The 45,646-nt window shown below is 69.4% G+C and carries 43 protein-coding genes, 1 tRNA gene and 3 pseudogenes (1 of these 47 running past the window's edge); 29 read left to right on the top strand and 18 right to left on the bottom strand.

Going from position 1 to position 45,646, the window contains the following annotated elements; all coding sequences use genetic code 11:
• The 9 genes and pseudogenes from P3T39_RS07825 to P3T39_RS07785 all read left to right on the top strand — a co-directional run.
• A pseudogene (locus tag P3T39_RS07825) lies at positions 1-225 on the top strand (hypothetical protein); the annotation flags it as partial.
• A gap of 65 nt (positions 226-290) precedes the next feature.
• On the top strand, positions 291-1,592 hold the full coding sequence (locus P3T39_RS07820; RefSeq protein WP_280696612.1) for an ATP-grasp domain-containing protein: 1,302 nt from the start codon (positions 291-293) through the stop codon (positions 1,590-1,592).
• A gap of 278 nt (positions 1,593-1,870) precedes the next feature.
• Entirely contained in the window at positions 1,871-3,172 is a 1,302-nt protein-coding gene (locus P3T39_RS07815) for a biotin carboxylase (RefSeq protein ID WP_280696611.1), read from the top strand.
• 50 nt (positions 3,173-3,222) lie between these two features.
• A complete protein-coding gene (locus P3T39_RS07810) occupies positions 3,223-4,482 on the top strand; it encodes an ATP-grasp domain-containing protein (protein ID WP_280696610.1) in 1,260 nt (419 codons plus the stop codon).
• 184 nt (positions 4,483-4,666) lie between these two features.
• Positions 4,667-5,770, top strand: coding sequence for an LLM class flavin-dependent oxidoreductase (locus P3T39_RS07805; protein WP_280696609.1), 1,104 nt, complete (start codon positions 4,667-4,669; stop codon positions 5,768-5,770).
• Positions 5,767-7,002 (top strand): MFS transporter, encoded by a 1,236-nt coding sequence (locus P3T39_RS07800; protein ID WP_280696608.1) that lies wholly within the window; start codon positions 5,767-5,769, stop codon positions 7,000-7,002. The genes P3T39_RS07805 and P3T39_RS07800 overlap by 4 nt, the downstream gene beginning before the upstream one ends.
• Positions 7,003-7,022: 20 nt before the next feature.
• Complete coding sequence (locus tag P3T39_RS07795) at positions 7,023-7,553, top strand: flavin reductase family protein (protein ID WP_280696607.1); 531 nt, start codon at positions 7,023-7,025, stop codon at positions 7,551-7,553.
• 214 nt (positions 7,554-7,767) lie between these two features.
• The gene (locus tag P3T39_RS07790) at positions 7,768-8,667 is read left to right on the top strand and encodes an EamA family transporter (RefSeq protein ID WP_280696606.1); all 900 of its coding nucleotides are present in this window, start codon (positions 7,768-7,770) and stop codon (positions 8,665-8,667) included.
• 47 nt (positions 8,668-8,714) lie between these two features.
• Entirely contained in the window at positions 8,715-9,035 is a 321-nt protein-coding gene (locus P3T39_RS07785; RefSeq protein WP_280696605.1) for a hypothetical protein, read from the top strand.
• A 5-nt stretch (positions 9,036-9,040) separates the two neighbouring features.
• Here the strand turns inward: P3T39_RS07785 and P3T39_RS07780 are convergent, their stop codons facing one another.
• On the bottom strand, positions 9,041-9,955 hold the full coding sequence (locus tag P3T39_RS07780; protein WP_280696604.1) for a methyltransferase: 915 nt from the start codon (positions 9,953-9,955) through the stop codon (positions 9,041-9,043).
• Positions 9,956-10,033: 78 nt separating this feature from the next.
• Between P3T39_RS07780 and P3T39_RS07775 the strand changes: the two genes are divergently transcribed.
• The 4 genes and pseudogenes from P3T39_RS07775 to P3T39_RS07760 all read left to right on the top strand — a co-directional run bounded on the left by P3T39_RS07775 (position 10,034) and on the right by P3T39_RS07760 (position 12,136).
• On the top strand, positions 10,034-10,618 hold the full coding sequence (locus P3T39_RS07775; protein WP_280696603.1) for a helix-turn-helix transcriptional regulator: 585 nt from the start codon (positions 10,034-10,036) through the stop codon (positions 10,616-10,618).
• Between the two features lie 69 nt (positions 10,619-10,687).
• Positions 10,688-10,792 (top strand): annotated as a pseudogene (locus tag P3T39_RS07770) (N-acetyltransferase); the annotation flags it as partial.
• A gap of 451 nt (positions 10,793-11,243) precedes the next feature.
• A complete protein-coding gene (locus P3T39_RS07765; RefSeq protein ID WP_280696602.1) occupies positions 11,244-11,816 on the top strand; it encodes a hypothetical protein in 573 nt (190 codons plus the stop codon).
• A 152-nt stretch (positions 11,817-11,968) separates the two neighbouring features.
• Complete coding sequence (locus P3T39_RS07760; protein WP_348534315.1) at positions 11,969-12,136, top strand: hypothetical protein; 168 nt, start codon at positions 11,969-11,971, stop codon at positions 12,134-12,136.
• Between the two features lie 404 nt (positions 12,137-12,540).
• Here P3T39_RS07760 and P3T39_RS07755 read toward each other — a convergent pair whose 3' ends face one another.
• Positions 12,541-13,668 (bottom strand): virginiamycin B lyase, encoded by a 1,128-nt coding sequence (locus P3T39_RS07755; protein WP_280696601.1) that lies wholly within the window; start codon positions 13,666-13,668, stop codon positions 12,541-12,543.
• Positions 13,669-14,239: 571 nt separating this feature from the next.
• Between P3T39_RS07755 and P3T39_RS07750 the strand changes: the two genes are divergently transcribed.
• Positions 14,240-16,027: an FG-GAP-like repeat-containing protein gene (locus P3T39_RS07750; protein ID WP_280696600.1), complete on the top strand. Its 1,788-nt coding sequence runs from the start codon at positions 14,240-14,242 to the stop codon at positions 16,025-16,027.
• A 798-nt stretch (positions 16,028-16,825) separates the two neighbouring features.
• On the opposite strand, the gene P3T39_RS07745 is transcribed toward P3T39_RS07750, so the two are convergent.
• From P3T39_RS07745 to P3T39_RS07735, 3 genes are all read right to left on the bottom strand, one after another.
• Complete coding sequence (locus P3T39_RS07745) at positions 16,826-17,659, bottom strand: peptidase (protein WP_280696599.1); 834 nt, start codon at positions 17,657-17,659, stop codon at positions 16,826-16,828.
• Between the two features lie 166 nt (positions 17,660-17,825).
• Positions 17,826-18,275 (bottom strand): hypothetical protein, encoded by a 450-nt coding sequence (locus P3T39_RS07740; RefSeq protein WP_280696598.1) that lies wholly within the window; start codon positions 18,273-18,275, stop codon positions 17,826-17,828.
• A gap of 354 nt (positions 18,276-18,629) precedes the next feature.
• Positions 18,630-19,175: a hypothetical protein gene (locus P3T39_RS07735; protein WP_280696597.1), complete on the bottom strand. Its 546-nt coding sequence runs from the start codon at positions 19,173-19,175 to the stop codon at positions 18,630-18,632.
• Positions 19,176-19,401: 226 nt separating this feature from the next.
• Here P3T39_RS07735 and P3T39_RS07730 point away from each other — a divergent pair.
• Positions 19,402-19,587: pseudogene (locus P3T39_RS07730) on the top strand (LacI family transcriptional regulator); the annotation flags it as partial.
• Between the two features lie 264 nt (positions 19,588-19,851).
• Here P3T39_RS07730 and P3T39_RS07725 read toward each other — a convergent pair.
• Positions 19,852-22,002: a plasmid pRiA4b ORF-3 family protein gene (locus tag P3T39_RS07725; protein ID WP_280696596.1), complete on the bottom strand. Its 2,151-nt coding sequence runs from the start codon at positions 22,000-22,002 to the stop codon at positions 19,852-19,854.
• Between the two features lie 671 nt (positions 22,003-22,673).
• Here P3T39_RS07725 and P3T39_RS07720 point away from each other — a divergent pair.
• Both P3T39_RS07720 and P3T39_RS07715 read left to right on the top strand, forming a co-directional pair.
• Positions 22,674-23,123, top strand: a complete 450-nt coding sequence (locus tag P3T39_RS07720; protein WP_280696595.1) for an N-terminal phage integrase SAM-like domain-containing protein — start codon at positions 22,674-22,676, stop codon at positions 23,121-23,123.
• Entirely contained in the window at positions 23,120-23,620 is a 501-nt protein-coding gene (locus P3T39_RS07715; RefSeq protein ID WP_280696594.1) for a hypothetical protein, read from the top strand. The genes P3T39_RS07720 and P3T39_RS07715 overlap by 4 nt, the downstream gene beginning before the upstream one ends.
• Here the strand turns inward: P3T39_RS07715 and P3T39_RS07710 are convergent.
• The gene (locus tag P3T39_RS07710; protein WP_280696593.1) at positions 23,611-24,231 is read right to left on the bottom strand and encodes a TetR/AcrR family transcriptional regulator; all 621 of its coding nucleotides are present in this window, start codon (positions 24,229-24,231) and stop codon (positions 23,611-23,613) included. The genes P3T39_RS07715 and P3T39_RS07710 overlap by 10 nt on opposite strands.
• A 109-nt stretch (positions 24,232-24,340) precedes the next feature.
• Here P3T39_RS07710 and P3T39_RS07705 point away from each other — a divergent pair, with 109 nt between their 5' ends.
• Together P3T39_RS07705 and P3T39_RS07700 are read left to right on the top strand one after the other, a co-directional pair.
• Entirely contained in the window at positions 24,341-25,000 is a 660-nt protein-coding gene (locus P3T39_RS07705) for a DUF998 domain-containing protein (RefSeq protein ID WP_280696592.1), read from the top strand.
• Positions 25,001-25,057: 57 nt separating this feature from the next.
• Positions 25,058-25,270 (top strand): DUF4287 domain-containing protein, encoded by a 213-nt coding sequence (locus P3T39_RS07700; protein ID WP_280696591.1) that lies wholly within the window; start codon positions 25,058-25,060, stop codon positions 25,268-25,270.
• Between the two features lie 390 nt (positions 25,271-25,660).
• Here P3T39_RS07700 and P3T39_RS07695 read toward each other — a convergent pair.
• The 4 genes from P3T39_RS07695 to P3T39_RS07680 form a co-directional block, all read right to left on the bottom strand.
• A tRNA-Pro gene (locus P3T39_RS07695) sits at positions 25,661-25,734 on the bottom strand.
• A 124-nt stretch (positions 25,735-25,858) separates the two neighbouring features.
• Positions 25,859-26,800 carry a metallophosphoesterase gene (locus tag P3T39_RS07690; RefSeq protein ID WP_280696590.1) on the bottom strand — a complete coding sequence of 314 codons (942 nt, stop codon included), beginning with the start codon at positions 26,798-26,800 and terminating at the stop codon, positions 25,859-25,861.
• A gap of 94 nt (positions 26,801-26,894) precedes the next feature.
• Complete coding sequence (locus P3T39_RS07685; protein ID WP_280696589.1) at positions 26,895-27,170, bottom strand: hypothetical protein; 276 nt, start codon at positions 27,168-27,170, stop codon at positions 26,895-26,897.
• A 3-nt stretch (positions 27,171-27,173) separates the two neighbouring features.
• A complete protein-coding gene (locus P3T39_RS07680; protein ID WP_280696588.1) occupies positions 27,174-27,635 on the bottom strand; it encodes a helix-turn-helix domain-containing protein in 462 nt (153 codons plus the stop codon).
• Between the two features lie 149 nt (positions 27,636-27,784).
• On the opposite strand from P3T39_RS07680, the gene P3T39_RS07675 reads away from it, so the two are divergent.
• Complete coding sequence (locus P3T39_RS07675; protein ID WP_280696587.1) at positions 27,785-28,237, top strand: GatB/YqeY domain-containing protein; 453 nt, start codon at positions 27,785-27,787, stop codon at positions 28,235-28,237.
• Between the two features lie 148 nt (positions 28,238-28,385).
• On the opposite strand, the gene P3T39_RS07670 is transcribed toward P3T39_RS07675, so the two are convergent.
• A complete protein-coding gene (locus P3T39_RS07670) occupies positions 28,386-30,626 on the bottom strand; it encodes a transglycosylase domain-containing protein (RefSeq protein ID WP_280696586.1) in 2,241 nt (746 codons plus the stop codon).
• Between the two features lie 399 nt (positions 30,627-31,025).
• Between P3T39_RS07670 and P3T39_RS07665 the strand changes: the two genes are divergently transcribed.
• A complete protein-coding gene (locus tag P3T39_RS07665; RefSeq protein WP_033333275.1) occupies positions 31,026-31,349 on the top strand; it encodes a WhiB family transcriptional regulator in 324 nt (107 codons plus the stop codon).
• A gap of 106 nt (positions 31,350-31,455) precedes the next feature.
• Here P3T39_RS07665 and P3T39_RS07660 read toward each other — a convergent pair whose 3' ends face one another.
• On the bottom strand, positions 31,456-32,601 hold the full coding sequence (locus P3T39_RS07660) for an ArsA family ATPase (protein ID WP_280696585.1): 1,146 nt from the start codon (positions 32,599-32,601) through the stop codon (positions 31,456-31,458).
• Positions 32,598-33,614 (bottom strand): ArsA-related P-loop ATPase, encoded by a 1,017-nt coding sequence (locus P3T39_RS07655; protein ID WP_280696631.1) that lies wholly within the window; start codon positions 33,612-33,614, stop codon positions 32,598-32,600. Before P3T39_RS07655 ends, P3T39_RS07660 begins: the two co-directional genes overlap by 4 nt.
• A gap of 333 nt (positions 33,615-33,947) precedes the next feature.
• Between P3T39_RS07655 and P3T39_RS07650 the strand changes: the two genes are divergently transcribed.
• The 5 genes from P3T39_RS07650 (at position 33,948) to P3T39_RS07630 (ending at position 36,618) form a co-directional block, all read left to right on the top strand.
• Entirely contained in the window at positions 33,948-34,106 is a 159-nt protein-coding gene (locus P3T39_RS07650) for a DUF4177 domain-containing protein (RefSeq protein WP_095874066.1), read from the top strand.
• A complete protein-coding gene (locus P3T39_RS07645; protein WP_280696584.1) occupies positions 34,106-34,576 on the top strand; it encodes a RidA family protein in 471 nt (156 codons plus the stop codon). The genes P3T39_RS07650 and P3T39_RS07645 overlap by 1 nt, the downstream gene beginning before the upstream one ends.
• Before the next feature lie 68 nt (positions 34,577-34,644).
• A complete protein-coding gene (locus tag P3T39_RS07640) occupies positions 34,645-35,505 on the top strand; it encodes an NUDIX domain-containing protein (protein ID WP_280696583.1) in 861 nt (286 codons plus the stop codon).
• 106 nt (positions 35,506-35,611) lie between these two features.
• A complete protein-coding gene (locus tag P3T39_RS07635; RefSeq protein ID WP_280696582.1) occupies positions 35,612-35,800 on the top strand; it encodes a hypothetical protein in 189 nt (62 codons plus the stop codon).
• Positions 35,797-36,618 carry an MBL fold metallo-hydrolase gene (locus tag P3T39_RS07630; protein ID WP_280696581.1) on the top strand — a complete coding sequence of 274 codons (822 nt, stop codon included), beginning with the start codon at positions 35,797-35,799 and terminating at the stop codon, positions 36,616-36,618. Before P3T39_RS07635 ends, P3T39_RS07630 begins: the two co-directional genes overlap by 4 nt.
• Before the next feature lie 106 nt (positions 36,619-36,724).
• Here P3T39_RS07630 and P3T39_RS07625 read toward each other — a convergent pair whose 3' ends face one another.
• A complete protein-coding gene (locus P3T39_RS07625; protein ID WP_045303663.1) occupies positions 36,725-37,399 on the bottom strand; it encodes a Crp/Fnr family transcriptional regulator in 675 nt (224 codons plus the stop codon).
• A 308-nt stretch (positions 37,400-37,707) separates the two neighbouring features.
• On the opposite strand from P3T39_RS07625, the gene P3T39_RS07620 reads away from it, so the two are divergent.
• Both P3T39_RS07620 and P3T39_RS07615 read left to right on the top strand, forming a co-directional pair.
• Positions 37,708-41,778: a beta-ketoacyl synthase N-terminal-like domain-containing protein gene (locus tag P3T39_RS07620; RefSeq protein WP_280696630.1), complete on the top strand. Its 4,071-nt coding sequence runs from the start codon at positions 37,708-37,710 to the stop codon at positions 41,776-41,778.
• Positions 41,779-41,845: 67 nt separating this feature from the next.
• Positions 41,846-42,484, top strand: coding sequence for a TetR/AcrR family transcriptional regulator (locus tag P3T39_RS07615; protein WP_280696580.1), 639 nt, complete (start codon positions 41,846-41,848; stop codon positions 42,482-42,484).
• Positions 42,485-42,852: 368 nt separating this feature from the next.
• On the opposite strand, the gene P3T39_RS07610 is transcribed toward P3T39_RS07615, so the two are convergent.
• The gene (locus P3T39_RS07610) at positions 42,853-43,359 is read right to left on the bottom strand and encodes a peptidylprolyl isomerase (protein ID WP_280696579.1); all 507 of its coding nucleotides are present in this window, start codon (positions 43,357-43,359) and stop codon (positions 42,853-42,855) included.
• 155 nt (positions 43,360-43,514) lie between these two features.
• Positions 43,515-44,297 (bottom strand): hypothetical protein, encoded by a 783-nt coding sequence (locus P3T39_RS07605; protein WP_280696578.1) that lies wholly within the window; start codon positions 44,295-44,297, stop codon positions 43,515-43,517.
• Positions 44,298-44,432: 135 nt separating this feature from the next.
• On the opposite strand from P3T39_RS07605, the gene P3T39_RS07600 reads away from it, so the two are divergent.
• A complete protein-coding gene (locus P3T39_RS07600; protein WP_280696577.1) occupies positions 44,433-45,212 on the top strand; it encodes an MBL fold metallo-hydrolase in 780 nt (259 codons plus the stop codon).
• A 27-nt stretch (positions 45,213-45,239) separates the two neighbouring features.
• Here P3T39_RS07600 and P3T39_RS07595 read toward each other — a convergent pair whose 3' ends face one another.
• Positions 45,240-45,646, bottom strand: the 3' portion of a protein-coding gene (locus tag P3T39_RS07595) for a maleylpyruvate isomerase N-terminal domain-containing protein (protein ID WP_280696629.1). 223 nt of this gene lie beyond the right edge of the window; the window shows 407 of its 630 coding nt (coding positions 224-630); its start codon lies beyond the right edge, outside the window; the stop codon is at positions 45,240-45,242.

The raw sequence follows: 45,646 nt of genomic DNA, 5'->3' as shown, positions 1-45,646 counted from the left end.
GGCAACATCGGCGGTCAGATCAGCCACTCGCACACGGACATCAACGACGACCACCCGGGCGAGGTCTGGGCGGCGGTCCGGTTCCTGATCCGCAGTGAGCAGGACATCGCCGCGTTCAAGAAGTACCTCCAGGAGCACCAGTCGATCCTGGCCATGTACTTCGAGGAGCTCTACAAGGACACGATCCTGGGCGCCGACCTCAACACCGAGAAGATCGCCAGTTGAACCACGACGCGGCAAGGGACACGCGAGGGGGTGTCCTCCTTCTCAGTCATGTCGGGTTCTCCTTCATGGAGGACCTCGTCGAAGCCCTCGGCGCGAGGCACCTCAAGAGCTTCGTCCTGAGCTCGCTGCCGCTGCCGGAGCACCAGCCGCAGCGCGCACGCGACCTCCAGGACAAGGCCGACCGCGTACAGGTGACCGGGTCGCATGTGCTGACCCGCGAGGACGTCGAGGCCCACATCGCCGAGCTCCAGCGGAGCGGCGAACGGGTTCTCGGCTGCATCACGGTCTGGGAGGGCTACCGGCACCTGATGGCCCTGGCCAATGCACAGCTCGGTGTTCCCGACCTGGACGAGAAGCAGATCCTCGGCCTGCGGGACAAGCTCGCGCTGCGCAACCGGCTGGCCGACGCGGGGCTGACCCGGGTGCGGGCGACGGAGCTCACCGCCGGGTCGCTCCGGGCGCACCAGGCAAGCACGCGGCGCTACTTCGTCAAGCCGGTGAGCGGTATCGCCTCCTACGGGGCGTTCCCGCTCTCCCCGGACACCACCTGGGCCGACATCGAGCAGATCACGACCGACGCCCAGGCCGACACCGTCTACGCCTCGGCTTTCGGCGACGGGCTGTCCTTCCTCATCGAGGACTACCTGCCGGGCCGTGAGTTCAGCTTCGAGGTCATCGTCGTCGACGGCGAAGCCAGCATTGTCGGGATCCACGAGAAGTGCGAGGTGACGGAGGCCGAAGGCACCGTCCTGGAGAACTGCTGCACCAGTCCGCCCTGGAGCATCTCCCGCGAGGACTGCGCCGCCGGTATCGAATGGGTCGTCAGCCTGCTGTCGCACCTGGGCCTGCGGTGGGGCTGCTTCCACATCGAGGCCCGCCACCACCAGTCGCGCTGGGACCTCATCGAGGTCAACCCGAGGGTCGGCGGCAGCCTGATCTCCCACAGCGTGAAAGCGCTCAACGGCGAGTGGGACCTGCTCGACCTCTGGCTCGACCTGCTCCTGTCCGGGGCCGACGAGGAGACGGACGAGGCGAAGTCCTTCCGCGCCAGGCTGAGGGAGATCTCGTTCGCGGCGGACGGCACGTCACCCGTGGAGAACGCCACCTTCTTCCGTGTCTTCTTCGCCGAGAAGGGCGTGATCAAGAAGGTCGGGCTGAACAGCGAACTGCCCCTCAAGCCGGTCGTCTCGCAGATTCTGCTCAAGGCGGGGGACACGGTGGAGTCCACCTCGCGGGAGGTCTTTCTCGGGCAGCTGCTCTGGCAGCTGCGACTCGATGAGCGGGACCAGCAGCTTCCCGAGCTGATGCGCACCTCCGAGGATGCCATCGAGATCCACTACGAGGCCGAAGCCCAGAGTCGCGGCTGAACCACTGTGACGAGCGGCGTGCCAATTGGAGCCTCCGGCGCGGGACTTCTGTCCACGGGAAGACCGAAGCCGCACCGGAGGCGCCACCGTGCCCGCCGGCACGTCCGCTCCTCGCCGATCCACCCGCACACCCGGTCCACCGGAGCCCCGGCGCCGGTGGCGTGCACCTGTAAGCGAAAGCGGGAAGGCACCCGCACCGACTCCCGAACCGGAACGCTATCGCGGCACATTCCGCAAGTGGTAGGAGACTTTCAATGTCGGCAGCCAAGCCTATTTTCTTGATTATCGACTACAACCTGAGTCGCATCGACGACGTCCGCCACCTGCGCAATTACGCACGTGATCGCTACGGGGCCGAAGTCACCCTGATCCGCGCGAATCCCACCGAGGCGGACGCCGAGATCTGCGACGAGGTGATTGATCTCGACCCGCTGCGGAACGACTTCGAAGAGGTGGGGGAGAAGCTGCTCTCCGGACACCGCGGCCGGATCAAGGCGGGCATCGTCTTCTCGGACAACGCGGTCCAGAGCGGCGCCGCCCTTCTGCAACGCCTGGGCCTGGCGGTGGACTCGCCCGAGCTCGCCCTCGGTGCCTTCTGCAAGCACGAGTACCGGCTCGGCGAGGCCCGCCATGCCGACCTGCTCGCCGCCCAGCGGATGATGGTCCCCGACTTCACCGAGGTCGGTTCGCTCGACGGCCTGCACGCCTTCGCGAGCAGGCACCCGGAAGGCTTCGTCGTGAAGCCGACCAAGGAGGGCAACAACCGCGGCGTCGTCGTGGTCCGCCCCGGCGACGACATACGCGCCGCGTTCGCCGAGGTCCTGCCGTACCTCGAAGGCGGCGTCATCTGCGAGCAGATCATCCCGTACCGCAGGGAGTACTCGTTCGACGGACTGGGCCATCTCTCCTTCGTCACCGAGAAGGTCAGCGCCAGCGGCCGCTACCCCGTCGAGGTCGCACAGGTCCTGCCCGCCCGTCTGGACGAGGTCGAGCGCAGCACCCTGGAGCGGGCGGGCCGGCAGGTCAACTGGCTCGTCGGTCAGTGCGACGGCCCGTTCCACAACGAGATCAAGCTGAGCGACAACGGCACCCACGCCGCGGTCGTCGAACCCAACCGGCGGCCGGCCGGTATGAAGATCTGGTCGCTGGCCCACTGGGTCTACGGAATCGACTTCTACCACCGCTGGGTCGACTCGGCCTTCCAGAACGCAGCCCCTCTGATGCTGCCCGAACCGACCTGCTCGGCGGCCACGGTGATGCTCGGGGTGAAGAGCGACCGGCTCTTCGCCCCCGAGGACCTCGACCCCCGCGCCACTCCCTTCGAGGACGCCGTGGCGGCGACCGCCGACCACCACGGCCTGAGGGCGGACGAACTGTCCGTCAAGGAGTTCGCCTGGATCTCGCCGCAGCGCCGCGAACTGCACGGCACGCCGCGGGACAACGCCGACTTCTCGGCGCAGGGCTGCATCGTCCTGAGCACCAAGCGGGCCGACATCCGCGACGTCGTGCACACCCTGCGGGAGCTGTGGCTGGACGCGCTGGACCAGAGCTGCCTCAGCCTTGAGCACGCGGTGCGGTGAGCGGTGCGAGGACCAATCCATCACCTGACGACCGCAAGGGGAGTTCGCCGATGAAAATTCTCATCCTTCACCGCGTGCCGTATTTCAAGATCGAATACCACCGCGGTATCGACCACGTGCTGCACGACGTCACCTACTTCGGGACTCGCGACGCGCTCGCGACCCTGCCGCCCGGTCTCCGGTGCACCCAGGTCGAACGGCCGGGAGAGCGCTCCACCTTCGAGGAGGCCTGCACCTGGCTGGACGGCGCGCCCCAGGACTTCGACCGCGTGATCTCCATGTCGGAGTACGAACTGCTCGACGCCGCACAGCTGCGCGAGCGGCTCGGTGTCGACGGCGCACCGGTGGACCAGGTCATGCTCTCGCGCGACAAGGTGCTCATGAAGAGCGCGGTCGAGCAGGCCGGCGTGCGGGTCCCCCGCTTCATGCCGCTGACCGCCTTCATCGACGCCGGTGGCACGACGCCCTGGTCCGGGGCGACCGTCCTGAAGCCGCACCGCGGTGCGTCCAGCGTCGACGTCGTCGTGTTCGACGACCAGACGCAGGCGTACGAGGCCGTCGCCGGCAAGCGGTCCGGCGTCGCCGAACTGGACGGGGCCGAGGCCGCGCTGTCCGACTACCAGGTCGAGGAATTCGTCGACGGCAGGATCCGGCACTTCGACGGCCTGATCGAACAGGGCAAGGTCCTCGTGCTGGGCGCGAGCGAGTACGTGGGCACCTGCCTGGAGTACGCGCAGGGCACTCCGATGGGATCGTTCCAGATCGAATGCTCCGACGAGACGCGGGCCTGGGTGGGACGCGCCCTGGACGCCGTGCAGATCCGCAACGGCAGCTTCCACCTGGAGGCGATCGTCCACCGCGGCGAACTGGTCTTCCTGGAGGTCGGCAACCGGGTCGGCGGAGCCGATGTCGCGGCGACCTTCGAACTGGCGACCGGGGTGCACCTGCCCTCCTGCGAGCTGCGGATCCTGCTGGGCGAGCCGGTCACCGACAGCCTGTCCGCCGCCCCCGAGGACCGTTCCTGGTACGGCTGGTTCGTCTATCCGGGGCACCACCTCAGCGGCCGCACGTTCGAGGGCTTCGACGGCGCCGACGCGTTCCGTACCAGCCCGGAGACGGTCACCTGGCACGAACTGCCGCTCGGCAAGCCGCTGCCCGACCACATCACCTACGGAGCCGGCGAGACCGCGCTGGCAGGCATCGCCGTGACGGACAGCCCCCAGGAGACGCGGAGCTGGATGGTCCGCCTGTTCGAGTCGTTGCGCATCCGCACCTCGGTGCCGGCCGTTCCCGACATGGCGGCGAGGTAGGCGTTTAGGGCATCCGTCCGCCGGCGGTGTCCGTCCGCCTCCGGCGGACACCGGGCCGTCGCACCGACAGCTGTCAGGACACAGCCGAGGCCCTCACCCGTCGTCCGGAGGCGACGGACGCGCGATCGCTCGTGTCCCAGCGGTCGATTCCATGAACAGTTACTACCGGGAAGCAGAAACAGGAATGACCGAACTGAGATTCCACTGGGGCTCTGCGCTGGACAGCGGGCAGAAGAAGTCGGCCCAGAAGTACCAGGCCGAGCTGCTCGACATCGACGGTGCGATCGAGTTCGCCCAGGACGCCGACGCGCTCGGGGTCGAGTCCCTCCTGATGGCGCAGAGCTACAGCCTGCCCGATCCGCTGCCGATCGTCGGGGCGCTCGTACGCGAGACCAAGCGGGTCAAGTTCATCCTGGCGTACCGTCCCGGCCTGCTGTCCCCCACCCTGTTCACGCAGCTGGTGAACACGGTGTCATGGATGTCCGACGGGCGGATCTCCCTGAACATCGTCGCCGGAATCTCGCCGGCCGAGCAGGCGTACTACGGCGATTTCCTTCCCCACGACGCCCGCTACGCCCGCTCCAACGAGTTCCTGGAGATCCTGCACCGCTTCTGGAACGGTGAGACCCCCCTGACCTACAGCGGCGAGCACTACCGCCTGCAGGACGCCCAGCTCGGCCTGGGCTTCAAGGGCGGCGGCCGACCGGAGATCTACATCAGCGGTGCATCGGGCGTCGCCCAGGAGACCGCCGTCAAGTACGGCGACTGCTGGTTCCGCTACGGGGACACCCCCGAGGAGATCGCCAAGGCGGCGGCGCCCATCGTGGCCCGGGGATGCCGGGTGGGCCTGCGGATGCAGGTCCTGGCCAGGGAGACCCGCGAGGAGGCACTGGCCGATCTGGAGCAGGTGATGAGCGGTGCCGACGAGGAGCACAAGGCGTTCGTCGGCAAGTTCGTCGCGGCCGCCGACTCGCAGGCGGTGAAGAACTCCCTCCGTCTGGCCGAGGAGGCCGGCCACGGCTGGATGTCGCCGGTGCTCTGGTCCGGAGCCGTCGCCTACCGAGGCGGTCCCGCCCTGTGCCTGGTCGGCAGCTACCAGGAGGTCGCCGCCTACCTGATGGAGTACAAGGCGGCCGGTGTGGGCGAGTTCATCTTCTCGGGCTGGCCGGCCCGGGACGAGATGAGGCACTTCTTCACCCGCGTGCTGCCCCTGGTGCGCGAACTCGAGCGGGGCGGCCGGCCCTCGTCCGAGCTGGAGCTGAGCGGATCGGTCGAGGCACACCGATGAACGCAGAACGCCTCCGCCGCCCCCTCTTCGCCTCGGGTGTGCTGATCGGCCTGATGGCGGAGCAACTGGTGCTGTTCGCCGTTCCGCTGATTCTCTTTCAGGAAACCCGGAAGGTGTCGACCCTCGGCCTCGCCTTCGCCCTGGAGTGGCTTCCGGCCATGCTGGCCTACCCCTTCGCCGGGCTCATGGCCGACCGGGACGGCGGACGCCGCCTGTTCCTGCGCGCCAACGGTGCGCGAGCCGCCATCCTCGGCTGTGTCGCCCTGATCTGCCTCACCACGCCGTCCTGGTCCACCGGGGCCCTCATGACCAACGGAGCCGTGCTCGCGGCGCTGATGGCGCTGGTGCGCATGTCCACCGAGAAGATGGTCCCGCAGATGGCCACGGGCACGGACCTGCCGAAGACGCAGGCACTGGTCCAGAACATGGAACTGCTGGCAATGGCGCTCGGCCCCGGCCTCGCGATGGTCGCCGTGCTCGTGCTGGCGAAGGTCTGGCTGCTCGGACTGGCCGCGACGATGTTCGCGCTCGCCGGGGCGAGCTGGTGGATCCTGCCGCGCAAGAAGGCGGCGCCGGCCGTGACGAGTGTCCGGGCGAACCTGGCGGAACTCAGGCTCGGCTGGTCACTCCTGACCGGGAACAAGCCGGTCATCCTGCTGGCCTCCCTCAACTTCGCCATCAACCTGGCCTTCGCGACGGCCCTGAGCGCGAACGCCGCGGTTGTCACAGGTGTGTTCAAGGCCCCGGAGTCGTCGTTCGCACTGCTCACCATGTGCGTCGGCATCACGGGTCTGGTCAATCTGCTGCTGACCCCGTTGCTGCTCAAGAAGTTCGACGTACGGCTGCTCGGGACGGTCGGCTTCGTTCTCCTGAGCGGCTCGCTGCTGCTGCTCGGCCTCGCCCCGTCGTTCATGGTCTACGCCCCGGCGTACGTGGTGGCACTGGTAGGGGTCGCGTACTTCAACATTTTCAACCGTACGCAACGGGTGAAGGTGATTCCGCGGGAGCACCTGGGCAAGGTGATGGGCCCGTTCTTCCTGCTGGGCGTGGTGTCCTACCCCATCGGCGGCCTGCTCGTCGCCGGCGTCGGTGCCGCCGCCCCTCAGCGACTCGTCACCGTCCTGGCGGTGCTGCTCGGCATATTCGGCGCAGTGGTCTTGCCGTTGACGATTCGCAGCTTCCGCAGGACGCTCGCCGCACGCGAGAGTGTTCCTGTCATGGCCGACGTATGAGGAACGAGAGAGGTAATTCCATGGGGGGACTCACCCGGACCACGCCACCGCCGCTGGACAGCGACTGCTTCCGCGAGGCCATGTCGCTCCTCGCGGCTCCGCTGACGATCGTCACCACCCGCGATGCCACCGGGCGCCGTTGGGGGTTCACCGCCAGCTCGGTGACCTCGGTGTCACTCGACCCGCCACTGGTCCTCGTAGGTCTGTCGAACAACTCCAGCTGCCGGGAGGCGATCACCGAGTCGTCCGAGTTCGTGATCAATGTGCTCGGCGAGCAACACCGTGATGTCGCAAGCGCCTTCGCCAGCCGTGGCGTGGACCGGTTCGCCGGACACGACTTCGGCACCTGGCCCGACTCCTGCCTGCCGTACCTCATCGGCGCCAACGCGGTGTTCCGGTGCACCACCGTGGACCGGATCCCGGTGGGGGACCACCAGCTGCTGATCGGCGAACTGAGCGGGCTGCTCACCGATGGTCCGACGAAGCCGCTGCTCTGGTACCAGCGGGAGTTCTGTTCCGCGGAGCCGGTGGTCGCCGCAGACGTCCACTGACCACCGGGGACGGGTGTGCCGCCAGGAGGGAAGGCGGCACCACCTCGTTCCCGGATTCTGCCTTGCTCCCCGATTCCGTCCGGAACCATCGCAGGGTTCCTCCCTCGACCTGCGACAGCAAACCCATCAGCCCGTCTGCCCCGGGTGACAGCGCCGCCTTGGCGAGGGCCGGCTCGGCGGGCCGAACGACCGATACGATCCGCAGGAGTGCCGGATGTCGATGAAAACACGACACATTTTGCTCGCCGTTCTGATCACCGCGATATGGGGCTTCAATTTTTCGGTGATCAAAATCGGCCTGAAGACGGTCGATCCTTTCATTCTGGCGGGCATCCGCTTCTCGCTCTGTGCCTTGCCCGCGATCTTCTTCATCAAGAAGCCGAATGTTCAATGGCGCTACCTCGCCGGCTACGGTCTGGTCTTCGGGGTCGGCCTCTGGGGGGTCGTGAACCTCGGCATCAAGGCCGGGCTTTCCTCCGGAATCTCCTCGCTGGTACTTCAGTTCAGCGCGTTCCTCACCATTCTTCTCGGCTCCTTCGTGTTCCGTGAATCGCTGTCGCGCTACCAGTACATCGGTCTCGCGGCAGCCCTGCTCGGCCTCGTGTGCGTCACCTTCATCACCGATGGCACCGTGACGGCCGCCGGGGTCGCCCTGGTGCTGTGCGGTGCGGTCGCGTGGAGCGTGGCCAACATCATCATCAAGAAGGCCGGCCCCAAGGAGGTGCTGGCCTTCCTGGTGTGGTCGAGCATCTTCTCGCCGATCCCGCTCTTCGCGCTGGACTACGTGATCAACGGATCGGCGGGCTACGTCAACCTGCCGCACCAGCTCGATCTCGCCGCGATCCTCTCGATTCTCTTCCAGGCGTACCCGAACACGGTCTTCGGCTACTGGATCTGGAACTGGCTGCTCAAGGAGTACCCGGTGTCGACCGTCGCCCCGATCTCGCTGCTGGTGCCCATCTTCGGGATCATCGGGTCGATGCTGATGTTCAACGAGAAGATTTCCGGGCTCAAGCTCCTCTCGCTGGCGCTGATCGTGGTCGGCCTGGTCGTCAGTCTGTACGGAAAGCGCATAGCAGGGGCGCTGGCTGTACGCCGCCAGCAGACCACCTAGTATTCCAGCGCGCCCGTCGTCCACATATTCGCGAGAGGAGCCGGATGATGACGAATATCCACACGCGGGCGGGACACTTCCGCAGCGGCGAATCGGTACCAGCGATGATCCCCGGGGTCGTCGACGGGATGATGACGACATCTCTCGACGCCGAGGGGAACGTCTCCTTCCATATCCTGATCAGCGAATACGGAAGGAGTGCCGAGATATCCGACCGGGTCGAGTTCATCCTCACCGGGGAGCACGCCCGGCAGCTGGGCGAGACGCTGCTGGCCCGTGCCCAGGATCCCGCCGCGTCGACGCCGGAGGCCTCGCCGGTGCCCTGTTCCGTAGGGGTCCGGCTGAGCTCCATTGTCGGCGCTGTCTGACACGGTCACCGAGCCGGGCGCATGCCCGTGAAGACCGTGGTGGCGGAGAGGAGGAAGGCGTCGGGCCGCCGCAGGATGCCCTCCGGTGCTCCGAGATCGAGCAGCACGTCGAGTGTCTTGCGGTCCGCCGCGTCCAGGGACTCGCTCATCGCCTCCCTCAGCCGGGTCAGATGGGCGTGCAGGAAGGCGCGGGCCGTCTCGCCCAGAGGCGCCGGCAGGTCGAGGAGGAGCGTGAAGCTGCCGACGGAGGTGAGTCCGGCGCGGCTGAGCATCGCGGGCCAGTCCTCGACCACGGCGGTGCTGCCGGGCAGCTCGGCTCGCATGATCTCGAACCAGTGCTCCTGGGCGGCGTCGAGCCGGGCCTGGAGGCCCGGCCTGCCGATGCCGATGTCGCGCGGGAGGAAGCGCATCGGCAGGCCGCCCTCCGCCACGGCGAGCAGCCCGCCGGGCCTCAGCACACCGGCGAGCGCGTCCAGCGCGCCCTGCTGATCGCCGAGGTGGTGCACGGCCTTGCTGCTCCAGACCAGATCCGCCGTGCCGGGGCCGCCTCCACCGTGCTCGTCACCGCCGTCCAGGCCCTCGGGCAGCTCCGCGTGCCGGACGGCCACCCTGCCGCCGAGGCCGAGCCGGTCGGCGCGAGCCAGGGCGCGGCCCAGCAGCCCGGGCGCGCCGTCCACGGCGACCGCCTCGGCGTCCGCGAAGGCCTCGGCGAACACACAGGTCATCACGCCCGGCCCGCTGCCGATGTCGAGAATGCGCCGGACCTCCGTCGTAGGGGCGAGCAGCTCCCGCAGGTGGGCCGCCGTCCGGCGCAGGAGCGGGAGTTGCAGTTCGCCGTTGCGCTCCAGGTGGGTGGCCATGACCTCCCAGTCGATGTCGGTGTGGTGGTGTCCGTGTCCGGAATCGGTGTGTGGGCTCATGCCGGGGAGCGTGCACCCGCCGGAGCGGCAGCGGCAACTTCTGTTGCCAATTCCGGGACAGCGGGATGGAATGCCCGCATGGACGAACCACCGACCTACCAAGCGGTCCTCGACGAGGTCGCCCCCCGGCTCAGACGGCTGCGCGCCAAGCGCGGCCTCACCCTGGCCGCGCTCTCCGAGGCGACCGGCATCTCCAAGAGCACCCTTTCCCGGCTGGAGTCCGGACAGCGCCGCCCGAGCCTGGAACTGCTGCTGCCCCTCGCCGGCGCGTACCGCGTGCCCCTGGACGACCTGGTCGGCGCCCCCGAAGTGGGGGATCCCCGAGTACGGCTGAAACCCCGCGCCATGCCGAGCGGCGGTACGTTCGTCCCCCTGACCCGGAGCCCGGGCCCCCTCCAGGCATACAAGATGATCATCACGGATCGGGGTGCCGAGCCGGATCTCCGTACGCACGAGGGCTACGAGTGGCTGTACGTGCTGGACGGCCGGCTGCGGCTCGTCCTCGCCGAGCACGATCTGGTCCTCGGCCCCGGCGAGGCCGCCGAGTTCGACACCCGGCTGCCCCACTGGTTCAGCAGCGCGGACGGGCGTCCCGTCGAGATCCTCAGTCTCTTCGGGAGACAGGGAGAGCGCATGCACGTCCGCGCCAAGCCCCCCGCATGACGGCACGACACCTCGGCGGACGCAACGACCAGCACGTCTCCGACCCCACATGCCTCTCCCGGCACAGACCGGGCCGACTTCCGCGTCATCGGCACCCGCGAACGCATCGGCAAGCACCACGGCATGTGGCGCGACGTGCTCCCCCTGGAACACCGCAGCCCCGCTGTGTCCTGAACCACTCCGCCACGCCGGGGAGCAGACCACGGACCGGCCAGCAGCCCGTCAGCGATCCGCCCCGGCCGTTGCCGGTGGTCGCAGCGGTTCGGTGCGGCTGCCGCACTTTTTCTGCTGCACACAACGTCAGAGGCCCTACCGGATCCCTCCGATATACGCGGCCGCGGTCGCTGATGACGGCCGCACCGGTAGGGGGTCAGGGGTGTGCAGACCGGGGTGGCGAGCCCGGCGAGTTTCACCAGTCCCACGCCGCCGGTCGGCGGGAGGAGTTCCGACCCGTTGTTGCGAGGTGCAGATGTTTCATCGGTATGCGATGCGTGCTGCATTTCCACCTGGCTGGACTCCTGGTGTCACACCTTGGATACGTCCGAAATGACAGCTATAGGGGCTGTCGTTACGTTCGTCGCAGGTCGGTCGCCCGGCCGACGTCCGTGTGACAGGGAGAAGTGAAATGCGCACGCGTACATTAGCTGTGGCCGCTGCCGGAAGCGCGACGGTCCTTGTAGCCACCGGTATCACCTATGCCTCGGACGCCGGATCCGCCCCGGCGTCCCCGTCTGTCCAGTGGGCGGCCCGGTCTGTCCAGCCAGCCACCCCTGCTGCGGCTACCTCGGGCGGCGGCAGCGCAAGCGGAGAGAAGGACGAGGGCCGCGACCGCAAGGGCGGCGGACGCGCAAGCGGAGAGAAGGACGAGGGTCGCGACCGCGAGGGCGGCGGACGCGGCTACGGCCACAAGGAAGAGGGAAGGATCTACTTCAACGAACGTACGTACTCCGCCTCCACTGAGGGCTGCATCACTGCGGCCAGCGGACTGGGCGCCAGTAGCTTCAGTGTTTTCAATGACAGCCGGAAGACTGTCGAGGTCTTCCGCGGCTTCAACTGTGACAACGGCGCTCCAGTAGCCACCGTGAGTCCCCACGGCGAAACCAATGGCGTTGTGACCCGTACCGTCCACGGGGGCGTGTTCGGTGACGAAGGCGTCGTGGGCAGCTTCCGGGTGATCGGCGACTACGACGAGTGGTGACAGCGCCGCCCGGAGCACAGGAAAGATCCCGGCCCGCCGGAATCGGGCCGACGCTCCCGGCTTCGTGGATGTACGCGGGGCCGCGGCGAGAAGGTCCGGCAAAAAAGGGGCGGCGCGGAAGGAGAAGACGGGCGGGACGCCGGATGGGCCACATGGACGGGTCGGTCCAGGCCCGCTACTCGCACGTCACTACGGAGATACGCGAGGAACTGGTCGAGGGCCTCACCGCGATCTGGGAGGACGCGCTCGAAGCGCGCCGGCGGATGGCCACCGGCTCGCCCGTGGCCGTCCTCGACGCTCTGCTGAAGGGGAGCCAGTAGGGAGCGCTCCGGAGAAGGATTCCGCGATCTTCTCCAGGATTTCTCCGGAGGCCCCCCTGAAAGCCAGTCAGGGCCGGTGTCCCTTGCGGGACACCGGCCCTGAGCGGGTGTTACTGGGTCGGGGTGGCGGGATTTGAACTCACGGCCTCTTCGCCCCGAATCACGGGCAGGGCGGTCACTCAGGTTATCTGCGCAGCTCAGAGGCGGTGCCAAGCGTGCTGATGGCCACTGCTGGGCGGCCCGGTCGCTGTACTTTGCTGCTGTACGTCCGGCCTCTGTGCGTGGCGGATCGGCACGTCACGACCGCCCGTACTGGAGCGGCTGTGCGGGATGCCGAGGATCTGATCAGCCAGGATTGACCGCGAAGGCGCGGAACCTGTGCTGGCATCGCGGGGATCGGCCGGTCAGGGGGTCACCGTACCGATCCGGCTCACGACGTTCTCGGTGAACCAGAGATTGCCGTCGGACCCGGTGGCGATCTCGAGCGGGTTCACGAAGGTGGTCGGGATCGGCACCTCGGAGATCGTCCCTGACGTGGTGATCCGGCCGATGTTGTTGCCGTACTCCTCGGTGAACCACAGGGCGCCGTCCGGTCCTGCGGTGATGCCCCACGGGAACGGGAAGCTGCCCGGGAGCGCGTACGCGGTGAACACACCCGCCGTGGTGACCTGACCGATCTGCCCTGCGGCGGCGTCCGTGAACCACAGGGCGCCGTCCGGTCCTGCGGTGATGCCGAGGGGCAGCGTGCCGACCGTGGGAACCGCGGTTTCCGTGATCGAACCGCTGGTGGTGATCTGCCCGATGCTGCCGGAGAGCAATTCGGTGAACCAGAGGGCGCCGTCCGGCCCGGCGGTGATGCTCAGCGGGTACGCGCCCGAGGTCGGGAGCGCGTACTCGGTGATCGAACCGCTGGTGGTGATCCGGCCGATGTTGTTGCCGTTCGCTTCGGTGAACCACAGGGCGCCGTCCGGCCCGGCGGTGATGCCGAACGGGTACGCCTCGGAGGTCGGGAGCGCGTACTCGGTGATCGAACCACTGGTGGTGATCCGGCCGATGTTGTTGCCGGTTGTCTCGGTGAACCACAGGGCGCCGTCCGGCCCGGCGGTGATCTCCGCCAGCCCCGAGCCCGTATTGGGCAGCGAGTACTCGGTGAACGCGCCCGCCGTGGTGACGCGCCCCACCGCGTCCGCGGAGTTCTCGGTGAACCACAGGGCGCCGTCCGGCCCGGCGGTGATGCCCCAGGGGCCCGAGAAGGCAGTGGGTGTGTCCAATTCGCTGATGGTCGAGGTCAGGCGGGGCTTCAACGCGCCCGGTCGGGGGGTTGTTTCCTGGTGGGAGTGGTGCCGGAGGCAGCTCGCGAGCTGCTGCGGGCCCTGGTGCTGGAGACAGGTCTTCGCCTGCGAGCGCATGGATCCGGGGTGATCCGAGGCGTCGCCGAAGGCGGCGGTACCAGGCGCGCTGACCGTGGCCGTCAAAGCCAGGACGGCGAGCCAGCGCGAAAGCCGCCTGAGGCGGCCAAGACGGTGGAACATGAGACACCTTTCCGAGGAAGACGGACGGGGCAGAGTAGTGGCAGCACTCGCGCGACCGTTGCGCTTAACCGGCGAGGGGACGGCAGCGCAGCCGCCCATACCGCGACACGGCCGACTCAGGGCGAGATATCTTTCACCGTCACACTGTATGCGCACAATCCCCTCTGAGGTGGCGTCAAAAACTGCGAGTGGAAGGAAAATCTCAGACTCGAACTTTCGGGGATCCGGGTGTGCGTGTAGATGTCAATCTATTCGCAAATCTCTTCGCCTGGAGGCGGTACGTTCGACATGAGAGGGCATCACCCTTCAATCCGTCAGTGGTCAATCACGTCAAGATGGACGAGAAGGTCGGCAGTGCACATTTCCGTGCACCCTTCTTGCGGTCGGGACCTGCTGGAGTGTCGGGGCCAGGATCCCTTGTCGTATCGCAGGCATGGGCGCCACCTGTGTCCGCGTTCGGCCAGAAGAGGGAATGATGTTTATCCGCTGTGCGCGTAGGGTACGCACGAGGCGCAGGTGCCCATATCGTTTGCGCATGGTAAGGGTGCGGCGTGGAGCGGGTTGGCTCGTTGTGGTCCTGTTGGCGGTGGTGATGCCGCCGGTTGTCGCGCCCCATATCGCGGGGGCAGCCGGAGCCCCAGTCTTCGCGACGCACGTCGACTACACCACGGGGACGACCCCGTTCTCGGTGGCGGTCGGAGATTTTCGGGGGAATGGCCGCAAGGACCTGGCCGTCGTTAACTACGGCTCGAATACCGTGTCGGTGTTCCTGGGCAACGGGGACGGCACGTTCGCGGCCAAGGTCGACTACGCCACCGGGGCCAACCCGCAGTCGGTCGCGGTCGGCGACTTCAACGGTGACGGCCACCTCGACCTGGTCACCACCAACTACGGCTCGAACACGGTATCGGTGCTGATGGGCAGCGGGACCGGCACCTTTGCGGCGAAAGTCGACTACGCCACCGGGACCAACCCGGAAGCGGTGGCGGTCGGGGATTTTCGGGGGAACGGCCGCAAGGATCTGGCCGTCGTCAACCACGCCGTGGACACGGTCTCGGTGTTCCTGAACAACGGGGACGGCACGTTCGCGGCCAAGGTCGACTACGCCACCGGCGTCACCCCGCAGTCGGTCGCGGTCGGCGACTTCAACGGTGACGGCCACCTCGACCTGGTTGTCGCCGACCACAACGCGGCCAGCGTGTCGGTGCTGCTGGGCAGCGGGACGGGCACGTTCGCGGCCAAAGTCGACTACCCCGTCGGCAACGCCCCGTGGTCGGTGGCAGTGGGGGATTTTCGGGGGAACGGCCGCCAGGATCTGGCCGTCGCCGACTACAACTCGGGTACGGTCTCGGTGCTGCTGGGCAACGGGGACGGCACGTTCGCGGCCAAGGTCGACTACGCCACCGGCACCGGCCCGGAGTCGGTGGCCGTGGGTGACCTCAACGGTGACGGCCGCCTCGACCTGGCCGTGGCCAACTACCTCGGGGGCACCGTGTCGGTCCTGACGGGCAACGGGAACGGCACGTTCGCAGCGAAAACCGACTTCGCCACGGGCGGTGGCCCGGCCTGGGTGGCGATGGGCGACTTCAACGGCGACGGCTACCTCGACCTCGCCACCGCCGACTACGACGCGAACAAGATGTCGGTGCTACTCAACACCACTCCGGAGCCACCGGCGATCACCAGCGCGAACAGCGCGACGTTCACCGTGAACACGGCGGGCACGTTCACCGTCACCGCGACCGGCACCCCCATGCCCACCCTCTCGAAAACCGGAACGCTGCCCTTCGGAGTCAGCTTTGTCAGCCACCCAAACGGCACCGCCACCCTGTCCGGAACGGCCTTGAGTAGCGGCATCTACACCCTGACCATCACCGCCCACAACACCACCGGCCCCGACGCCACCCAGACCTTCACCCTGACCGTCGTCGCCGCACTCTCGATCAGCCTGCCCTCGGCCGTGAACCTGGGCGCCGGGGCACCCTCGAGCACGATCAGCGCCCACCTCGGCGCCGTGCAGGTGACCGACGCTCGAGCTAACACCGTCGCATCCTGGACGGCCACCGTCTCTGCGACGAACTTCACCACCGGTGGCGGCACCGCCGCCGAGACGATTACGACATCAGCCGTGTCCTACTGGTCCGGGCCGGCCACCGCCACCACCGGAGTGGGCGTCTTCACCCCCGGGCAGGCCACTGCCCTGAACGCACAGACCCTCACCGTCTCCCGCACCGCCTTCACCATGACCCTCGGCACGCTGAACACCACTGCGAGCTGGAATCCGACCCTCGTCATCGCGGTGCCCGCCGCTGCCGTCGCAGGCACCTACACCGGAACGATCACACACTCCGTCGCATGACCAGCGGGACTGATCGGCCATGTCGGATGGTCGATCCGGCACGAGGTGGCGGCTGTTCAGCATGTCGGAGTCCTGGCCGAGGTCCGCACGCCGCGGGTAACGCACACGGGGCGGGAAGGACGACAAAGGCGGCCGATACGAGCCCGACAGACCTGGCGTCAGAGACCTGAGTCGCCGGCGCACGGTCATATTGGGGCCGGTCGGGTGATTGTTCGATTCCTCTTCGGTGCTCCCGGTCGGTGAGGTTCTCCGCTCTCTGAAGCACGGTGACCAGCGCCAGGCGTCCCGGCGGCCATCCTGGCTTGCCGCGCTGTCCGAACGCCACCGCGAACTCGGCATCAGTGCGCAGTTCGCCGAGCCGTCACGCACCTGCACCCGTAGCGGAACGTGCCGTTTTCCCCCGCACATCGCCCGGACCCGGTAGCGGGGAGGCCGACCCTGCCGATCTCCGTGCGCGCATCGCGGTACCCAGGTGGTCGACGGACGAGTCAGCCTCGATCCCGAGCGCTGGCACGCGACTGGTCTGTCCTTCGCGGTGCTGGGTCTGGGTACCGTCCTCGGCGGTGCCACCGTTTCCGACATGATCCACCGTCAGCCATGCCCGAAGACGGTCCGCCTGACGCGACGGAAGATGAAGACCGCGCAGCGCCGCCGTAGGGGTCGGCAGCGTGGCACCCAGGGGACACGAGCCGACTGACAACTCGTGCCGCTTCATGCAATGTTTGGCCTGTACAAGGGGCTGCTCGAGGTTCCCGATGGTGCCGACCCGGCGTCGGGCAGCATGAACGCGATCGCCCGTCATCGCCTTCTGACGCGGCGCGCGACGAGGAACAGTACGGCCACGCATCCGGCTGCCGTGACCGCGACGAGTGAGCCCAGGGTGGACTCTTCCTTCCGAGGTCGGACGGCCTGGCCAGTGCTGCCTGCGGCGGTCGGAAAGGTGAGGGTCGCGGTCGCGGTCTTCTGGACCCGGCCGCTGGCGAGCGTCAGGTGCACTGTCCAGGGGCCGTCGGGAAGTCGGTGGTCCAGTAGCACGGTTACTGGTGCGCTGTTCCCCGGTGCCAGTGTGGTGCCGTCCGTGACCTTGAACGGTCCGGCGCTCATCGAGGCCGGCCCGTCCGACAGTGACAGCGTTCCGCTCAGGTCCAAGGCGCGTTGCCCGGTGTTGTGGACCTTGGCCAGGACCTCGGGTCGCCCGTCGTCGGTGCGCGCGGGAGTCAGCTCCTCGATCTGGAAGTCGGACGGCGGTTCGCCACCGGGCCCGACGTCGATGTAGAGGCGAACCCCGACGCGGTTGATGGCCTTCACGTTGCGCTCAGGCTCGGCCTGGGAGGCGACCTGTGCCCAGATGACCGAGTACCGCTCTCCGGACGACGCCTCCGGCGGTACAGCGACTTTTGCCATTACCTCTGTTGTGCCGTAAGGGGGGAGGTCAACACTGGTGTGGTCGAGTCTGATCCAGCCTGACAACTCGTTCGTTGTGCGATCCGGGGCGAAGACGAATGTGTCGTGCTCGATGGCCGCAGCGCCGGGGTAGACGTCGACGTGGACGGGTTCACTCGACGTGCTGGAGATCTCCAGCCGTCGCTTGATCACGGTGTCGGGGGCGAGATAATCGACGACGGAGGTCAACGCGCGAGGATCGTCTCGCCGGTCGACCGGGGCTTCGAGCAGCCGGATGCCGACGTCGCCGTCCGGTTCCGCGCTTGCGGCCCGGCCTGTACGGGGCGTCGCGCCGGCCGCGCTGAGGCACAGCGCGGACAGCAGAAGCGTCAGCAGTGCCAGGCGAAGCGCCCGACTAGGCGACCGAATGGGTCACCGTCCCGGTGTAGTTGCCCCCTACCGCTGCGGCGGGTACCGCGACCACCAGGGTCGGATTCCAGCTCGCGGAGTTGTTTCCTACGCCGGCGGTCAGGGTGAAGGCTGTGACCGTCGAGGAGAAGGGCTGCTTCTGAGTGGCGGTGGCCTGGCCCGGGGTGAAGGTTCCGCTGCCGGTGGTGGCGGTGGCTGGTCCCGACCAGTACGACACGTTGCTCTTCGTGATGGTCTCCGAGGCCGTGCCGCCGCCCGTGGTGTAGTCCGTCGAGGACACCGTGGAAGTCCACGATGCGGTGAGTAGGGCGCGGTTGTCGGTCACCGTCACGGCCCCGAGCTGTCCGGTGATCGTGCCACCGGGGGTCCCCGCGGGGAGACCCGCCGAGGCGGGAACGGTGATCGACAGGGCGCCGACCGTGATGCTGAACGTCACGGTGGTGTTCCCCGAGCCTGCGGCGCTCGCCGGCCCTCCGACGGCCACAAGGAACGAGGCGGCAGAGCCGACGATCAGCAACTTCCTCGCGCGCATCGATGCCTGCCTTCCCACTGGAATCAGAGCGGGGCCGGCCATGTCGACCACACCGGCCAGTCCGGTTTCTTGTCGAATGATCGGTGTCGGCGATCCGCTCCTTGAGGGGGCACGCTCCAGCTTCACCAGTTCGGCCGCAACGCGGCCGGCCGCTGCCGTCCAGCTCGGATCTCGCGGCCTGTCCGGGGCGTCGCACTGGCCGGACCGAGGCGCAACGCGGAAAGGAGAAGCGTCGGCGGTGTCAGGTGAAGCGCCCGGCTAGGCGACCGAATGGGTCACCGTCCCGGTGTAGTTGCCCCCTACCGCTGCGGCGGGTACCGCGACCACCAGGGTCGGATTCCAGCTCGCGGAGTTGTTTCCTACGCCGGCGGTCAGGGTGAAGGCCGTGAGCGTCGAGGAGAGGGCCTGCGCCTGGGCGGCCGTGACCTGTCCCGGGGTGAAGACGCCCACTCCGGTGGTGGCGGTGGCTGGTCCCGACCAGTACGACACGTTGCTCTTCGAGATGGTCTCCGAGGCCGCGCCGCCGCCCGTGGTGTAGTCCGTCGAGGACACCGTGGAAGTCCACGACGCGGTGAGCAGGGCGCGGTTGTCGGTCACCGTCACGGCCCCGAGCTGTCCGGTGATCGTGCCACCGGGGGTCCCCGCGGAGAGACCCGCCGAGGAGGGAACGGTGATCGACAGGGCGCCGGTCGTGATGCTGAACGTCACGGTGGTGTTCCCGGAGCCTGCGGCGCTCGCCGGCCCCCCGAGGGCCGTAAGGAGTAGGGCGACCGAGCCGACGATCAGTACCTTCTTCGCACGCATCGAAGTCAAGCCTTCCCGCTGGAATCAGAACGAGGGTGCCCGCGGCAATCACGCGAGTCGATCCGATTGTTATATGGGCGATCGGCATCAGCCATCCGCCCCAGGGGAGGGTCGCTCGAGCTTCCCCCATTCGGCAGCAATGCGACCGGCGTTCCCTCCTCGCGCTCGCCGGGCGGATGCCTCGTACTCACCGGTGCGCTTCGTGTCTGCGCCCCCGAAGCTCAAGGACGAGCGGATGGGGCACGAGGACGGCTCGGTACAGGCCCGCTGCTCCCACGTCACCCCGGAGATGCGCCGGGATCCGCTCGACGGTCTGACGGGGATGTGGGAGGCGACCCTCGACGCCCGCCGGCAGATGTCGCCGGGGTCGCCCGTGGCGGTCCTCGACGCTCTGCTGAGAGCGCGTCAGTAGGGGCCCGCCGGGAGACGTTCTGACGCAGGTTTCTCCCAGAATTCTCCCGAGAGCCCTGAGCTGGTGTTACTGGGTCGGGGTGGCGGGATTTGAACCCACGGCCCTCCTGCTCGTCGCGGTCTCCCGAAGCGGCGTCAGCTGCTCCGGACTCCACGCAGCCTACGGCCCCGAGGAACTGCTCAACGCATGGCGCGCTCGCTGAGTCGCGGCCCAGGCGGGGTCGGCTGGTGAGGCTCTGCCGACCGCTTCGCCACAGGTTCGACTTCAGCGTCGGCGCTGGGATCCGACCTTGGTCGCGGCCTTGCGCAGCCGTTTGGCGAGCGCCTTGTCCCGGGCCCTCAGGTGTCGCCCCGCCGCTTCCAGGACGGCGCCGGTGGCGGGGTGGTCGCAGCGCCACAGATCGTCGGCTGCCTGCTCCAGAAGTGCCAGCACCAAGTCCCCTTCCTGGTCCAGGAATGCGGCAAGCGCCTCGTCGGCGACGCCGAGCGGACCCCACAGATGGTCGACGAGCCCCCAGAGTTGGAGTTCCGGACCGTGCCCTTCGGGGATCTCGCCCCGGCTGGCCAGCGTGATCGCCGCGGCCTGGGCGCAGCCGGGGACCTGGGAGGCTGCGGCCTTGCGCAGAACAGTGAGCGCTCTGGGTTCGTCGAGTTCGGCCAGCACCGGTGCCGCGCTCAGGCGACGGAGGGCCGCGTCGGCTTCCAGTCCGGCGCAGGAGTCGATGAGTTGGACTGCGGCCGGACCCTGGCCCCGATAGCTGATCCATCCGGCGATCTCGGCACGGGCGGCGTCCTGGTCGTAGTCGAGCAGGGCCTCCAGCAGTGTCGGGGCGTCGGCGTCGGCCAGTTCGCCGATCAGCGGAGCGGGAACTCCTTCGGCGAGCAGGTATTCGCGCAGGCCGTGGCGTCCCAGTGGGGTGAGCCTGAGCCGGTTCCCGGGCAGGGGAGTGCCGTCGCTGCCCTCAGAGGTCCCCTTGATGCCGAGGATGTCGAGCAGGATGTGGTCGCGCTCCCGGCGGGTCTCCGGGCCGACTTCGACCTCCGCTGCCTGGTACTCGGCGAGGACCATGGCCGCTTGGTCGAGGATCTGCAGGAGGAGCAGTTCGACCAGTCGCGCCTCCTGCTTGGGGAGGCCCTCGCGGAGTGCGGCGACGAGCAGTTCCGTGCCCAGCCATTCGCCGTCGGGAACCTCGTACAGTGCCCGCAGTACCGTCGCGGCCAAGCCGTCGCCGTCCTCGCTCTGCATGCCGAGTGCGGCCAGCAGCACCGGGGGCAGGCCGAGGGTTTCGAGGTCGTCCAGGCCGTCGAGTTCGTCGCCGATTGCCTGACACCAGAACTCCACGACTCCCTCGTCTCCTGCCGTGGCGGGCAGGTCGGCACCGGGGCGTGCGGTGCTGGCGCTGATCTCCACCAGGTCCGCGTACAGGGCGAGTTGCCAGGGGCTGTCGAGGCAGGGGAGGTCGCCGGAGCTGCGCAGGCGGGCCAGCCGTTTGTCGCGCTCCGCGGGTGCGAGTGCGCTCAGCTCGTCGTCCTGGGACCACAGTTCGAGCTCCTGTACGGCCAGGCGGCCCAGTGCGGGCTTGAGCACGCCTCGGGACGTGACGGCTCGTCCGCCCTGGCACCAGTGGGCCAGGCGGAGCGTGGAGGCGATCAGCGGCACCTGGCGTGCGGCTGCGGCGAGCTCCGCGAGGGGTGCCAGGGAGACAGGGCGCACCGGGACGAACTCCACGTCAAGGTCCTCGTCGTCGTGGATCTCCCCGCAGGAGCAGCGCCGCCCGCCGGTGGCGGCCTTGGCCAGCCTGGGTGCCGGGGTGGCCGTGGACGGCCGCGGGTTCATTTCGGCCAGATCCAGGTCCAGGGCCTCGCGGTCGAAGGCGGCGGGGTCGAACCCCTCCTCGCGCAGCGTTTCGACCAGCTCGGTCCACGGCTCGGGGGCCGGTGCGGTGCGGTCCGCGACGGCGTCGAGTACGGCCCGCAGTCCCCAGGCGCCGCCGGTGTCCTCGGCGTAGGGCATCGCGCGGCGGCCGCCGGTGCAGTGGACGCGCCGGTCGCCGGTGGCCGCGGGGAGGGTCTTCTCCAGGGTGATCAGGTGCCGCCAGTCGTCGCCGAAGTCGTAGGTGTACTCCAGCCGTCCGCCCACGTAGGGCAGTAGCTCGGCCACAGACGCGGACTCCTCGTCGAAGTCGCGGCTGGGATCGCGGTCCAACGGTGCGTCAAAGTCGACGAATCGGCGGCCGGAGCCGGGTTCGGCGAAGGAGTGCAGGTGCGAGTCGTCCCAGCCGAAGCAGGCCTGGACGATGTCGTGCAGGCAGCCGAGCGAGGTGTCGGCCGGCAGAGTGACCCGGCGCCAGATCGGCGGGCTGGTGTCCCGCAGGGCGATCTTCAGTTGGTAGGTGGGCACGGGCTCGGCGCTCACGGTGAAAGGGACCCCTCGAGACGGAGACGGCTTCCGGCACCGGTGCGGGGCGGCGGCCGAACATGTGCCGCAGCCGTCTGCGGTGGGTACCGGCGCCATCTTCTCGCACTGCGCCGAGTGGGCGAAGCCGCTCTTGACACGTCCTGCGCACCCGTGCGTATGGCCTTGGCCCGCCGAGGGCCGCGACGCCCAACTGCGCCTGGGTCAGGACGGGCTGTGCTACCCGTACACCAAGGACCGAGGCACCTGGTGGCCGGCCGGACCACCGGACGCAGACCCCGCCGTCGTCCTGACCGCCCTTCTCGAACCATGACCTGCTGCTCTCGGAGCACGCCGCCCTCGGCGGCCGAGCCGGGCCGCCCGTCCCGCACTGGGCGCCAGGTTGGTGGAACCCAGCTTCGCTGCAGCGGGTGCCAGGGCGTCCTCCATGGCGTGCGTGGCTCCCGACCTCGACAGTGGGCGGGCACACGCGGGCCAGCATCGCCTTGAACCGGGCTTGCCCTCGTCCGGTGTGCATGCCCACCGGACGATGATCGCTCCTTTTCGGGCGGCTCGGCGCTCTCATGCTCGGCGCATCCCCTGACGTCAGCTCCGCCGATCCGGCGTCAGCCGCTCGCGAGGGCGGTCTGCCTGACCCGGCGGTTGATGAAGGTGGCCAGCAGCCGGAGTAGTTGCTGTACTTTCGTGCCGCCAACGCGCCAGAGGCCCTAAACGACAAGTGGCTCAAGCTCCACAACGCCGCCAAGGCCGGCCCGGTGGCCACCGGCACGCCCACCATGGAGCAGTACCTCGCCTTCTGGCTGAAGGAGGAGGTCGAGGTCAACCTCAAGCCGCTCACTGCGGCGACCTACGAGACGGCCGTGCGCCTGTACATCGGGCCGTTCCTCGGCTCCAAGCGGGTCGACAAGCTCAGCGTCCGCGACGTGCGCGAGTGGCTGAACAGGCTCGGCACGACCTGCCAGTGCTGTGCCCAGGGCAAGGACGAGCGCCGCCCCAAGGAGCGGCGGAAGTGCTGCGCGATCGGCAGGTGCTGCGAGCAGGTCCTGTCCAAGCGCTCCGTCGCCGACGCCCGCACCGTGCTCCGCAGCGCGCGCTCACCTACGCGATCAGCGAGGAGATGATCTCGCGCAACGTCGCCCAGCTCGTCAAGATGGCGAAGCCGCGCAGCCGCAAGGTCGTCCCGTGGTCGGTCGAGGAGGCCAGCCGCTTCCTGGAGTCGGCCCGCACCGCGCGCGACCCGCTGTACGGCGCGTATGTGATGATCCTGGTCCTCGGTCTGCGCAAGGGCGAAGTGCTCGGCCTGTGCTGGTCGGACGTCATGCTGGACCGGGGCGAGATCCCCGTCCAGCAGCAGCTCCAGCGCGTGCGCCGCCGACTGCTGCACTCCGAGGTCAAGACCGATGCTTCGGAGTCGATGCTCCCGCTGCCCGAGATCTGCCGCGCGGCGCTGCTGCTGCGTCAGAAGCGCCGCGCGGCCGACAAGCTGGCCGCTGGCGAGCTGTGGACCGACTCCGACCTCGTGTTCACCACCCGCTGCGGGACGCCGATCGAGCCGCGCAACTTCAACCGCTTCGAGTTCCGCTGCAGGAGGCGGGCTTGCCGCTGGGTTCAGCGATAGGCGCCGAGGAAGGCCTCGACGCCGGCGGTGGCGTAGCGGTCGAGTTCGTCCTGTGTGTGCTGGGGGCTGCCGTGGAACATGGCTTTGTTCACGGGGATCCAGAGCAGCAGGCCGGAGAAGTGGTTGGCGGCCAGCAGCGGATCGTCGATCCGGAGCAGTTCCTCGTCGGCGAGATGTTGGAAGGTTGCCGCCAGGGTGGCGAGGACTCGTTCGAAGCCCCGCTCGTACCAGGCGGCCCCTAGCTCGGGGAAGGTGTCGGCGTTGGCGATGATCAGGCGCCGCAGCTGGAGTACCTGCGGTTGGGTGAGGGCGGCCAGGAACTGGCGGGCGAGCCGGGTGAGGTTCTCCTCCAGTCGATCGGCGTCAGCCGGGATGTCGGCCACCAGGTCGACCATGGCGTCGACCCGGTCGGTGGTGGCCAGGACGATCTCGGCGAACAGCTTCTCCTTGTCGGCGAAGTGCTTGTAGACGGTCTGCTTGGAGACCGCGGCCAGCTTCGCGATGTCGTCCATGCTGGTTCCCGAGTAGCCCTTGTCCATGAACGCCTGAGTTGCGGCGTCCATGATCGCCCTGTGTTTGCGGGCCGATCGGCTCTCATCGCGCGCTTCCATGACGGCTCCTAGTCAGTACTGGACAGTCTAGTTCTTGTGGGTTTACTGTATCGCTCAGCGCCAACGAGTACCACACCGTCTAGTTCTTTCCTGGGGGGGGAAGACACCGATGACCCACACCATCGAAGCTCCGATCACCACTGCCGTGCCGGTATCGACCTGGCCGACAACCCGCGCCCTTGTGACCGGCGGCATCGTGGCAGGCCCGCTGTTCCTGGGCCTGGGCGTGACCCAGGGGCTGACGCGTGACGGCTTCGACTTCACCCGCAACGCGATCAGCCAGCTCAGCCTCGGCGGCCTCGGCTGGATCCAGGTGACCAGCTTCCTGCTGACCGGCGTACTGGTCATCGCCGGCGCGGTCGGGATGCGCCGTGCGCTGCGAGACACACCCGGCGGGATGTGGGCACCCCGGCTGATCGGCGTCTTCGGCGCCTCGTTCTTGCTCGCCGCGGTGTTCACCGCCGACCCCGGTGGCGGCTTTCCCGCTGGTGCCCCCGATACCCACGCCGCCTCACTGAGCTGGCACGGCAGCATCCACATGCTCAGCGGCACGGTGGGCTACCTCGCCCTGTGCGCGGCCTTCCTCGTTCTGGCCCGCCACTTTGCCGCCCACCAGTACCGTGGATGGGCCCTCAGCTCCCGCCTCATGCCCCTCGGCGTCCTCACGGGTTTCGCAGCCTCCTCCGCCACCGTCCTGGCCTTCACCGCCGGCGCCGGCCTCGGCCTCCTGTGGCTCACCGCAGTCACCGCCCGCTTGATCAAGGCGTAGGCAACACTCCGCAAGCGCTACCGACAGCATCACGAATCAAGAGACAAGGACATCGCGATGACCACTCCGGCAAAGGGCCCCGCCAGCTACTTCCCCTCGATCGAGAAGAAGTACGGCCGCTCGATCGCGCACTGGAAGGACCTCGTCCGCACCTCGCCCCTGACCAAGCACATGGAGCTCGTCACGTGGCTCAAGACCGAGCACGGACTCGGCCACGGACACGCCAACGCGCTCGTCGCCCACACTCTCGCCGAAGACAGCGGCCAGTAACCCGGACATGCGCGCCGTGGGACCTCAAGCAGGTCCCACGGCGCGGCCGCAGTGCTGTCACCTCTCGTGAACATCGAACACGACACGGGGAGGACGCCGCCCGAAGCGATGAGCAACTGCTGTCGAAACTGGTGAACAGAGCCATCCCCGAGACTCGAGCAGTCGGCACGGGCCAGTGGCAGCAGCTGACTGGTCGTCACGCTGGCTGAGCGTTGCAGCCGGACCATGCCCCAGATCACATCGCGTCGTCGGCGGGAGGGCCCGGCTCGCCCACACTTCTTCGGCAAGCGTTGCTGGCGGTCGGGGACGGCCGGGGCGGTTGCTGTACTTTCGTGCTGGCAAAACGTCAGAGGCCCTATCGGATCTATCCGATAGGGCCTCTGACCTGGGTCGGGGTGGCGGGATTTGAACCCACGGCCTCTTCGTCCCGAACGAAGCGCGCTACCAAGCTGCGCCACACCCCGGTCTTTCCTTTGTTGCTTCCGTCTCCGTCGCAACGAGTAGAACTCTACCGGACGAGTGCCGAGAGGCGAAATCCGTTCCTCCGGCGGTGGCGGAGCAGGGCGGCGAGGGGTGTGGCGGGGCGGTTCAGGCGCGGGGGGTCAGGGTGAGCAGGGTGGCCTCGGGCGGGCAGGCGAAGCGGATGGGGGTGTAGCGGTTGGTGCCGCAGCCGGCCGAGACGTGCAGGTAGGAGCGGTGGCCGCCGGCCTGGTGGGTGGACAGGCCCTTGACCCGGTCGGTGTCGAGATCGCAGTTGGTGACGAGGGCGCCGTAGAAGGGGACGCAGAGCTGTCCGCCGTGGGTGTGGCCCGCGAGGATCAGCGGGTAGCGGTCGGCGGCGAAGGCGTCGAGTACCCGCAGATACGGCGCGTGCACCACGGCGAGCGAGAGGTCGGCGTCGGCGGAGGGGCCGCCGGAGACCTCCGCGTAGCGGTCGCGGCGGATGTGCGGGTCGTCCAGGCCGGTGAACTCGATGTCCAGCCCGGCCAGCTTCAGCCGGCCGCGGGTGTTGGTGAGGTTGAGCCAGCCCGCCGCGTCGAAGCCGTCCCGGAGCTTCTCCCACTCGATGTGGACGGCGCCGGTGACACCGCGCCGCCCGGAGCCGTCGGGGTTGTTCAGCCCGTGGACGCCGGTGCGCAGCGCCTGCAGATAGCGGGCGGGGTTCTTCTTGGCGGGGCCGTAGTAGTCGTTGGAGCCGAAGACGTACACGCCGGGGAACTCCATCAGCGGCCCGAGGGCGTCCAGCGTGGCCGGGATGCCGTCCGGGTCGGAGAGGTTGTCGCCGGTATTGACGACCAGGTCAGGCTGGAGCGCGGCCAGGCTCTGCAGCCACTGCTGCTTCTTCCGCTGCCCGCTGACCATGTGGATGTCGGAGACCTGTAGGACCCGTATCGGCCGTGCACCCTCCGGCAGGATCGGGACCTCGACTCGGCGCAGGCGGAACGAGCGGACCTCGTAGCCGACGGAGTAGACGAGGCAGGCGGCGCCGGTGGCGGCGATTCCGAGGGGGACGGAGTACAGCGGTCGCATCGGTCCATGGTCGCAGACGTCGAAAGCGCATGTGAACGGGCCGTTCCCCGAGCCCTTTGCCCGGCCTGCCCCGGTGGGGAGGCGGATCTGACGATCAGTCGGGCAGGTGGACGCCGATCACCGTGCCGAGGTCCGGCGCCAGGACAGTTCGACGGTGTGCCGCCCGGTGCGCCGTCGCCAGTGCAGCCGGGCCGGGCCACCCCCGGTGCCGCGGGGGCCGGGTCGGGAGCTCGGTGAAGTCGTCGATCACCAGGACACTGCCGGGCGAGCGCAGTCGGCCGGGATCTGCGGCCTCGCCGCCGGTGGCGCTGTCCTTGGCCCGACCTCCGCCGTCGAGCACGCACGCGTCGTAGACGACGACGAAGGCCATGGTTCAGTCCAGCCCCAGCTCCCGGTCGAGCCGCGTGAGTTCGTCGGCTGCGTCCTTGCGCTTGCGGTCATCCGCGCGCTGGTAAGCCACCAGGTCGTCGAAACGAACCCTTCGGTGGCGGCCGACGAGCCGGAACGGGATCTCGCCTCGCTCCAGGAGCCCGATCAGGTAGGGACGAGAGACGTTCAGCATCTCCGCAGCCACCTGGGTCGAGACCTCGGCATTGACCGGGAGCAGTTGGACGCCTTGGCCGCCCGCCAGGGCAGCGAGGATCGCAGCGAACATCTCCACCGTCGGCCGAGGGAGTACCAGGACGTCGCCACCGGTCTCGGTGTGGATCCGCACGTCTTCATCGGGCCGGGTGGTGTGAGCCAGGTAGTCCTTGAGTCTCCGCAGCGCTCTGGCCGCCGACTCGGCGTCGACTGCGCCCGGAGCGATCTTCCGGCCCTCGGCGATCGATGTCATCAGTGGTCCTCCCTCTCTAAGTGGAGTATTCGCAATATTCGAAGCATTCGCAAGATGCTTCACTCGCGCGGTGGACAGCGTCAGGGGCTCCTGCACGGGCACGCCAAAATTCGGCAGCGAGAGGAGATTCCACCTGCGAAGATTCAGGAATGAAGACGCTCAAGGAGCAGCTGCAGGAGGACCTCACGGCTGCGATCAAGGCCCGGGACGAGCTGCGCTCGTCCACGATCCGGCTGACGCTGGCCGCCGTCACCAGTGAGGAGGTGGCGGGCAAGACCAAGCGTGAGCTGTCGGACGACGAGGTGCTGAAGGTGATCGCCCGGGAGGCGAAGAAGCGCCGGGAGGCCGCCGAGGCTTTCGAGACGGCAGGCCGGGCCGAGTCGGCGGCGCAGGAGCGCGCCGAGGGCGAGGTGCTGGCCCAGTACCTGCCGAAGCAGCTCAGCGACGAGGAGCTGACCGCCATCGTGGCCGCTGCCGTGGCGGAGAGCGGGGCGACCGGGCCGCAGGGCATGGGCGCGGTGATGAAGCTGGTGCGTCCGAAGGTCGAGGGCGTCGCCGAGGGCGGCCGGGTGGCTGCCGCGGTGAAGGCCGCGCTGGGCTGATCAACGCTTCCCGGCCGGGCCGGGGACTTTTCAGGGGCCGAGGCCCTGCAAGGCCAGGGGCCATCCCTGGGGTCTCTTCGGAGCAGGACGCGACACGACGAAGGGGTGCCCCTCAGCAGAGGGGCACCCCTTCGTCGTGTCGCCGCTGTCAGTGGTGGCCGGGCTTGCCCGGCTTGCCACCGGTGGTGCCGCCGGTGATCACGCCCGGCGGCAGGGTGAAGCCGCCGTTGATCAGGCCGGTGGTGTTGTCGCCCGGGGTGGCGCCGCCGTTCGCGGCCGTCCCGTCGCCGGCGGGCGGGGCGGGGGTGCCGGCCGGGGCGCCGGCGGGGTCGGGGATCGAGACCAGCTGGAAGGTGCTCTTCGGGGTGCCGGCCACCGCGTCGTTCATGGCCATCTGCCAGATCGGCCCGGGGCCGTCGGAGCCGTAGACGGAGGAGAAGTACTCGCCGCCGATCCTGATGTTGCGCATGGAGACGTTGCCGCCGGGGCCGCCGAGCCAGACGGCGGTGGCGATGTCGGGGGTGTAGCCGTTGAACCAGGCCGCGTAGCGGTTGTCGGTGGTACCGGTCTTACCGGCGAACTCGCGGCCGTCGTTGATCTTGATGTTGGCCGCAGTGCCCTTCTCGGTCACCGTCTTCAGCAGGGTGTTGACCCCGTCGGCGGTGGACTCGGACATCGCCTGGGTGCAGTTGGCCGGGGGGACGGCCATCTTCTTGCCGTCGGCGGCGACCACCGAGCTGATCGCGATCGGGTCGCAGTACAGGCCGCGGGCGGCGAAGGCGGCGTAGACGGCGGCCATCCGCATGGGGCTGACCTCGACCGCGCCGAGGATCGTGGACGGCTGCTGGATCAGCGGCTTGCCGCTGGCGAGGGTCTTGATGCCCAGCTTGTTGACCATCTGCTTCATCGGGCAGAGGCCGACCTGCTGGCCGAGCTCGACGAAGTAGGTGTTGACCGACCTGGCCATCGCCTCCTTCATCCCGAACGGCCCGACCTCCGACTTGTTCTCGTTCTCGACCGTGGATCCGTCGGACTTCCAGCTGCCGTCACAGGTGGTCATGGTCGGGTAGGGGATCTGGAACTCGGAGGGGTACTGCTGGGTGAGCGGGATGCCCGACTCCAGCGCCGCCGCGGCCAGGATCGGCTTGAAGGTCGAGCCGGGGGAGAAGCCGTTGCCGCCGCCCATGGCCGCGTCGACGTTGAGGTTGACGACCGTCTGGTGCTGCTTGTCGTCCAGGCCGTAGGGCCGGGTCTGGGCCATCGCCAGGATCTCGCCGGTGCCCGGCTTGATCATGGTCATCGCGGCCGAGACGTCGTCCGTCGGGTTCACCTTGGTGGTGACCGCCTTGTACGCCGCCGCCTGCTTGTCCGGGTCGATGGTGGTGTAGATCTTCAGGCCGCCCTGGCTCCAGAGCTTCTGCCGGTCGGCCTGGGTCTTGCCGAAGACCGGGTCCATCTTCACCACGTGCCGCACGTAGTCGCAGAAGAAGCCCATCCCCGCCTGGGCGGTGATGCAGCCGTTGAGCGGCTCCTTGTACTTGATGCCGAGCGGCGCCGCCAGCGCGTCCTTGGCCTCCTGGGGGCTGATGTGCTTGTACTCCAGGAGCTTGTTGATCACCGTGTTGCGGCGGATCTGCGCGGCCTGCGGGTGCAGGACCGGGTCGTACGCCGTCGGGTTCTGCACCAGGCCGGCCAGCATCGCGGCCTCGGGGATGGTCAGGTCCTTGGCGCTCTTGCTGAAGTAGCGGCCGGCTGCCGCCTCGACGCCGTAGGCCTGGTGGCCGTAGAAGGTGATGTTCAGGTAGTTGGTGAGGATCTGATCCTTGCTCAGGTCCTCCTCCAGCTTGATGGCGTACTTCAGCTCCTGGATCTTGCGACCCATGCTCTTCCTGGTGGCGTCCAGGAAGGCGGCCTGGTCGTCACCGGCCTTCTCCACGTTGACGTTCTTCACGTACTGCTGGGTCAGCGTGGAGGCGCCCTGGGCGGCGGAGCCGGACTCGGCGTTCTTGCCGGCCGCGCGGAGGATGCCCTTGAGGTCGATGGCGCCGTGCTCGAAGAAGCGGTTGTCCTCGATGTCGACCTGGGCCTGCCGCATGATCGGGGCCATCTGGTCCTTGGTGAGGACGGTGCGGTCCCGGTCGAAGACCTTGGCGATCACGCCGCCCTTGGCGTCGTAGATGTACGAGGCCTGGGAGAGCGGCGGTGTCTTGAAGTCGTCCGGGATGTTGTTGAAGCTCTCGGCGGTGTCCTTGGCGGTGAGCCCGAGTGCGCCGACGGCGGGCAGTGCCATGCCCGCGACCAGCAGTCCGGCCAGCACACTGGTGCCCAGGAACTTGAGTCCGAGGCCGGCCTTGTCGACGGGGGATCCCGAGGGTCGCTGAGGTGCCATGGGGAAACACTACGTTGCCAAATCCCGGGCACGGGGGCAGGTGTTCGCCTAGGCTTGTCACAAGACTGCGACAGCTTCGCTCTGTTCATCGCCATCACTCTTGTGAGTGATGAGCTTTGCCCGAATCGCCCCGGTTTGAGGTGGGATGGATCGGGCCCTGTCGGCGATCTCATGGCGGAGCGTGACGAGAGTGGTCCGGGAGTCCCTGGCAAGCCCCGCGACCTGCGATCACTCCAACGAGTGAGATGTCAGATACCCATAGTCCGATCGGGTCATTTGAGATTGGGCACGTAGGGGCTGTTGCACTCTGTCGTTCTTCCGTAACGTCCTCAACTGGCAACGGTGAATATGCCGTTGCCGCCGTGGGGGAGCCCCGATTCGGGAGAGGACGGCGCCGGCATGGGCTGGGTGGACGACTGGAGTGCGCAGGCTGCCTGCCGCACGAGTGATCCGGACGAGCTGTTTGTTCAGGGGGCAGCACAGAATCGCGCCAAGGCGGTGTGCAGCGGGTGCCCCGTGCGCACCGAGTGCCTCGCGGACGCGCTCGACAACCGGGTCGAGTTCGGCGTGTGGGGCGGGATGACGGAGCGCGAGCGCAGGGCGCTGCTGCGCCGTCGGCCGACGGTGATGTCCTGGCGCAGGCTGCTGGAGACGGCGCGTACGGAGTACGAGGAGTCCCTTGCGACCGGTGTGATCCTCACCGACTACGCGCAGGCGGGCTGAGCACAGCCGGGCGCAGCCGAGTTGGGCGCAGCCCGGTCGGACGCCGGTGGGCCGAACACGGCCGGGCCGCTGGGTGCAGGCGGGTTGAGTACAGCCAGGGGGTGGCTCACTCCGTCCCGCCGAGGCGTTCGCCGATGGCGCGCAGGCCGTCCAGATCGTGCACATCGCCCGGCAGCGCGCCGACTTCCACGATCGGCACGTCCGGGTACACCGACACGAAGCGGTCCCTGGTACGTCGTTCCCGGTCCATGATCTGCATCCGTTCGGCGTGCAGTCGCAGCAGCCCGGCAGCCAGCGTCTCCGCAGCTGCCGAGGAGTTCGGCGAGCCGTTCTCCTCCAGCGCCTCGGCCGCCGCGAGTGCGCGCTCCGCCGTGAGCTGCGGCACACCCGTACCGTGCACCCGGTTGATGACCAGGCCGGCCAGCGGCATCTCGTCCGCCGCGAGCCGGTCCACGAAGTAGGCCGCCTCGCGCAGCGCGTCCCGTTCGGGTGCCGCGACCACCAGGAAGGCCGTGCCCGGTGCCTTGAGCAGCTGGTACGTACGGTCGGCCCGCTCGCGGAAGCCGCCGAACATCGAGTCCATGGCGCCGACGAAGGTCTGAACGTCCGTCAGCAGCTGAGTACCGAAGATCTTCCCGAGTGTGCCGGTCAGCAGGCCCATACCGACGTTCAGGAACTTCATCGCGCTTCGCCCGCCGACCTTGGCCGGTGCGGTCAGCAGCCGGATCACCCTGCCGTCCAGGAAGGAGCCGAGGCGGTTCGGCGCGTCCAGGAAGTCCAGCGCTGAGCGGGACGGCGGGGTGTCCACCACGATCAGGTCCCACTCGTCGGCCGCCCGCAGCTGGCCGAGCTTCTCCATCGCCATGTACTCCTGCGTACCGGCGAAACCGGCCGACAGGGACTGGTAGAAGGGGTTCTCCAGGATCGCCTTCGCCCGCTCGGGCTCGGCATGGGCCAGCACGACCTCGTCGAAGGTCCGCTTCATGTCGAGCATCATGGCGTGCAGTTGGCCCGGGCCGACCGATCCCTTGACCACCCGAGGGGTGTTGTCCAGCTCGCTCAGCCCCATCGACTGGGCGAGTCTGCGGGCCGGGTCGATGGTCAGCACGACCACCTTCCGGCCGCGTTCGGCCGCCCGGAGTCCGATCGCGGCGGCGGTCGTGGTCTTGCCGACGCCGCCGGAGCCGCAGCACACCACGATCCGGGTCTTCGGGTTGTCGATCAGTGCGTCGATCTCCAGCAGTGCCGTCATGCCGCCCCCTGTCGCTTCAGCTCGCCCGCCAGCCGGTACAGCCCGCCGAGGTCCACGCCCTCACCGAGCAAGGGCAGTTCGTACGTCGGCAGCCGGAGCTGCTGAAGTGCCGCCCGCTGCTCGCGCTCCAGCTCGACCCGCTCGGCGTGCTCGCGGGCCTGCGCCAACAGCGGGTCCAGCAGCGGCTCGACCGCCGTGCGGACCGTCTCCGCCGTCCGTGAGCGACCTCCGAGCCCGGCCTCGCCGAGGGCAAGGGCGACCTCCTCGCGGTGGTCCCCGTCCACCGCCGCCACGGCGGCGGCATCCAGGATCGGCGGACGGACCATGTTCACCAGGACGCCGCCCACCGGCAGCTGTGCGTCGTGCAGTTCGGTGACGCCGTCCACCGTCTCCTGCACCGGCATCTCCTCCAGCAGGGTCACCAGGTGCACCGCCGTCTCCGGCGACCTGAGCACCCGCATCACCGCCTGGGCCTGACCGTGGATCGGCCCGATCCTGGCCAGCCCGGCGACCTCGGAGTTGACGTTCAGGAACCTGGTGATCCGTCCGGTCGGCGGCGCGTCCATCACGATCGCGTCGTAGGCCCGGCGCCCGTCCGGTCCCTTGCGGCGGGCCGCCTCGCAGGCCTTGCCGGTCAGCAGGACGTCCCGGACGCCCGGCGCGATGGTGGTCGCGAAGTCCACGAACCCGACCTTCTGCAGAGCCTTTCCGGCCCGGCCGAGCTTGTAGAACATGTCCAGGTATTCGAGCAGCGCCTGCTCGGTGTCGATGGCCAGCGCGAAGATCTCCCCGGAGCCCTTGCCCGGCAGTCCGAGCTGGGCCGGGGTGACGGCGGCGATCTTCCGTTCCTGGTACGGCAGTGCGGCGATCCCGAACAGCTCGGCGATGCCCTGACGGCCCTCCACCTCGATCAGCAGCGTCCGGCCGCCCTCGGCGGCCAGGGCGATCGCGAGCGCGGCGGCCAGCGTGGTCTTTCCCGTCCCACCCTTACCGCTGACGACGTGCAGTCTCACGCCCTCCCAGTCCGGGCCGTTCGCCGGGCCAAGGCCGCGCTCCCCGTCCGGGCCGCTCGCTCCGAGGCTCTCCTGCGGGGTCTCCTCGGGGGTGGGTCGGTCCGCTGGGCCGGGGGTGCTCGCCACGCTCCGTCTCCGTCCGTCCGTTGGCCGGCACCGGGAGGTGCCCTTCCCGCGAGGGTAACCAGCAGCGGCGCCCGATGCCCGGAGCACCCTGGCACCCCCGGGGATTCATGCCCTCTTTGTGCTTCACATCACATCGGCGGCGCGGGGTGCGCGGGCGCGGTGCGTACCGCGTCGGTCCTGGGCCGCTCCTCGTCTAGAGTCAGCGCCATGACCAAGTGGGAATACGTCACCGTGCCGCTGCTCGTGCACGCCACCAAGCAGATCCTCGACACCTGGGGCGAGGACGGCTGGGAGCTCGTCCAGGTCGTTCCGGGGCCGAACAACCCCGAGCAGCTGGTTGCCTACCTCAAGCGGGAGAAGAGCTGATGAGCAAGGTTGAGGAGAAGCTGGCCGAGCTCGGTCTGACCGTCCCCGAGGTGGCGCCGCCGGTGGCCGCGTACGTCCCGGCGGTCCGCTCGGGCGAGTACGTGTTCACCTCCGGCCAGCTGCCGATGGTCGCGGGCAAGCTGGAGCACACCGGCAAGGTCGGCGCCGAGGTGACCCCGGAGCAGGCCAAGGCGCTCGCGCAGATCTGCGCGCTCAACGCGCTGGCCGCCGTGAAGTCCGTGATCGGTGACCTGGACCGGATCGAGCAGGTCGTCAAGGTGGTCGGCTTCGTCGCCTCCGCCCCCGACTTCACCGGCCAGCCCGGCGTCGTCAACGGCGCCAGCGAGCTGCTCGGCGAGGCGCTCGGCGCGGCCGGTGTGCACGCCCGCAGCGCGGTCGGCGTAGCGGTGCTGCCGCTGGACGCCCCGGTCGAGGTCGAGATCCAGGTCCGGGTCAAGGCCGGCGCCTGATCCGACGGATGCGGTTGGCCGGGGTTGGGCTCTGTCCAACCCCGGCCCCGCACGCTTAGCATCCGGACATGGATCATCGAGCACCGTCGCTCCCGATGCCGCCGTCCTGGCCTGCCCGGATCCGCGCAGTCGAGTCCGGCGAGCTGAGCCCGCCCGTGCCCAAGCCGTCCGCCACGGTGGTACTGCTGCGCGACGGGGCCGAGGGCCCGCAGGCGTACCTGCTGCGCCGCCGCACCTCGATGGCCTTCGCGGGCGGGATGTACGCCTACCCGGGCGGCGGCGTGGACCCCCGGGACGCCGAGGCCGAGCTGGGCTGGGCAGGGCCTTCCCCGAAGGAGTGGGGCGAGCGGCTCGGCGTGGATGCGGGGACCGCGCAGGCGGTGGTCTGCGCGGCGGTCCGGGAGACCTTCGAGGAGGCCGGTGTCCTGCTGGCGGGACCCGACCCGCACGGCACCGCCGAACCGCGGGACTGGTCCGCCGAACGGGCCGCCCTGGAGGCGCACGAGCTCTCCTTCGCCGACTTCCTGCGGGCGCACAGCCTGGTCCTGCGCAGCGATCTGCTGGGCGCCTGGGCCCGCTGGGTCACCCCGGCCTTCGAGGAACGCCGGTACGACACCTGGTTCTTCGTCGCCGCACTGCCGGCCGACCAGCAGGCAGCGGTCCAGGTCGGCGAGGCCGACCGGGTCGCCTGGCTGTCGCCCGCCGAGGCCGTCGAGGGCCACGCGGAGGGCCGCTACGGCATGCTGCCGCCGACCGTGACGGTGCTGCGCGAGCTGCTGCCGGTCCGTACGGCGGCCGAGGCACTCGCGGCGGCCGCGCACCGCAGGATCGAACCCGTCCTAGGCCGTGCCACGGTGGCCGGTGACCGCCTGACGGTGCGATGGTCTGGGTACGAGGAGCTGACCATCGACGGCCACTTCCCGCCGTGACCGCGACGACCGCAGGCACCTGCCGCTCCGCCTGCACCTGCCGTACTGCCCGACTCTCCCGTACCGTCCGCACCTGTTCTGCGCTCTCAGGAAGGAACCTCGCCCGATGAACCACGACGATGTGGCTCTGCGCCCGGCACACGCCCTGTCCGGCGGTGACCGGCTCGTCCGTCCGATCCCGGCCCGTACGCCGGTCGGCCGGTACGACGTACCGGCCGACGAGTGCGGCAAGCGCCCGCTGGTGCGCCCCCTTCCCTCGCGCACGCTGATCCGGATCAGCGAGGGCGGCCGGTGAGCGGTCTTCTCCCGGGTGACCCCGCCGCCACCATCGGCGGTGAGGCCACCCCCCGGGCACTCTGCGTCCTGGCGCCCAACCCGTCGCCGATGACCCTGGACGGGACCAACACCTGGCTGCTCTCCGAGCCCGGCTCCGAGCTCGCGGTCGTGGTCGATCCCGGCCCGCTGGACGAGGGCCACCTGCGCCGGGTCGTCGACGCCGCCGAGAGCCGGGGCAAGCGGATCGCCCTCACCCTGCTCACCCACGGCCACCACGACCATGCCGAGGGCGCCGCCCGCTTCGCCGAGCTGACCGGCACCGAGGTCCGCGCCCTGGACCCCGACCGCCGGCTCGGTACCGAGGGCCTGCACGGTGGCCAGGTGCTCGACATCGGCGGCCTGGAGCTGCGGGTGCTCGCCACCCCCGGCCACACCTCCGACTCGCTGACCTTCCACCTGCCCGCCGACGGTGCCATCGTCACCGGCGACACGGTGCTCGGCCGGGGCACCACGATGGTCGCCCACCCCGACGGAAGGCTCGGCGACTACCTGGACTCGCTGCGCCGGCTGCACACCATGGCGGCCGAGCACGGCGTACGGACCGTCCTGCCGGGCCACGGCCCGGTGCTCGCGGACGCGCTCGGCGCGGTCGACTACTACCTCGCCCACCGGGCCACCAGGCTCGCCCAGGTGGAGACGGCCGTCGAGGCCGGCTGCCGGACGGCCGCCGAGGTGGTCGCCCGGGTCTACGCGGATGTGGACCGGACGCTGTGGCCGGCCGCCGAGCTGTCGGTGCAGGCACAGCTCAGCTACCTGGAGGACCACGGCCTGATCTGAGGCCCACCTCAGAGCCTCGCGCCGCCAGAGCCGTCCCTCGCCCCGAACTGCATGCCCGAGGGCCCGCGAGCAGTGGAAGCTCACGGGCCCTCGGACGTGGTTCGGATCAGCGGGAGCGGCGGGAGAGGCGCTCGACGTCCATCAGGACGACCGCGCGGGCCTCCAGCTTGAGCCAGCCACGGCCGGCGAAGTCCGCGAGCGCCTTGTTGACCGTCTCGCGGGAGGCGCCGACCAGCTGGGCCAGCTCCTCCTGGGTGAGGTCGTGGGCGACGTGGATGCCCTCCTCGGACTGCACGCCGAAGCGGCGGGAGAGGTCCAGCAGAGCCTTGGCGACGCGGCCGGGGACGTCGGAGAAGACCAGGTCCGACATCACGTCGTTGGTGCGGCGCAGCCGGCGGGCGATGGCGCGCAGCAGCGCGATCGACACCTCGGGGCGGGCGTGCAGCAGCGGCAGCAGGTCGCCGTGGCCGAGGCCGAGCAGCTTGACCTCGGTGAGGGCGGTCGCGGTGGCGGTGCGCGGGCCCGGGTCGAAGAGCGAGAGCTCGCCGATCATCTCGCTGGGGCCGAGTACGGCGAGCATGTTCTCTCGGCCGTCCGGCGAGGCGCGGTGCAGCTTGACCTTGCCTTCGACCACGACGTAGAGCCGGTCGCCCGGATCGCCCTCGTGGAACAGCGACTCGCCACGGGCGAGGGTCACCTCGGTCATGGAAGCGCGCAGCTCAGCGGCCTGGTCGTCGTCGAGAGCCGCGAAGAGCGCGGCACGCCGCAGAACGTCGTCCACGAGCTTCCTCCTGCTGGGTGTGGGGCGGTCTTTCTCGTCAAGACTGCATCACCAAGGATGACGCATGTCGCTCCGATCATATGAGGAGGGGTGGGGCGTGGTGCGTGGTACGCGGCCATTTGTACTCACCGTGACCTTTGAATCCCCGGCGCAGCACCGCTTCGGCGTCCGTATACGTCCGGTGGCGACTGGGGCGGGACGGCACTCCCAAGGCTAGGACTAGACCAATACGATGCAGTCCAGTCCATGTTTGGACTGGAGAACAGCAATCGACATCAGCGGCCTGCTGGACAGGGAGATCTGTGGCTATGGGGAGTGCCGGACATAGGGAGCTCAACCAGCCGGTGGCGGTTGTCGGCATGGGGTGCCGGTTCCCGCAGGCCGAGGGGATCGACGGTTTCTGGTCCCTGCTCATGGACAACACCGATGCCGTGACGCCGGTCCCGGCCGACCGCTTCGACATCGAGGCGTACTACGAGGCCGAGCCCGGTACGCCGGGAAAGACGATGTCGCGCCACGGCGGCTTCCTGAAGGACGTCTTCGCCTTCGACGCCGGGTTCTTCGGCATCTCGCCCGCCGAGGCGAGATGCATGGACCCCCAGCAGCGCCTGCTGCTCCAGGTCGCCTGGGAAGCGCTGGAGGACGCGGGCATCCGCCCGTCAGCACTGGCGGGCAGCCGGTCCGGGGTCTTCGTCGGGCAGGCCACCGGTGAGTACGCCGACCTGCCGCAACCGCTCTCCAGACGCGGGATACACGACTCGGCGGGCCGTCGTCTCCGGGCCGTGACGGCCGGTCGGCTCTCCTACGCGCTGGACCTGCGCGGTCCCAGCGTCGTCATCGACACCGCATGCTCCTCCTCGCTGGTCGCCGTGCACGCCGCCCGGCAGAGCCTGCTCACCGGCGAGAGCGAACTGGCGATCGCGGCCGGGGTCAACATCATCCTGGCCCCCGACGACGCGGTGGCCTACTCCCAGGCCGGGATGCTCGCCGCCGACGGCCGGTGCAAGTTCGGCGACGCCTCCGGCGACGGCTTCGTCCGCAGCGAGGGCGTCGGCGTCGTGGTGCTCAAACGGCTCGCGGACGCACTGCGCGACGGGGACCACGTGCAGGCCCTGCTGCTGGGCAGTGCGGTCACCAACGACGGCCGCGCCAGCGGTTTCCTGCTGCGCCCGGCGGTGGCCGGCCAGGTGCAGATGCTCCGCGCGGCCTGCGACAGCGCCGGCATCTCCCCGGCGCGGCTGGACTATGTCGAGGCGCACGGCACGGGGACGGTGGCCGGGGACGAGGTGGAGCTGAGCGCCCTGGCCGAGGCGATGGGCGGGCAGAGGGGGGCGGACCGGCCGCTGTCGATCGGCTCGGTGAAGTCCAATATCGGGCATGCCGAGGCGGCGGCGGGGATCGCCGGACTGATCAAGGCGGTGCTGATGGCGAGGCACGGTCAGGTGCCCGCCTCACTGCACTACCGGACCGCCCACCGCCTGTTGGCCGAGGGCGAGCTGCCGCTGCGGGTGGCCACCGCGAACGGGCCGCTGTGTACCGGGGGGCCGACGGCGCTGCTGGGCGTCAGCTCGTTCGGACTGTCGGGGACCAACGCGCATGTGGTGGTGGGGGCGTACGAGCCGGCGGGGGCGGTCGCGGACGAGACTGCGGGGACGGTGGGCGACGGGCGGGAGGAACCGCAGTCCGCTCCGGTCGAGGCGGCGGTGCGACGGGCAGCCGACACGGCGCCGGTCGAGGCGGTGCAACGAGCGGTCGGCAGGCCGGAGTTGCTGGTGCTGTCGGCGCGGTCGCCCCGTGCGCTGCGGCACCTGGCGCGTGCCTACGCCGCGCACCTGGGCCCGAGTGGACCCGGGCGCTCGTACGCGCTGCGCGACCTGTGCGCTGGCGCCGCGCTGTACCGCGATGCGCACCCGTTCCGGTTGTGGGCGGTCGGGACGGAGCACGACGGTCTTGCGGCGGTCCTTCGGGCGCTGGCGAAGGGGGAGGAGACGCCTTACGGCGGGGTGGGGGCGGATCCGGCGGTGGACGGGGCGCCGACCGTGTTCGTCTTTCCCGGGCAGGGGTCCCAGTGGGCGGGGATGGGCCGTGAGCTGCTGGAGCAGTGGCCGGCCTTCCGGGCCGCGATGGCCGACTGCGACCGGGCGGTCCGTGCCGAGACCGGCTGCTCGCCGCTGGAGGTGCTGACCGCCGAGGGCAGCGGGCTCCCCTCCGGGGTGGCGGCGGTGCAGCCGGTGCTGTGGGCGATGGAGGTGGCGCTGGCCGAGGTCTGGCGCAGGCACGGGGTCGAACCGCAGGTCTGCCTCGGGCACAGCATGGGGGAGAGCGCTGCCGCCCGGGTCGCGGGGGCCCTGTCGGTGGCGGACGCGGCGGCGGTGATCTGCCGTCGCAGCGGGCTGATGGCGCGGCTGTCCGGACGGGGCGCCATGCTGCTGGTCGAACTGCCCGGGGACGAGGCGCAGTCGCTGGCCGCCCGCTTCGGCGACGGGGCCGGCCTCGCCGTCGAGAACTCGCCCTCGTCCAGCGTGCTGGCCGGTGACGGGCAGACCCTCGACGTCATCGCCGCCGAGCTGCGGGCCCGTGGCGTGTTCTGCCGCCCGGTGAAGGTGGACGTCGCCTCGCACTCACCCGGTATGGACCTGCTGCGGGACGACCTGCTCGCCGCGCTCGCGGACCTGCGGCCGGGTGCGGGGGAGGTGGAGCTGTTCTCCACGGTGCACGGGCGCCCGGTCCTGGGCGGCGAGCTGGACGCCGAGTACTGGGTGGACAACCTGCGCAGGCCGGTGCGGTACGCGGACGCGGTGGCCGCCCTGGCCCGGCGCGGCGAGCACGTCTTCCTGGAGATCAGTCCGCACCCGCTGCTGACGGCCGCGACCGAGGAGACCCTGGCGATGGCCGGAGCGGTACCCCGGGTGGTGCCGAGCCTGTACCGGGGGCAGTCGGAGACCCTGGCGATGGCCAGGGCGGCGGGTCGCCTGTTCACCCACGGCACCCGGATCGACTGGCGGCGCTGGTACGGCGAGGCCACCAGGCGCGCGCCGCTGCCGAGCTACACCTGGGACACCGAGCAGCACCGGGAGGAGCCCGCGCCGGACGAGCGGACGCTGTACCGGGCCGAGGAGCGGAGCCTGGTCCTGCCGCTGGGCCGGGTCGGCGGCACCGCTTTCCGAGGGAGTATGCCGCTGCCCGCTGCGGTGTACCTGCTGGCCGGGCTGAACCGTTTCTCCTTCGGCCCGACCGCCGGGGACCGGTGCGTCCTGGAGGACGTCCGCTTCGGCTCGGAGCTGGTCGAGGAGAGCTGGGCGGAGGGGCTGCGGGTGCGCTGGCGGCCGCTGGCGGCGGCCGGGCCCGAGGCATGGGAGACCACCGTCCATGCGGTTGGTCCCGGCGACAACGCCGTGTTCGGCCTGCACGCCCGGCTGCGTACGGTCAGGGACGGCTGTTTCGACGACCGGCCGTCGGCCGAGGTCGAGGACCGTCTGGACGGCGCGCTCACCCGCTGCACGGACTACCTCTCTGCGGACGCCTTCCTGACCGCCGCGCGGGCTCGCGGGTACGAGATCCCGCCCCATCTGCGGGCCGTCCGGCGGCTGTGGCGCGCCGAGGGCGAGGCGGTGGCCCGGATGTCCCGCCCTGCCGCCTGGGGCGCCGGTGAGGCGGCCGGGAAGGCCGCGCGGGCGGACAGCCGGCACGGTGTCGCCCGGCAGGGTGCGCTCTGGGAGGCCGCCCTCCAACCGCTGCTCGCCGTCTGGCCCAGGACCGGTGCCCCCGACGCGGAGCGGGCCACCTACCTGCCGACGGGGATCGGCCGGGTGAACCTGATCACGCCGGAACTGCCGGCGGACTACTGGAGCCTGGTCCGGTTCACCCCGGCCGACCCGGACGGCCCCGACCGTGCCGAGGTCACGCTGCTCGACCTGGACGGCGGCCTGCTGGCCGAGTTCTCCCGTATCACGCTGCACCGCCTCGCAGGCCGTCCGGCGGGAGCCGTGGCCGCCTTCAGCAGGTTCGTCCCGGCTGCGGAGCCCGGCCGGGTACCGCCGCAGTCCTCGGCTCCGCCGGATGCGGCAGGGAGATTGACGGCGACTCAGAGATCGATCCCGCGTGAGGCGTTGGAGCAGGATGCCGTGCTGACCCGGGCCGCCGCCGTGCTGGGGCTGCCGGTGGCGCGGATGGAGCGGCGCCGCTCGCTGCGTGAGCACGGTCTGGACTCGATCATGGCGGTGCAGCTGCGCCGCCGCCTGGAGCGGGAGTGCGGGCTGACGGTCTCGGCGGACCGGCTGCTGGGTCCCGAGACCTTGGCCCAGCTGTGTGCCGCCCTGATGTCCGGCGGCACCTCGGGAAAAAGATGTACTGCAGACCAAGAATGTCTTCTGGTATAACTTTCGGCCGGGGGGCTGTCAGCGGTCGGCCGGTAGCACCATCGAGGCACAGGGGGAGACGCAGCGGATGGACAGGCCGACCGCGACAGCGGCACCGGGGCGGCGCGAGCGCAACAAGCAGCGCATCAGGGAGCGCGTCTACCAGGCTGCTCTGGAGCTCTTCGCCGAGCAGGGGTATGACGCCACGTCGGTCGACGCGATCGCCGAGCGTGCCGATGTCGCGCGGGGGACGTTCTTCAACCACTTCCAGCGCAAGGAAGACCTCATCACCGAGTGGGGTGAACGGCGGCGTGCCCGGCTGAAGGCCGAGTTGGAGGGGGACGTGTACGCGGAGGGGGGCGAGTTCGAACTCCGGTTGCAGCGCTGCATGACGGTGCTCAGCCGGATCAACGAGGAGGAGCGGCACACCACGCCTGCCATGTTGCAGGCCTGGGTGCAGGCGGGCCAGCCGCTGCTGGAGGAGCCGTACGCCGCGCTCATCTTCGCCGAGATCGTCGAACGGGGGCGGACCGGAGGGGAGTTCGCCCCCGGCGTCGACCCGGTCCTGGTGGGGAACATCCTGCGGGACACCTACCTGGGTGCGCTCTACCGCTGGGCGCGGGCCGAGAACCGGCGGCCGTTGCAGGGTGAGCTGGAGCAGATGCTCGGCATCATCCTGAACGGCATCAGGAGGAGGCCGGAGGGGCCGGATACGGGCTCCTCCTGATGCCCGGCCGGGGCGGCCGCCGGGTGATCGGGCACCGAGGTGGCCGTGCGCCGGGGCGACTGCGTATCAAGGCGACTGCGTATCAAGGCGACTGCGTTTCAGGGTGAATGTTGCGACGCAGTGGTCTGTGCAACAAGCTGAACGCCGGGACCTGGATCGTCACCGTACACGGAGTGGGTTTCCGTTCGGGTCATGGTTGACCGTTTCCCCAACCCGGGGGAGAGCACACAATGAGGAATCCTCGACCTGGCGTGCTGATTCCCCGAAATACCTGTGTCCCCACCGTCATTCATTTCCGCAGCGGGCGGGCGGGGCCTCGGACAGTGCCGTCGCCGCCGCCCGCGCTCGCCTGTCAGGCCGGTAGTCGATCAGTTCGCCGAGTGGACCGTGGCGCTCTCGATCACCACGGGCTCGGCGGGAACGTCCCCGTGGCCGCCACGGTTGCCCGTCTTGACGCTCTTGATCGAGTCGACCACGTCCTGGCCCTCGACGACCTTGCCGAAGACGGTGTAGCCCCAGCCGCTCGCGGTCTTCCCCGAGAAGTTGAGGAAGTCGTTGTCCGAGACATTGATGAAGAACTGGGCCGTCGCCGAGTGCGGGTCGCTCGTCCGGGCCATCGCCACGGTGTAGGCGTCGTTCTTCAGCCCGTTGTCGGCCTCGTTCTGAACAGGCGCCTGGGTCGGCTTCTGCACCATCTGCTCGGTGAATCCGCCACCCTGGATCATAAAGCCGTTGATCACCCGGTGGAAGACGGTGCCGTCGTAGTGCCCGCTGCGGACGTACTTCAGGAAGTTCTCGACGGTCTTGGGGGCCTTGGCCTCGTCGAGTTCGAGAACGATGTTGCCGAAGTTGGTGCTCAGCTGGACCGTGGTCATGGTGCTCCCTTTTCGTGGTGTACAAGCCAGGGAACAGCTTGGCACGGGCCGGGCCGCATCTTGATAGATCCTCAGGAACGTGCCGCGCCGCCGGGTGGGCGCTCAACACAACGGCACATGGTGGGCGGCGTCCGCCCACCATGTGCCGGTCGGTCTCAGCGTGCGACGTCCTTGCGGGTCGCGGCCAGATAGCCGACCAGGGCGAGGATCGCGAGTGTCCAGCCCATGGTGACCGGTCCGAGCCCGAGGCCGAGGCCGCCCCGGGAGTGCGGCAGCGCCATCCAGTCCGCGAGGGAGGCACCGAGCGGCCGGGTCAGCACATACGCGGCCCAGAAGGCCGGAATGGCACCGAGTCCCATCCACCGGTGAGCCAGGGCGGGGACGGCGATCAGCACGGCGAACAGGACGGCCGAATCCAGGTAGCCCAGGTTCATGGTGACCGCGGTCAGGTCGCCGGCGGCGGTGCCGAGGGCGAAGGTGGCCAGCACCGTGGCCCAGTAGAACGCCTCCCGCCGCCGGGTGTGGATGCTGTGGATGGACAGCGTCCGCTCGGTCGCGTACCAGGCGCCGAAGATCGCTGCCAGTGCGAGCAGGAAGAACGGGGTGGACACCAGGTACGGCACGTTCAGCGCGACGTGCAGGACGTCGGCGGCCATCGTGCCGAACACGCTCACCATGACGATGGCGGTCCAGTAGATCCAGGCCACATAGCGGCGGACGCTGAACTGCACCGCCAGTGCCACCACCAGCCCCAGACCGCCGAGTGCGACGGCGATCATCGGGTCCATCACGTGGGCCAGGTAGTCCGAGGCGGTCTCACCCATCCCGGTGGTCAGCACCTTGATGATCCAGAAGAGCGCCGTCACCTCCGGCACCTTGCTCATCGCGTGCCGGACGGGGGCCTGCGGGCCGTTCTGCCGGAGTTGCGCTGTCGTCATGGGCGGCAGGATCGCACACGGTTTCTGAAGCCAACCTGAAGAAGCCCGAGGGCCCGGCCGGGACGGATGCCCGAAAGACGCTGTCCCGAAAAACGCTGTCCCGAAGAACGCTGTCACGAAGAGGAGAGCCGCGCCGTGGAGACACGCGTCGACGAGATCGCCGAAGGCATCTACCGGATCTCGACCTTTGTGGCCGAGATCGCGCCGCCCGCAGGCTTCACCTTCAACCAGTTCCTGATCGCGGCGGAGGAACCGCTGCTCTTCCACACGGGAATGCGACAGCTCTTCCCGGCCGTCTCCGCGGCGGTCGGCCGCGTAGTGCCGCTGGAGCGGCTGCGCTGGGTGGCCTTCGGACATATCGAGGCCGACGAGTGCGGAGCCATGAACGAGTTCCTCGCCGTGGCGCCGCACGCCGAGGCGGCCCACAACACCCTGGGGTGCCTGGTCTCCCTCAACGACCTGGCGGACCGCCCGCCTCGGCCGATGGACGACGGTGAGACCCTCGACCTGGACGGCAGGCGCGTGCGTCGACAGGTGCGCAACATCAACACCCCGCACGTGCCGCACAACTGGGAAGCCCGCGTGCTGTTCGAGGAGAACACCCGAACCCTCTTCTGCGGCGACCTGTTCACCCACCTCGGCAACGGACCGGCGGTCACGGACCGCGACCTTGTCGAACTCGCTCTGGATTCGGAGCAGGTGTTCCGGCAGACCTCGTGCCTCACCGCTGCGGTGGCAACGCCGCGCTCGCTCGCCGACCTCAAGCCCCAGACGCGCGCCGTCATGCACGGCTCTTCCTATCGGGGTGACGGAGCCCGGGCGCTGAGCGCCCTCGCGGACGGCCTCGAAGCGCGGTTCAGCCCCGAGGCCGAGTTCGCCGCCCGGCCGAGTGCGCTGGCCGGTCCGCTCCCCTGAGAGCAGGAGGACGGACCGGCCGTTCCGTCACCGCAGAACCGGCAGCACAGCGGCGTCCGTTCGCCCGGTCGCGGCCTCGATGAAGGCGATCGGATCGGCCACGGCGACCAGCAGCCCTCGGGTCGCCTCCAGCGCGGCGGTGGGCGGCGGAGGACCACCGACCGCGGCGATCAGGTCGAGCAGGTGCACCGTGGCCTCCATGACGGCGACCTCGCCAAGCGCTCCGAAGGTGACACTGCCAAGCATCGGGTGCGCGATCACGGCGTCGGCCGGTATGTCGGCGAGCGCGGAAAGGGCATTGGGCCCCTCCTCGGCGAAGCGGACGAGCAGCACCTCCGGGGGCACGGACTCGGCCACCTGTCGTGCCCGCTCCTCGACGGCCTCCGCCGAGACGTGGGCCACTCCGCCGGGCTGGTTGTAGACCCTGAGAATCT

The organism is Kitasatospora sp. GP82 (genome assembly GCF_029892105.1).
Classification (GTDB): Bacteria; Actinomycetota; Actinomycetes; order Streptomycetales; family Streptomycetaceae; genus Kitasatospora.
The sequence above is the reverse complement of the archived record's forward strand: the minus strand, read 5'-3'. Positions and strand labels throughout refer to the sequence as shown.

Excerpts from the sequence above, each read along its gene's own strand:
- P3T39_RS07820 (WP_280696612.1), top strand. The coding sequence starts at position 291 with ATGGAGGACCTCGTCGAAGCCCTCGGCGCGAGGCACCTCAAGAGCTTC.
- P3T39_RS07810 (WP_280696610.1), top strand. The coding sequence starts at position 3,223 with ATGAAAATTCTCATCCTTCACCGCGTGCCGTATTTCAAGATCGAATAC.
- P3T39_RS07805 (WP_280696609.1), top strand. The coding sequence starts at position 4,667 with ATGACCGAACTGAGATTCCACTGGGGCTCTGCGCTGGACAGCGGGCAG.
- P3T39_RS07800 (WP_280696608.1), top strand. The coding sequence starts at position 5,767 with ATGAACGCAGAACGCCTCCGCCGCCCCCTCTTCGCCTCGGGTGTGCTG.
- P3T39_RS07795 (WP_280696607.1), top strand. The coding sequence starts at position 7,023 with ATGGGGGGACTCACCCGGACCACGCCACCGCCGCTGGACAGCGACTGC.
- P3T39_RS07790 (WP_280696606.1), top strand. The coding sequence starts at position 7,768 with ATGTCGATGAAAACACGACACATTTTGCTCGCCGTTCTGATCACCGCG.
- P3T39_RS07785 (WP_280696605.1), top strand. The coding sequence starts at position 8,715 with ATGACGAATATCCACACGCGGGCGGGACACTTCCGCAGCGGCGAATCG.
- P3T39_RS07780 (WP_280696604.1), bottom strand. The coding sequence starts at position 9,955 with ATGAGCCCACACACCGATTCCGGACACGGACACCACCACACCGACATC.
- P3T39_RS07775 (WP_280696603.1), top strand. The coding sequence starts at position 10,034 with ATGGACGAACCACCGACCTACCAAGCGGTCCTCGACGAGGTCGCCCCC.
- P3T39_RS07765 (WP_280696602.1), top strand. The coding sequence starts at position 11,244 with ATGCGCACGCGTACATTAGCTGTGGCCGCTGCCGGAAGCGCGACGGTC.
- P3T39_RS07760 (WP_348534315.1), top strand. The coding sequence starts at position 11,969 with ATGGACGGGTCGGTCCAGGCCCGCTACTCGCACGTCACTACGGAGATA.
- P3T39_RS07755 (WP_280696601.1), bottom strand. The coding sequence starts at position 13,668 with ATGTTCCACCGTCTTGGCCGCCTCAGGCGGCTTTCGCGCTGGCTCGCC.
- P3T39_RS07735 (WP_280696597.1), bottom strand. The coding sequence starts at position 19,175 with ATGCGTGCGAAGAAGGTACTGATCGTCGGCTCGGTCGCCCTACTCCTT.
- P3T39_RS07715 (WP_280696594.1), top strand. The coding sequence starts at position 23,120 with ATGATCTCGCGCAACGTCGCCCAGCTCGTCAAGATGGCGAAGCCGCGC.
- P3T39_RS07710 (WP_280696593.1), bottom strand. The coding sequence starts at position 24,231 with ATGGAAGCGCGCGATGAGAGCCGATCGGCCCGCAAACACAGGGCGATC.
- P3T39_RS07705 (WP_280696592.1), top strand. The coding sequence starts at position 24,341 with ATGACCCACACCATCGAAGCTCCGATCACCACTGCCGTGCCGGTATCG.
- P3T39_RS07700 (WP_280696591.1), top strand. The coding sequence starts at position 25,058 with ATGACCACTCCGGCAAAGGGCCCCGCCAGCTACTTCCCCTCGATCGAG.
- P3T39_RS07690 (WP_280696590.1), bottom strand. The coding sequence starts at position 26,800 with ATGCGACCGCTGTACTCCGTCCCCCTCGGAATCGCCGCCACCGGCGCC.
- P3T39_RS07685 (WP_280696589.1), bottom strand. The coding sequence starts at position 27,170 with ATGGCCTTCGTCGTCGTCTACGACGCGTGCGTGCTCGACGGCGGAGGT.
- P3T39_RS07680 (WP_280696588.1), bottom strand. The coding sequence starts at position 27,635 with ATGACATCGATCGCCGAGGGCCGGAAGATCGCTCCGGGCGCAGTCGAC.
- P3T39_RS07675 (WP_280696587.1), top strand. The coding sequence starts at position 27,785 with ATGAAGACGCTCAAGGAGCAGCTGCAGGAGGACCTCACGGCTGCGATC.
- P3T39_RS07670 (WP_280696586.1), bottom strand. The coding sequence starts at position 30,626 with ATGGCACCTCAGCGACCCTCGGGATCCCCCGTCGACAAGGCCGGCCTC.
- P3T39_RS07665 (WP_033333275.1), top strand. The coding sequence starts at position 31,026 with ATGGGCTGGGTGGACGACTGGAGTGCGCAGGCTGCCTGCCGCACGAGT.
- P3T39_RS07660 (WP_280696585.1), bottom strand. The coding sequence starts at position 32,601 with ATGACGGCACTGCTGGAGATCGACGCACTGATCGACAACCCGAAGACC.
- P3T39_RS07650 (WP_095874066.1), top strand. The coding sequence starts at position 33,948 with ATGACCAAGTGGGAATACGTCACCGTGCCGCTGCTCGTGCACGCCACC.
- P3T39_RS07645 (WP_280696584.1), top strand. The coding sequence starts at position 34,106 with ATGAGCAAGGTTGAGGAGAAGCTGGCCGAGCTCGGTCTGACCGTCCCC.
- P3T39_RS07640 (WP_280696583.1), top strand. The coding sequence starts at position 34,645 with ATGGATCATCGAGCACCGTCGCTCCCGATGCCGCCGTCCTGGCCTGCC.
- P3T39_RS07635 (WP_280696582.1), top strand. The coding sequence starts at position 35,612 with ATGAACCACGACGATGTGGCTCTGCGCCCGGCACACGCCCTGTCCGGC.
- P3T39_RS07620 (WP_280696630.1), top strand. The coding sequence starts at position 37,708 with ATGGGGAGTGCCGGACATAGGGAGCTCAACCAGCCGGTGGCGGTTGTC.
- P3T39_RS07615 (WP_280696580.1), top strand. The coding sequence starts at position 41,846 with ATGGACAGGCCGACCGCGACAGCGGCACCGGGGCGGCGCGAGCGCAAC.
- P3T39_RS07610 (WP_280696579.1), bottom strand. The coding sequence starts at position 43,359 with ATGACCACGGTCCAGCTGAGCACCAACTTCGGCAACATCGTTCTCGAA.
- P3T39_RS07605 (WP_280696578.1), bottom strand. The coding sequence starts at position 44,297 with ATGACGACAGCGCAACTCCGGCAGAACGGCCCGCAGGCCCCCGTCCGG.